Origin of the sequence: Stenotrophomonas sp. WED208, assembly GCF_040984485.1 — a bacterium.
Taxonomy (GTDB): domain Bacteria; phylum Pseudomonadota; class Gammaproteobacteria; order Xanthomonadales; family Xanthomonadaceae; genus Stenotrophomonas; species Stenotrophomonas riyadhensis.
The window spans coordinates 285,795-341,225 of the sequence record NZ_JAZARB010000001.1 but is presented as its reverse complement, the minus strand read 5'-3'; the positions used below and the strand labels follow the sequence as shown (position 1 = coordinate 341,225).

54 protein-coding genes and 1 pseudogene (2 of these 55 running past the window's edge) are annotated in these 55,431 nt (G+C 65.8%); 29 read left to right on the top strand and 26 right to left on the bottom strand.

The genetic code is table 11. The annotated features are described in order from the left end of the window. The 5 genes in view from VPH47_RS01455 to VPH47_RS01435 are tightly spaced (each overlapping or abutting the next) and all read left to right on the top strand, a layout consistent with a single transcriptional unit that may run on beyond the window. A protein-coding gene (locus VPH47_RS01455) for a Na+/H+ antiporter subunit C (RefSeq protein WP_153854693.1) crosses the window boundary here: on the top strand, positions 1–177 show its 3' end. Its footprint begins 216 nt before the window's first position; the window shows 177 of its 393 coding nt (coding positions 217–393); the start codon falls outside the window, past its left edge; the stop codon is at positions 175–177. Next, positions 174–1,709, top strand: a complete 1,536-nt coding sequence (locus tag VPH47_RS01450; protein WP_180846937.1) for a monovalent cation/H+ antiporter subunit D — start codon at positions 174–176, stop codon at positions 1,707–1,709. Before VPH47_RS01455 ends, VPH47_RS01450 begins: the two co-directional genes overlap by 4 nt. Continuing rightward, the gene (locus VPH47_RS01445; RefSeq protein WP_110713978.1) at positions 1,706–2,212 is read left to right on the top strand and encodes a Na+/H+ antiporter subunit E; all 507 of its coding nucleotides are present in this window, start codon (positions 1,706–1,708) and stop codon (positions 2,210–2,212) included. The genes VPH47_RS01450 and VPH47_RS01445 overlap by 4 nt, the downstream gene beginning before the upstream one ends. Further along, entirely contained in the window at positions 2,209–2,493 is a 285-nt protein-coding gene (locus tag VPH47_RS01440; protein WP_006399171.1) for a K+/H+ antiporter subunit F, read from the top strand. The genes VPH47_RS01445 and VPH47_RS01440 overlap by 4 nt, the downstream gene beginning before the upstream one ends. Next, entirely contained in the window at positions 2,490–2,879 is a 390-nt protein-coding gene (locus tag VPH47_RS01435) for a Na+/H+ antiporter subunit G (RefSeq protein ID WP_049401677.1), read from the top strand. The genes VPH47_RS01440 and VPH47_RS01435 overlap by 4 nt, the downstream gene beginning before the upstream one ends. Before the next feature lie 457 nt (positions 2,880–3,336). Here the strand turns inward: VPH47_RS01435 and VPH47_RS01430 are convergent, their stop codons facing one another. Both VPH47_RS01430 and VPH47_RS01425 read right to left on the bottom strand, forming a co-directional pair. Next, positions 3,337–4,302, bottom strand: a complete 966-nt coding sequence (locus VPH47_RS01430; RefSeq protein ID WP_248858394.1) for a sodium:calcium antiporter — start codon at positions 4,300–4,302, stop codon at positions 3,337–3,339. A 73-nt stretch (positions 4,303–4,375) separates the two neighbouring features. Further along, on the bottom strand, positions 4,376–4,999 hold the full coding sequence (locus VPH47_RS01425; protein ID WP_153854696.1) for a hypothetical protein: 624 nt from the start codon (positions 4,997–4,999) through the stop codon (positions 4,376–4,378). Between the two features lie 125 nt (positions 5,000–5,124). Here VPH47_RS01425 and VPH47_RS01420 point away from each other — a divergent pair, with 125 nt between their 5' ends. Continuing rightward, positions 5,125–5,670 carry a hypothetical protein gene (locus tag VPH47_RS01420; protein WP_110713981.1) on the top strand — a complete coding sequence of 182 codons (546 nt, stop codon included), beginning with the start codon at positions 5,125–5,127 and terminating at the stop codon, positions 5,668–5,670. 84 nt (positions 5,671–5,754) lie between these two features. Here VPH47_RS01420 and hmgA read toward each other — a convergent pair whose 3' ends face one another. Beyond that, on the bottom strand, positions 5,755–7,053 hold the full coding sequence (gene hmgA, locus VPH47_RS01415; protein WP_368849969.1) for a homogentisate 1,2-dioxygenase: 1,299 nt from the start codon (positions 7,051–7,053) through the stop codon (positions 5,755–5,757). Between the two features lie 104 nt (positions 7,054–7,157). Continuing rightward, the gene (hppD, locus tag VPH47_RS01410) at positions 7,158–8,270 is read right to left on the bottom strand and encodes a 4-hydroxyphenylpyruvate dioxygenase (protein ID WP_176433087.1); all 1,113 of its coding nucleotides are present in this window, start codon (positions 8,268–8,270) and stop codon (positions 7,158–7,160) included. 129 nt (positions 8,271–8,399) lie between these two features. Between hppD and VPH47_RS01405 the strand changes: the two genes are divergently transcribed. Beyond that, entirely contained in the window at positions 8,400–8,891 is a 492-nt protein-coding gene (locus tag VPH47_RS01405; protein ID WP_057501376.1) for a MarR family winged helix-turn-helix transcriptional regulator, read from the top strand. A gap of 81 nt (positions 8,892–8,972) precedes the next feature. Here the strand turns inward: VPH47_RS01405 and VPH47_RS01400 are convergent, their stop codons facing one another. The 4 genes from VPH47_RS01400 to VPH47_RS01385 all read right to left on the bottom strand — a co-directional run bounded on the left by VPH47_RS01400 (position 8,973) and on the right by VPH47_RS01385 (position 13,520). Next, complete coding sequence (locus VPH47_RS01400) at positions 8,973–10,112, bottom strand: hypothetical protein (protein WP_368849968.1); 1,140 nt, start codon at positions 10,110–10,112, stop codon at positions 8,973–8,975. A gap of 226 nt (positions 10,113–10,338) precedes the next feature. Then, a complete protein-coding gene (locus tag VPH47_RS01395; RefSeq protein ID WP_368849967.1) occupies positions 10,339–10,944 on the bottom strand; it encodes a thioredoxin family protein in 606 nt (201 codons plus the stop codon). A 19-nt stretch (positions 10,945–10,963) separates the two neighbouring features. Next, positions 10,964–12,463 (bottom strand): peptide MFS transporter, encoded by a 1,500-nt coding sequence (locus tag VPH47_RS01390; protein ID WP_368849966.1) that lies wholly within the window; start codon positions 12,461–12,463, stop codon positions 10,964–10,966. Positions 12,464–12,644: 181 nt separating this feature from the next. Further along, entirely contained in the window at positions 12,645–13,520 is an 876-nt protein-coding gene (locus tag VPH47_RS01385; protein ID WP_125426943.1) for a tryptophan 2,3-dioxygenase, read from the bottom strand. A 335-nt stretch (positions 13,521–13,855) separates the two neighbouring features. Here VPH47_RS01385 and pdhA point away from each other — a divergent pair, with 335 nt between their 5' ends. Genes pdhA through VPH47_RS01365 form a run of 4 tightly spaced genes read left to right on the top strand, consistent with a single transcriptional unit; the run spans position 13,856 to position 17,735 of the window. Further along, the gene (pdhA, locus tag VPH47_RS01380) at positions 13,856–14,938 is read left to right on the top strand and encodes a pyruvate dehydrogenase (acetyl-transferring) E1 component subunit alpha (protein ID WP_368849965.1); all 1,083 of its coding nucleotides are present in this window, start codon (positions 13,856–13,858) and stop codon (positions 14,936–14,938) included. Then, on the top strand, positions 14,931–15,998 hold the full coding sequence (locus tag VPH47_RS01375; RefSeq protein WP_019338598.1) for an alpha-ketoacid dehydrogenase subunit beta: 1,068 nt from the start codon (positions 14,931–14,933) through the stop codon (positions 15,996–15,998). Before pdhA ends, VPH47_RS01375 begins: the two co-directional genes overlap by 8 nt. Position 15,999: 1 nt before the next feature. After that, on the top strand, positions 16,000–16,353 hold the full coding sequence (locus tag VPH47_RS01370) for an SH3 domain-containing protein (RefSeq protein ID WP_005411349.1): 354 nt from the start codon (positions 16,000–16,002) through the stop codon (positions 16,351–16,353). Further along, positions 16,350–17,735 (top strand): dihydrolipoamide acetyltransferase family protein, encoded by a 1,386-nt coding sequence (locus tag VPH47_RS01365; protein WP_180846925.1) that lies wholly within the window; start codon positions 16,350–16,352, stop codon positions 17,733–17,735. Before VPH47_RS01370 ends, VPH47_RS01365 begins: the two co-directional genes overlap by 4 nt. A 123-nt stretch (positions 17,736–17,858) precedes the next feature. Here the strand turns inward: VPH47_RS01365 and VPH47_RS01360 are convergent, their stop codons facing one another. From VPH47_RS01360 to VPH47_RS01350, 3 genes are all read right to left on the bottom strand, one after another. Continuing rightward, positions 17,859–18,245, bottom strand: a complete 387-nt coding sequence (locus VPH47_RS01360) for a VOC family protein (RefSeq protein WP_368849964.1) — start codon at positions 18,243–18,245, stop codon at positions 17,859–17,861. A 233-nt stretch (positions 18,246–18,478) separates the two neighbouring features. Then, the gene (locus tag VPH47_RS01355) at positions 18,479–19,186 is read right to left on the bottom strand and encodes a helix-turn-helix transcriptional regulator (RefSeq protein ID WP_368849963.1); all 708 of its coding nucleotides are present in this window, start codon (positions 19,184–19,186) and stop codon (positions 18,479–18,481) included. After that, on the bottom strand, positions 19,186–19,821 hold the full coding sequence (locus tag VPH47_RS01350) for an NAD-dependent dehydratase (protein WP_368849962.1): 636 nt from the start codon (positions 19,819–19,821) through the stop codon (positions 19,186–19,188). Before VPH47_RS01350 ends, VPH47_RS01355 begins: the two co-directional genes overlap by 1 nt. Before the next feature lie 105 nt (positions 19,822–19,926). Between VPH47_RS01350 and VPH47_RS01345 the strand changes: the two genes are divergently transcribed. Next, positions 19,927–21,465 (top strand): GGDEF domain-containing protein, encoded by a 1,539-nt coding sequence (locus VPH47_RS01345; protein ID WP_248858401.1) that lies wholly within the window; start codon positions 19,927–19,929, stop codon positions 21,463–21,465. A 438-nt stretch (positions 21,466–21,903) separates the two neighbouring features. On the opposite strand, the gene VPH47_RS01340 is transcribed toward VPH47_RS01345, so the two are convergent. Then, a complete protein-coding gene (locus tag VPH47_RS01340) occupies positions 21,904–22,830 on the bottom strand; it encodes a DUF808 domain-containing protein (protein ID WP_153854708.1) in 927 nt (308 codons plus the stop codon). A 199-nt stretch (positions 22,831–23,029) separates the two neighbouring features. Between VPH47_RS01340 and VPH47_RS01335 the strand changes: the two are divergent. Both VPH47_RS01335 and VPH47_RS01330 read left to right on the top strand, forming a co-directional pair. Then, positions 23,030–24,685: pseudogene (locus tag VPH47_RS01335) on the top strand (ABC1 kinase family protein); the annotation flags it as partial. Positions 24,686–24,929: 244 nt separating this feature from the next. Continuing rightward, entirely contained in the window at positions 24,930–27,035 is a 2,106-nt protein-coding gene (locus VPH47_RS01330; RefSeq protein ID WP_368849961.1) for a phosphoglycerol transferase I, read from the top strand. Positions 27,036–27,565: 530 nt separating this feature from the next. On the opposite strand, the gene VPH47_RS01325 is transcribed toward VPH47_RS01330, so the two are convergent. Next, entirely contained in the window at positions 27,566–29,995 is a 2,430-nt protein-coding gene (locus VPH47_RS01325; RefSeq protein ID WP_368849960.1) for a DUF3772 domain-containing protein, read from the bottom strand. An 87-nt stretch (positions 29,996–30,082) separates the two neighbouring features. Beyond that, entirely contained in the window at positions 30,083–30,331 is a 249-nt protein-coding gene (locus tag VPH47_RS01320; protein ID WP_049422925.1) for a hypothetical protein, read from the bottom strand. Positions 30,332–30,512: 181 nt separating this feature from the next. Between VPH47_RS01320 and VPH47_RS01315 the strand changes: the two genes are divergently transcribed. The 3 genes from VPH47_RS01315 to VPH47_RS01305 all read left to right on the top strand — a co-directional run bounded on the left by VPH47_RS01315 (position 30,513) and on the right by VPH47_RS01305 (position 32,837). Beyond that, a complete protein-coding gene (locus tag VPH47_RS01315; protein ID WP_180855083.1) occupies positions 30,513–31,007 on the top strand; it encodes a lipocalin family protein in 495 nt (164 codons plus the stop codon). Between the two features lie 12 nt (positions 31,008–31,019). Beyond that, positions 31,020–32,228, top strand: a complete 1,209-nt coding sequence (locus VPH47_RS01310; protein WP_368849959.1) for an NAD(P)/FAD-dependent oxidoreductase — start codon at positions 31,020–31,022, stop codon at positions 32,226–32,228. 126 nt (positions 32,229–32,354) lie between these two features. After that, positions 32,355–32,837, top strand: a complete 483-nt coding sequence (locus VPH47_RS01305) for a hypothetical protein (RefSeq protein ID WP_153854712.1) — start codon at positions 32,355–32,357, stop codon at positions 32,835–32,837. A gap of 126 nt (positions 32,838–32,963) precedes the next feature. On the opposite strand, the gene VPH47_RS01300 is transcribed toward VPH47_RS01305, so the two are convergent. Further along, positions 32,964–33,398, bottom strand: a complete 435-nt coding sequence (locus VPH47_RS01300; protein ID WP_153854713.1) for a PepSY domain-containing protein — start codon at positions 33,396–33,398, stop codon at positions 32,964–32,966. A 142-nt stretch (positions 33,399–33,540) separates the two neighbouring features. On the opposite strand from VPH47_RS01300, the gene VPH47_RS01295 reads away from it, so the two are divergent. From VPH47_RS01295 to VPH47_RS01285, 3 genes are read left to right on the top strand one after another with little or no spacing between them, the layout of a single operon-like run. Next, positions 33,541–33,828 carry a PepSY domain-containing protein gene (locus VPH47_RS01295; RefSeq protein ID WP_153854714.1) on the top strand — a complete coding sequence of 96 codons (288 nt, stop codon included), beginning with the start codon at positions 33,541–33,543 and terminating at the stop codon, positions 33,826–33,828. Next, positions 33,828–34,487 carry a response regulator transcription factor gene (locus VPH47_RS01290; RefSeq protein WP_110713996.1) on the top strand — a complete coding sequence of 220 codons (660 nt, stop codon included), beginning with the start codon at positions 33,828–33,830 and terminating at the stop codon, positions 34,485–34,487. The genes VPH47_RS01295 and VPH47_RS01290 overlap by 1 nt, the downstream gene beginning before the upstream one ends. Beyond that, a complete protein-coding gene (locus tag VPH47_RS01285) occupies positions 34,484–35,812 on the top strand; it encodes an ATP-binding protein (RefSeq protein ID WP_368849958.1) in 1,329 nt (442 codons plus the stop codon). The genes VPH47_RS01290 and VPH47_RS01285 overlap by 4 nt, the downstream gene beginning before the upstream one ends. Before the next feature lie 110 nt (positions 35,813–35,922). Here the strand turns inward: VPH47_RS01285 and VPH47_RS01280 are convergent, their stop codons facing one another. Further along, on the bottom strand, positions 35,923–36,243 hold the full coding sequence (locus VPH47_RS01280; RefSeq protein WP_005411369.1) for a DUF6122 family protein: 321 nt from the start codon (positions 36,241–36,243) through the stop codon (positions 35,923–35,925). 43 nt (positions 36,244–36,286) lie between these two features. Beyond that, positions 36,287–38,176, bottom strand: coding sequence for an arginine decarboxylase (gene speA, locus VPH47_RS01275; protein WP_012512349.1), 1,890 nt, complete (start codon positions 38,174–38,176; stop codon positions 36,287–36,289). A 191-nt stretch (positions 38,177–38,367) separates the two neighbouring features. Between speA and speE the strand changes: the two genes are divergently transcribed. After that, positions 38,368–39,222 (top strand): polyamine aminopropyltransferase, encoded by an 855-nt coding sequence (gene speE, locus VPH47_RS01270; protein ID WP_049400802.1) that lies wholly within the window; start codon positions 38,368–38,370, stop codon positions 39,220–39,222. A 160-nt stretch (positions 39,223–39,382) separates the two neighbouring features. Here speE and VPH47_RS01265 read toward each other — a convergent pair whose 3' ends face one another. After that, a complete protein-coding gene (locus VPH47_RS01265) occupies positions 39,383–40,288 on the bottom strand; it encodes an aspartyl/asparaginyl beta-hydroxylase domain-containing protein (protein WP_024957655.1) in 906 nt (301 codons plus the stop codon). Positions 40,289–40,723: 435 nt separating this feature from the next. Here VPH47_RS01265 and VPH47_RS01260 point away from each other — a divergent pair, with 435 nt between their 5' ends. Further along, the gene (locus VPH47_RS01260; protein ID WP_197612474.1) at positions 40,724–41,383 is read left to right on the top strand and encodes an RIO1 family regulatory kinase/ATPase; all 660 of its coding nucleotides are present in this window, start codon (positions 40,724–40,726) and stop codon (positions 41,381–41,383) included. A gap of 133 nt (positions 41,384–41,516) precedes the next feature. Here VPH47_RS01260 and VPH47_RS01255 read toward each other — a convergent pair whose 3' ends face one another. Further along, positions 41,517–41,855: a P-II family nitrogen regulator gene (locus VPH47_RS01255; protein ID WP_005411374.1), complete on the bottom strand. Its 339-nt coding sequence runs from the start codon at positions 41,853–41,855 to the stop codon at positions 41,517–41,519. A gap of 155 nt (positions 41,856–42,010) precedes the next feature. Here VPH47_RS01255 and VPH47_RS01250 point away from each other — a divergent pair, with 155 nt between their 5' ends. The 4 genes from VPH47_RS01250 (at position 42,011) to VPH47_RS01235 (ending at position 45,384) form a co-directional block, all read left to right on the top strand. Beyond that, positions 42,011–42,262 carry an accessory factor UbiK family protein gene (locus VPH47_RS01250; RefSeq protein ID WP_005411375.1) on the top strand — a complete coding sequence of 84 codons (252 nt, stop codon included), beginning with the start codon at positions 42,011–42,013 and terminating at the stop codon, positions 42,260–42,262. 126 nt (positions 42,263–42,388) lie between these two features. Next, the gene (gene arr / locus VPH47_RS01245; RefSeq protein WP_005411376.1) at positions 42,389–42,823 is read left to right on the top strand and encodes an NAD(+)--rifampin ADP-ribosyltransferase; all 435 of its coding nucleotides are present in this window, start codon (positions 42,389–42,391) and stop codon (positions 42,821–42,823) included. A 505-nt stretch (positions 42,824–43,328) separates the two neighbouring features. Next, positions 43,329–44,156 carry a hypothetical protein gene (locus VPH47_RS01240; RefSeq protein WP_368849957.1) on the top strand — a complete coding sequence of 276 codons (828 nt, stop codon included), beginning with the start codon at positions 43,329–43,331 and terminating at the stop codon, positions 44,154–44,156. Positions 44,157–44,376: 220 nt separating this feature from the next. Beyond that, complete coding sequence (locus tag VPH47_RS01235) at positions 44,377–45,384, top strand: hypothetical protein (RefSeq protein WP_368849956.1); 1,008 nt, start codon at positions 44,377–44,379, stop codon at positions 45,382–45,384. Between the two features lie 234 nt (positions 45,385–45,618). On the opposite strand, the gene VPH47_RS01230 is transcribed toward VPH47_RS01235, so the two are convergent. Beyond that, positions 45,619–45,984: a hypothetical protein gene (locus tag VPH47_RS01230; RefSeq protein WP_368849955.1), complete on the bottom strand. Its 366-nt coding sequence runs from the start codon at positions 45,982–45,984 to the stop codon at positions 45,619–45,621. Positions 45,985–46,039: 55 nt separating this feature from the next. Then, a complete protein-coding gene (locus VPH47_RS01225) occupies positions 46,040–46,642 on the bottom strand; it encodes a DUF998 domain-containing protein (protein ID WP_368849954.1) in 603 nt (200 codons plus the stop codon). 644 nt (positions 46,643–47,286) lie between these two features. On the opposite strand from VPH47_RS01225, the gene VPH47_RS01220 reads away from it, so the two are divergent. Together VPH47_RS01220 and VPH47_RS01215 are read left to right on the top strand one after the other, a co-directional pair. Beyond that, entirely contained in the window at positions 47,287–47,643 is a 357-nt protein-coding gene (locus VPH47_RS01220) for a hypothetical protein (RefSeq protein ID WP_368849953.1), read from the top strand. 48 nt (positions 47,644–47,691) lie between these two features. Then, positions 47,692–48,216 (top strand): cold-shock protein, encoded by a 525-nt coding sequence (locus VPH47_RS01215; RefSeq protein WP_368849952.1) that lies wholly within the window; start codon positions 47,692–47,694, stop codon positions 48,214–48,216. A 111-nt stretch (positions 48,217–48,327) separates the two neighbouring features. Here VPH47_RS01215 and VPH47_RS01210 read toward each other — a convergent pair whose 3' ends face one another. The 3 genes from VPH47_RS01210 to VPH47_RS01200 all read right to left on the bottom strand — a co-directional run bounded on the left by VPH47_RS01210 (position 48,328) and on the right by VPH47_RS01200 (position 52,628). Next, positions 48,328–48,933 carry a hypothetical protein gene (locus tag VPH47_RS01210; protein WP_368849951.1) on the bottom strand — a complete coding sequence of 202 codons (606 nt, stop codon included), beginning with the start codon at positions 48,931–48,933 and terminating at the stop codon, positions 48,328–48,330. A 716-nt stretch (positions 48,934–49,649) separates the two neighbouring features. After that, entirely contained in the window at positions 49,650–51,161 is a 1,512-nt protein-coding gene (locus VPH47_RS01205) for a serine hydrolase domain-containing protein (protein ID WP_368849950.1), read from the bottom strand. Positions 51,162–51,812: 651 nt separating this feature from the next. Beyond that, on the bottom strand, positions 51,813–52,628 hold the full coding sequence (locus VPH47_RS01200; protein ID WP_368849949.1) for a hypothetical protein: 816 nt from the start codon (positions 52,626–52,628) through the stop codon (positions 51,813–51,815). Between the two features lie 234 nt (positions 52,629–52,862). On the opposite strand from VPH47_RS01200, the gene VPH47_RS01195 reads away from it, so the two are divergent. Further along, positions 52,863–54,362: a YifB family Mg chelatase-like AAA ATPase gene (locus tag VPH47_RS01195; RefSeq protein ID WP_368849948.1), complete on the top strand. Its 1,500-nt coding sequence runs from the start codon at positions 52,863–52,865 to the stop codon at positions 54,360–54,362. Positions 54,363–54,529: 167 nt separating this feature from the next. On the opposite strand, the gene VPH47_RS01190 is transcribed toward VPH47_RS01195, so the two are convergent. Together VPH47_RS01190 and VPH47_RS01185 are read right to left on the bottom strand one after the other, a co-directional pair. Next, entirely contained in the window at positions 54,530–54,916 is a 387-nt protein-coding gene (locus VPH47_RS01190; RefSeq protein ID WP_110714009.1) for a hypothetical protein, read from the bottom strand. A 175-nt stretch (positions 54,917–55,091) separates the two neighbouring features. Next, on the bottom strand, positions 55,092–55,431 hold the 3' portion of the coding sequence (locus VPH47_RS01185) for a TonB-dependent receptor (protein ID WP_368849947.1). Its footprint extends 1,979 nt past the window's final position; 340 of the gene's 2,319 nt are visible here — the last part of the coding sequence; the start codon falls outside the window, past its right edge — the gene reads right to left on this strand; the stop codon is at positions 55,092–55,094.

The window sequence follows — 55,431 nt, the reverse complement described above, 5'->3', positions numbered from 1 at the left end:
CCGCAGGCCCTGGTGCTGACCGCGATCGTGATCGCCTTCGCGATGACCGCCGTCAGCATCGTGCTGGCCATGCGCAGCCGCAGCGACAACCACAGCGACCATGTGGACGCCCACGAACCTGACGAAACCGGACCAGGCGACGACGCGCCGCCGCGCCAGGGCGAGGATCGCGCATGAACCATCTGGTGATCCTGCCGATCCTGATTCCGCTGCTCGGTGCCGCACTGTCGCTGTTCGTCGAGCACCGCCGCTATGGCCCCAGGGTGCAGCGCACGGTGGCCTGGACCTCGCTGTCGGCGCTGGCGCTGGCGGTGGGCCTGCTGTTCGCATCGACCGTGGGCGGTGACATCAACGTCTACCTGCTGGGCGACTGGCCGTCGCGGCTGGGCATCGCGCTGGTGGCCGACCGGCTGTCGGCGTGGATGCTGCTGACCACCCTGCTGCTGGCCATTCCCTGCCTGCTGCATGCCTGCTCGGGCTGGGACCGTCGCGCACCGCACTTCCATGCACTGTTCCAGTTCCAGCTGGTCGGCCTCAATGGCGCGTTCCTGACCGGCGACATCTTCAACCTGTTCGTGTTCTTCGAGGTGATGCTGATCGCCTCCTACGGCCTGCTGCTCAGTGGCGGCCGCGGCCTGCGCATGCGCATCGGCCTGCACTACGTGGTGTTCAACGTCACCGCCTCGACGTTGTTCCTGATCGCACTGGGCCTGCTGTACGCCTCGCTGGGCTCGCTGAACATGGCCGAGCTGTCGCAGCGCATCGCCGAGGTGCCGCCGGCGCAGTTGACCCTGGTGAAAGCGACGATGGGCCTGTTGCTGCTGGTGTTCTGCGCCAAGGCCGCATTGATGCCGCTGTACCTGTGGCTGCCGGAAGCCTATTCGCGCGCACCGGCTGCAGTCGCCGCCCTGTTCGCGATCATGACCAAGGTCGGCCTGTACTCGGTGCTGCGCATCCAGATGCTGTGGTTCGGCGACGATGCCGGTGCGATGGCCGGCTACGGCCGCGACTGGCTGCTGTGGGCCGGCGTGGCAACGCTGGTGCTTGGCGGCCTCGGTGCGCTGGCCGCGACCCGCCTGCGCGTGCTGATCTCGTACCTGGTGATCGTCTCGGCAGCCACGCTGTTCATCGCCTTCTCGGTAGGCACGCCGCAGGTGCTGTCCGCCGGCCTGTACTACCTGCCGCACAGCAGCTTCGTCGCCGCCGCACTGTTCCTGATTGCCGACCTGATCCGCCGCCGTCGCGGTGGCGCCAGCGACCGCAAGGAAGTGGTCGCGCCGATGCCGGGCAAGGAAACCCCGGCGGTGCTGTTCCTGATCGGCGCGGTGTCGGTGGCCGGCCTGCCGCCGCTGTCCGGTTTCCTGGCCAAGGCCGCGCTGCTGGCCGGCATGCCGGCGCAGTACACCGGGCCGGTGTGGACCGCGGTGCTGGTCAGCAGCCTGCTGGTGATCATGGGCCTGACCCGCGGCGGCATCCGCCTGTTCTGGCGCGTACCGCCGGTCGAGGCCGATGCACCGAAGCCGCGCAAGGCACGCCTGCGCCGGGTCGAGCTGTACGCGGCCTGCATCCTGCTGGCCTACGGCATCGGCATGACCCTGGCCGCTGCACCGCTGATGCGCTACACCGACGCCACCGCCGCACAGCTGCTGCACCCCAGCGAGTATGTGCAGCAGTTGCGTGCGACCCCGCCGGAGATCCGCCAGCCATGACCGCCCAGCGCTCCCTGTTCCGCCGCATCATTCCCTCGCCGATGCTCAGCATCATGGTGGTGGCGTTCTGGCTGCTGATGTCCGACAGCTTCACCCTCGGCCAGTTCGTGCTGGGGCTGGTGCTGGGCGTGGTGGTGCCGCTGTTCGCCGCGCGCCTGGACCGCGAGTTCGCCCGCATCGGCACCCTGCGCCCGCTGCCCAAGCTGCTGTGCGTGACCCTGTGGGACATCCTGATGTCCAACATCCGCGTGGCGATCCAGGTACTGGGCCCGGAGAAGAACATCCACCCGGGCTTCATCTGGCTGCCGCTGGACATCGCCAACATCCACGGCATCGCTGCGCTGACCAGCATGATCACCCTGACCCCGGGCACGGTCTCGGCCGCGCTCAGCGACGACCGCAGGTTCCTGCTGGTGCACGTGCTGCACCTGGAGGACCCGCAGGACCTGATCGACACGATCAAGCGACGTTACGAAGCCCCGTTGATGGAGATCTTCCCATGACTGGATTCCAGATCATCCAGACCACGCTGGTGGTGTGCATGCACGTGGTCGGGCTGGCGATGCTGCTGGCCACCTGGCGCCTGCTGCGCGGCCCGACCGTGCCCGACCGCATCCTCGCGCTGGACACCCTGTCGGTGACTGCCATTGCAGAGCTGATGCTGTTCGGCATGTACCTCAACTCAGCGATCTATTTCGAAGCCGCACTGGTCATCGCCATGCTCGGCTTCGGCAGCACCGTGGTGCTGAGCAAGTTCGTGCTGCGCCGGGACATCGTCGAATGATCACTGCGATCCAGATCGGCCTGTCGATCCTGCTGCTGTTCGGCTGCTTCTTCATCCTGGTCGGCGCACTGGGCCTGGTGAAGCTGTCCACCTTCTTCAAGCGGCTGCACGCACCGACCAAGGCCAGCACGCTGGGCGTGGGCTGCGTGCTGGTGTGTTCGGTGTGCTACCACATCTTCCTCGGCCAGGACCCGCAGCCGCGCGAGCTGCTGATCACCGTGTTCCTGTTCATCACTGCACCGATCAGCGCACACATGATGGCCAAGGCCGCGCTGTCGCTGCTGATGGAAACCCGCCCCAGCCTGCCCGGCAACGAGCCGGCTGCTGAAGAGCAGCTGCCGCCGCCGGAACCGGTGCGGGAAGAAGAAACCACGCAGAACCGGTAAATCCGGTAGAGGCCGACCTTGGTCGGCGCCTTGTTTCCCCGAGTGCCAACCAAGGTTGGCAGCTACCGGGTAATCGGCGGGGTGACAGGTGGGTGCCGACCTTGGTCGGCACGGAGCCAACCGCATCCACGCGTGGCGTGGATCTACCGACCGCAATGCCTGGTAGAGGCCGACCTTGGTCGGCGCTTTGTTTCCCCGAGTGCCAACCAAGGTTGGCAGCTACCGCATCATCGGCGAGGTGACCGGTAGGTGCCGACCTTGGTCGGCACGGAACCAACCGCATCCACGCATGGCGTGGATCTACCGACCGCAATGCCCGGTAGAGGCCGACCTTGGTCGGCGCTTTGTTTCCCCGAGTGCCAACCAAGGTTGGCAGCTACCGCATCATCGGCGGGGTGACCGGTAGGTGCCGACCTTGGTCGGCACGGAGCCAACTGCATCCACGCATGGCGTGGATTTACAACGCTGGGGCACCCACCAGCAGCAGTTCCAGCACGAACCAGCCCGTGAACGCGACCAGCAGGATCCCGCCTTCGCCGCGGCTGATCTTCAGGTCGCCGCGCAGCATGGGGTACAGCACCAGTGCGAAGGCCAGCAGCGCCGGCAGTTCCAGGCGTACGAACGAGGCCGGCAGCGCCAGCGGCTGCAGCATCGCCATCGCGCCGATCACCAGCAGCAGGTTGACCACGCTGGAGCCCAGTACGTGCCCCAGCACCATGTCACCGTGACCGCGACGCGCGGCGGCGATGGCGGTGGCCACCTCCGGCAATGCGGTGCCGATTGCAACCGGCAGCAGGCCGACCAGCAGTGGCGTCCAGCCCAGCGCCGCACCGAAGTCCGCTGCGGCACCCACCACCAGGCGCGCGCCCCAGTACAGGGTCAACGCCGCGATCAGCACGCGCAGCACGTTCAATGGCAGGCTGGTGCGGCTCAAGGCGGACTCGGCGATGGTCGCCTGCACGTCCGCGCTCTCGCTGCGGCCACGGCGCAGCAGCAGCACCTGCACGACGATGAAGCCGGCCACCAGCACGCCACCCTCCCAGCGCACCAGGCGCCCATCCAGCCCGAACAGGATCAGCAGCACGCCCGCTGCCAGCAGCGACCACCACAGCACCGTCTGCAGGCGCGCGCGCAGCAGCAGCGGGGCGGCGATCGCCGCCATGGCCAGGGTCAGGCCCACGTTGACGATGCTGCTGCCTACTGCATTGCCCAGCGCCAGCTCGGGTTGGCCGACCGCCAGCGCGCGCGCGTTGACCGCCAGTTCCGGCAACGAGGTGGTCACCCCGAGCAACAGCAGGCCCGCAGTGAACGGGCTGGCCCCGAAGCGCTGGGCCAGGCCGGACACGGCCTTGACGATGGAGTCCCCGCCCAGCGCCAGCAACAGCAGGCCGAGCAGGAACCAGGCAATGGCAATAGCGATCATCGAGCACTCCCCCAGCGGTCGTGGCGCGATTCTACGCTGGCCCCGCGCGCATGGCTGGGCCGTGGATCAAGGATCAGCCACAGCCTTCCACATAATCGACCTGCGGGGTCTGCCCGACCCGCCATGCACTCACCCGGCCATCAGCGCCAAGCGCAAAGTCGATCACCGCAGCGCCGTCCTGCGCCGGGCGCACGCGCAGGTGCTGGGCCTTCTCGTCGTATTTGTCAGGGCCGACGTCGGCGCGCTCGGGGTACAGCACCTGCAGCTCGCCGAGGGTCATGCCGACCTTGCCGCCACCCGGTGCGGTGATCGCGGGGCTGCGCACGTCATAGCGCACCAGCTTGCGACCTTCGATCATCAGGCGCGGGTCTTCGGCGTCCTGCGGATGCAGGAAATAGCAGCCGTCGTTGCTGTCGTCGGCCGGCAGCGGCGTGCCGCTGGCGTCGGCACCCAGCCCCTGCAGTGGCGCGCCGAAGCCGCTGCGGACCTCGGCGATGCCGGTGCCCAGCGTCGCGCCGGCGAAGCCATCCAGGCGTGCCGGGCCCGGTTCCGCGGCTGCAATGGGTGTGGCTGCCGGGCTGGCGGAGGCGCCTGCGCTGGATGGCGTGGTAGCGTCGGCCGCGGCGGGTGCCTCGGCATTGCGGTTGCAGGCGGCGAGCGACAGCAGCAACAGACCAGCAATCGGGAGGTGCTTCATCGGTGCGGTTCCCTGGCACGAAGGTGGCTGCACGCTAGCGCAAGGTGCGTGCAGGCGTTGCATTGTCATCGCGGTTTCATCGCCTTCGTTCAGGCTCGGCGTGCACCGACTTGGCTGTCCCTCCCATGCAACCGCGCAAGACCGATCTCGCCCGAACCGCGCTGCAGGCTCACCGCGCGCCGCTGGACATGCGCCAGCGCCGGCTGCTGATCCTGTGCGACGGCCAGCGCAGCATCGCCGAACTGACCGGCCTGCTCGGTGCGGAGGCGCCGGCGATGGTCATCCAGCTGGTGCAGGCGGGCTACCTGAGCACAGGGCAGGCCACTGCGACGCCCACGCCCTCCCCCAGCGCTGTCATCGCTCCCGAACCGGTTGCTGCAGCACCGGCTCCGGCTGCAGCGACTGCCACACCGGTCGAACGCCGCCGCTCGCTGGTGGCCGCGCGCATCTACGTGCTGGGCATCCTGGAAATGCAGCGCCACCCGCAGGCGGCGGCGCTGTTCCGCGACCTGCAGCAGGCGCGAGCGGAAGACGAGGTGCTGCAGCGGCTGCAGTCGGCGATGCAGATGCTGCCCGCGCTGACCTCGGACGGCTACTGCCAGCGCGTGCGGCAGCGCCTGCTGGAGGCGCTGCCACTGGAGCATTGCGATGCGTTCGCCGAGGCCGCTTGAAGAAAAAGGGGACGGAGGGGATTAAGTCGTTTCAAGCACACGTGCGCTGTTTGCGACTTAATCCCCTCCGTCCCCTTTTCCGGGTCAGCGGAAGTTGTTGCGCAGGCCGTTCCAGCACTGCTGGTAATCGCCCTGGCGATGGCCGGCCGCCAAGGCCTGCGCGGTCGGGCGGATCACCGCGCGTGTCTCGAACATGAAGGCCATCGTGTCCTTGATCACGTCCGCCTTGGACAGGTCCGCATTGGAGGCCTTGTCGAAGGTCGGCGCATCCGGACCGTGGCCACTCATGCAGTTGTGCAGCGACGCGCCGCCCGGCACGAAGCCTTCGGCCTTGGCGTCGTAGGCGCCATGCACCAGGCCCATGAACTCGCTGGCGATGTTGCGGTGGAACCACGGCGGGCGGAAGGTGTTCTGCGCCACCAGCCAGCGCGGCGGGAAGATCGCAAAGTCCATGTTGCTGGTCCCCGGCGTGTCGCTGGGCGAATGCAGCACCAGGAAGATCGACGGGTCCGGGTGGTCGTAGCTGATCGAACCGATGGTGTTGAAGCGGCGCAGGTCGTAGCGGTACGGCGCGTAATTGCCATGCCAGGCCACCACGTCCAGCGGCGAATGGTCGATCGGCGCACGCCACAGGCGGCCCTCGAACTTGGCGATCAGCTCGAAATCACCATCGACATCCTCGAACGCCGCGTGCGGGGTCTCGAAGTCGCGCGGGTTGGCCAGGCCGTTGGACCCGATCGGACCGAGGTCCGGCAGTTTCAGCAGCGCACCGTAGTTTTCGCAGATGTAGCCGCGGCTCGGGCCATCGGGCAGTTCGACGCGGAAGCGCACGCCGCGTGGGATCACCGCGATCTGCTGCGGCTCGATCTCGATCACGCCCAGCTCGGTCAGCAGGCGCAGGCCGCCCAGCTGCGGCACGATCAGCAGCTCGCCATCGGCATCGTAGAAGTAGCGGCCGACCATGTCGCGGTTGGCGGCGTAGAGGTGGATGCCCACGCCGGCATGCGCATCGGGCGAGCCGTTGCCGCCCATCGTGTACAGGCCCTCGACGAAGTCGGTCGGCAGTTCCGGCAGCGGCAGCGGGCTCCAGCGCAGCTGGTTCGGCGAAGCCGGTTGAGCGCCGAAATCGCACTGCAGCCGCGACTGCGCGAACGGCGTGAATTCGCCATGGGTCACCGCCGGGCGGATCCGGTACAGCCAGCTGCGGCGGTTGCTGCCGCGCGGCGCGGTGAAGGCGGTGCCGGTCAGCTGTTCGGCGTACAGGCCGTGGGCCACCTTCTGCGGCGAGTTCTGTCCGACCGGCAGCGCGCCGGCGACGGCCTCGGTGGCGAATTCGTTGCCGAAACCGGACTGGTAGCCGCGGGCGGTGATGGCGGTGGACATGGGGGCTCCTGAAAAACGGCGAGACCGGAACGGGAAGCAGCCGAGCATGGCTCGGCTCTACAGATGAGCAGGCGCCGGGCATGACCCGGCGCTACCGTTGAACGTTACAGCACGCCGCGGCGGATCTGGTCGCGCTCGATGCTTTCGAACAGCGCGGTGAAGTTGCCTTCGCCGAAGCCTTCGTTGCCCTTGCGCTGGATGATCTCGAAGAAGATCGGGCCGATGCAGTTCTGGGTGAAGATCTGCAGCAGCTTGCGCTGGTGGGTTTCCGGATCGGCATCGATCAGGATCTTGTTCTTGGCCAGGCGCGCCACGTCTTCACCGTGGTTCGGCACGCGCTGGTCGATCACGTCGAAGTAGGTCTCCGGCGTATCGAGGAAATCCACGCCCTGCGCGCGCATCGCTTCAACGGTCTCGTAGATGTTCTCGGTGAAGCAGGCGATGTGCTGGATGCCCTCGCCCTTGTACGCGTCCAGGTACTCGTTGATCTGGCTCTTCGGGTCGGACGATTCGTTCAGCGGGATGCGCACGATGCCGTCCGGCGCGGTCATCGCCTTGGACACCAAGCCGGTCTTCAGGCCCTTGATGTCGAAGTAGCGGATCTCGCGGAAGTTGAACAGGCGCTCGTAGTAGTCCGACCACTGCTGCATGTTGCCGAAGTACAGGTTGTGGGTCAGGTGGTCGATGAAGGTCAGGCCGAAGCCCACCGGGTGCAGGTCGGCACCGGCGATCGGCTCGTAGTCGCCATCGAAGATGCTGCCTGCGCTGCCGTAGCGGTCGACCAGGTACAGCATGCAGTCGCCGATGCCCTTGATGACCGGCGCGCTGACCGCCTTGCTGTCCGGCTTGAAGGCGATGGCTTCGGCGCCGTTGCCCAGCGCGGTCTGGTAGACCTCCTGGCCCGGCTTCTTGAAGCGGATGGCGAAGCCGCAGGCGCACGGGCCGTGCTTTTCGGCGAAGTCCGAGGCGAACGAATCGGGGTCTTCATTGACCAGGAAGTTGACGTCGCCCTGGCGATAGACGGTAATCGGACGCTGCTTGTGCTTGAGCACCGCGCTGAAGCCCATCTTCCGGAAGTACTCGTGCAGCTCCTGGCCACGGCCGGCCGGGGCGGCGAATTCGACGAACTCGAAGCCGTCGATGCCCATCGGGTTCTCGAAGGTGGTGACCTGCATGCCGGGGTTGGGGTGCGAGGCGGTCGGGACTGCGGTATTCATGGCGTGGCTCCGAATCGGTACCGCATCGGTACAAACCAGGTGCGGGCAGGTAGGGACCCGGCGAGAATGCAGGGTCTGGACCCAACCCTTATAGTTACACTTGAAACCACCAGCAAGGTGCACCGCAACATGAGCCCCGATCCCGCCTCGACCCGCCTGCGTGCCTCGCACGTCCTGCTCGACCTGGAACAGTTCCTTCCGTACCGGCTGAGCGTGCTGTCCAACCGGGTCAGCGGCAACATCGCCAAGCTATACGGCGATCGTTACGGTCTGGCGATTCCCGAGTGGCGGGTGATCACCATCCTGGCGCTGTACCCGGGCTCCTCGGCCAGCGAGGTCTCCGACCGCACGGCGATGGACAAGGTGGCGGTCAGCCGTGCCGTGGCCCGCCTGCTGGAGCGCGGCTTCATCAAGCGCGAGACCCACGGCGACGACCGCCGCCGCTCGGTGCTTGCCCTGTCGGCAGCCGGTTTCGAGGTGTACGAGACCATCGCGCCGATGGTGATCGAGATCACCCGCAAGCTGATGTCGGTGCTGAGCGACGAGGAAGAGCAGGTGCTGGAAAAGCTGATCCTGCGCCTGGCCGGCGAAGGCCTGGAGCGGATGGGCGAAGGGGTCTGAAAGAAAAAGGGGACGAAGGGGATTAAGTCGTATCACGCACACATGTGCTGATTGCGGCTTAATCCCCTCCGTCCCCTTTTTTCAGCTCAGATGCTTGCGCCGCGCATGGATCCACGGCACCGCCAGCGCAGCGATGGCTCCCCCGGCGAAGCCCAGCGAGGCGGCAACCGTAGCCGCTTCGACCGCACCCGGCAGCGCCAGCGCGGCAGCCACCAGCAGCAGCGACGGCAGGCCGACGAAGGTGCCCAGGAAGAAGTGCCAGCGCGGTGACCAGGTGTTGAGCTGCAGCAGGCTGACCGGCTGCCAGGCGTCAGACGCGGCGTCCTCGGCGATTTTCGCCACGACCTTGCCCAGGTCCACTTCCGGCAGCGCGCGTCCCTGCCGCGCGGTCGCCAGCAGTTCCGCAACCGCCTCCACCGGCGGGAAACTGGACGGCCACGCGACCGGTGCCGGCACGCCGTAGGCGGTCAGCAGCGGCACGCTCAGCCACGGTGCCACCAGCGGGCGCATGCGGCGGCGGCCCTGCACGCACCAGAGCTGTGGCTGGCCGTGCGCGGTGACGCTGTACAGCGCCAGTTCGTTGGCCGGCGGGTAACCGAGCATGGTCACCCGCGCTGCCAGGCTCTCCTGGCCCATCGCGCGCAGGAAGCCGGGACGGCTGCGCCCTTCCTGCATCCACGCCAGCCCCAATGCACCCACCAGATAGGCCTCCGCCACGTCCTTGCTGCCGGCGGTTGCGCGCTCGTCGCTGGCCAGGTACCAGGCCAGCGACTTTGGTTCAGAGACGTCCTCCAGGCCCCAGCGGCTGTCGTCACCCAGCACGTGGCGCACCGGCAGGCGCGCCGGCGCGGTTTCACCACGTTCGCCCGGCTGCAGGAACGGCAGCACGCCCTGGATGAACGTGGACAGTTCGATCGCACGCACGCCTTGGCCCTGCCACTCCGGCGGCAGCAACCCGGCCAGCTGACCTTCGGCAGCCAATGCATCGAGCCGCGCCTTCTGCTCGACCAGCTTCTGCACCGCGCCCTTCAGCACCACGTTGTCGGGCAGCGCGATCTGCGGCAGGCGGTGACGCGGCGGTGCCAGTTCAACGGTGTCCTCGCCGGTACCCGCGTCATCCAGCAGTGCCTCCTGCGGCGGCAGGGTCACGCCATCGCCTGCTTCGCCGTCGGCCAGAGTGCTGGCAGGTTCGGGCAGTCGTTCGGCGTGGTCGCTGTGCATGGGCATTCCGGTAGGGTGCATCGACGGGATGTCGACTGAGGTCCTTGCCGGTAACGGCGTACGTGCGGTGAAGTTGAGATGCCGATTCGGAGAGTGTGACGGCGCGCGCAATCGACCCACGTCACGCGTGGATGTGCCTCAGTGCCGACCAACGGTCGGCACCCACCGGGGGTGGCGGTCAGCGGTCGGCATCCACCGAAGCTGCCGGCCAGCGGCCGGCACTACCCTATTCCGGTTTGTCAGGTGCCCACTGCTTGAGGAAGGCGGTCACCCGTGCCGGCTGGAAGGCGTCGCCCTTGCGCAGTTCGCCGGTCGCCTGCGACACCAGCAGGCTGCCATCGGCATTGAGCACCAGCAGGTGCGGGTAGTCGCGCTCCATTTCCGGGAACTGGGCGAAGAAGGCGGTGTTGGGCTGTTCGTCGCTGGCGTTGACCTTCACCCACACGTAGTGGGCATCGCGGAAGCGGCGCAGATCGCCGTTGCCTTCCACCAGCTCGTCCAGCGCCTGGCAGCGATCGCAGGCGGCGTTGCCGACCTCCAGCAGGATGCGCTTCTTGCCGCGCTGGGCTTCCACCTTGGCGGTGGCCAGATCGTCGGCGGGATCGCGGGCCGGATCGAACTGCGCGCCGAGCCCGGCGATGGCGGCGATGTCCGCCGCCACCGGGGTGTTGCCCGAGGCCACCGGTTCGCTGGGGTCAGCGACCGGTGGCTCGGTGGGTCGGGTATCCAGAGGCTGCGTGGGCTCGGCGACGGCAGGCGGTTGCGGTTGGGAACAGGCGCCGATCAGCGCCGCACAGACCACCACCATTGCACCACCGAGCTTGCTGCGCATGCCTTCTACCCTCTCATCATCATTTGACGCCGTGCATCAGCTTGTTGATCAGCGGGGCGACCAGGAACAGCACCACGCCGGAGCCGATCAGGGCCCAGAACCCGAAGGTATACCCCTTCAGGGCCGACTCGACCGTCATGCCGCCTTCACCACTGACCACACCGGCGAAGATGCCCGACAGGTTGTTGCCGATGCCGGTGGACAGGAACCAGCCACCCATGCCGAAGCCGACCAAGCGCACCGGGGCCAGCTTGGTCACCATCGACAGGCCGATCGGCGACAGGCACAGCTCACCCACGGACTGGATGACGTAGACCATGAACAGGGTCCAGAACGGGATCTTGCCGTCCACGACCATCTGCGACAGGGCGAACATCAACAGCGCGAACGCGGCGCCGTTGAACAGCAGGCCCAGGCCGAACTTGCGCGGGATGGACGGATTGGCGCGGCCCATGGCCACCCAGATCCAGGCGATGACCGGTGCCAGGGTGATGATGGCCACCGAGTTGACCGACTGGAACCACGCGGTCGGGAAGGTCCAGTCACCGAACTGGCGGTTGACGATGTTCTCGGCCAGGAAGGTGAACGAGCTGCCGGCCTGCTCGAAGAACATCCAGAACATCACGTTGAAGGCGAAGATGATCAGCATGGCGATCACGCGGTCGCGCTGTACCTTGCCCTCGCGGATGCCCTCGACCAGCAGCAGCACGGCCAGCGCGGTGAACATCGCGCCCAGGATCCAGGCCAGCGCGGTGGCGCCGGTGGCCAGCAGGAAGTACGCGACCGGGATGGCGACCACGGCACCGATCAGCACCATGATGATGCGACCGAAGCCTTCAGCGCCGGCCGGCGGTGCACCGATGCCCTTCAGGCCGGCACGACCGATGTAGAACCACACCAGCGAGATCAGCATGCCCACGCCCGAGGCAATGAACACGACCTTGTACGACGGCATTTCGGTGGTACCGAAGACCTTGCGGGCCAGGTACTCGGTCAGCACCGGGGCGATCATCGCGCCGATGTTGATGCCCATGTAGAAGATGGTGAAGCCCGAATCGCGGCGCTCGTCCTTCAGGCCGTACAGCTTGCCGACCATGGTCGAGATGTTGGGCTTGAACAGGCCGTTGCCGACGATGATCGTGGCCAGGCCGAGCTTGAAGATGTGCTCCTGCGGCAGCGAGATCATGAACAGGCCCGCGGCCATGATGATCGCGCCGGTCAGGATCGAGCGCTGGTAGCCCAGGACCCGGTCGGCCACGTAGCCACCGAAGATCGCCGCGGCGTACACCAGGGCCAGGTAGGCACCGTAGATGCGGCTGGCGTCGCCTTCACCGGCAGCGTTGCCGTTGTAGAACTGGGCGACGATGTACAGCACCAAGGCCCAGCGGATGCCGTAGAACGCAAAGCGCTCCCAGAACTCGGTCATGAACAGCATCCACAGCGGGCGCGGATGGCCCAGCGTGGTCTTGAAGTCCGGCAGCGCCGGCTCTGGGGTGTTCGCAGTGGCGTTTACGCTCATGCGGATTTCCTGGTTCGGTGGATGACGAGCACGTCCGATGTGCAGTTGGAGCAACGCGCGAGGATCACCGACTTCTGGCGTTCACGTCAAATACACGCCGTTTGAGGCAGGTCATGGCCTGCTCGCTGAACTTGCATCTGAAACGATCCAGCCAATCGCCGGGGGCCAAGCTGAATGGGGATCACCCCAGTTCTGCCGGGGGCGCGGCCTGCAGGCTGGTGCGTACCTGGAACAGTTCGGGGAAGAAGGTCAGCTCCAGCGCCTTGGCCAGGAAGCCCACCCCGGACGAGCCGCCGGTGCCGCGCTTGAAGCCGATCACCCGCATCACCGTGCGCATGTGTCGGAATCGCCACAGCTGGAAGGCGGTCTCTAGGTCCACCAGGTCCTCGCACAGCGAGTACTCGCGCCAGTAGCGGTCGGTGTCCTGGTAGATGCGTTCGAAGACCGGCTGCAGTGCGTCGTCGGCCACATGCGGCTGGGTCCAGTCATGGGCCTCGTAGACTGCCGGGACGGCATGGCCGAAGCGGGCCAGGTACTTCAGGAATTCCTCGTACAGGCTGGGCGCTTCCAGCACGCTGCGCAGCTGGGCCTGCCCGGCCGCGTCGTGCTCGAACACCTGCAGCATCTGCGCGTTCTTGTTGCCCAGCAGGAACTCGATGTAGCGGTACTGCAGCGACTGGAAGCCCGACGACGGGCCCAGCACGTCGCGGAAGCCCATGTACTCGGACGGAGTCAGCGTTTCCAGCACCGACCACTGCTCGGTGAGCTGGCGCAGCACCTGCTTGCTGCGCGCCAGCACCTTTCGGCATTGCCAGACTTCATCGCGCTGCAGGAAGCCGATCGCGGCACGCAGTTCGTGGCCCAGCAGCTTCAGCCACAGCTCCGAGGTCTGGTGCTGGATGATGAAAAGCATCTCGTCGTGGTGCGGCGGGTTGGACAGCGGCTGCTGCGCGCTGAGCAGCTGGTCCAGCCGCAGGTAGCCGCCATAGGTCAGGCGCCCCTGCAGATCGGTGTGGATGCCGGCTTCGAGATCGCGTTGGTTGTTGTCGACGGACATGGGTGCGGCCAGATCGGGGGCGGCAAGGGTAGCGCGTTGCCGCCGTGCTGGCAGCCGCCACCTCCATACCCGGGCGTGCGGAAGGCCGTGGAGCATCGCCCGATGCCGGGCCTGCGCGTGGAACCGATCAGGCCGTTGCGCGGGCAGTCAGCCAGAGGCATATTCTGATGCTTTGCAGCAACGACTGAATACGTTGTTGTTATTGGCCCCCCACCCGCCGGCAGGGGTAAAACGGGGTGTCGCCGTGTTGCGCCGCAGGAAGGCTATTCCGTACGCGTTCCTTAACATGGCGATTCATATCATTTGTAACTTCTCTGTCGAAGGTGCAGTACGCAATGACGGTTGCCGCTGAATTCAAGATCGAATACCTGCAGTACCTGGACACGGACGGCAAGCTCGTCCGCGATGACCTGCCCGCGTCGCTGCGCGACCCCAAGGTCCTGGTACCGCTGTTCAAGCAGATGCTGTTCGTACGTACGTTCGACAGCAAATCCATCGCGCTGCAGCGCACCGGCAAGCTCGGCACCTACGCCGCCTGCCTGGGCCATGAAGCCGCGCACGTGGGCATCGGTGCCGCGATGCAGAAGGACGACGTGTTCGCACCTTCGTACCGCGAGTATGGCGCGATGTTCATGCGTGGCGTGCGCCCGCACGACGTGCTGATGTACTGGGGCGGCGACGAACGCGGCAACGATTACGGCGGCAACGCGGCCAAGGACTTCCCGTTCTGCGTGCCGATTTCCACCCAGTGCCTGCACGCCGCAGGCGCTGCGCTGAAGTTCAAGCTCAACAAGGAACCGCAGATCGCGGTGGCCGTGTGTGGCGACGGCGGCAGCTCCAAGACCGACTTCTACGCGGCACTGAATTCGGCGGGCGCCTACAAGCTGCCGCTGATCCTGTGCATCGTCAACAACGGCTGGGCCATCTCGGTTCCGCGTTCGGCCCAGACCGGTGCCGAAACGCTGGCGCAGAAGGGCCTGGCCGGCGGCCTGCACTGCCTGCAGGTGGACGGCAACGATCTGATCGCAGTGCTGGCGGCGATGGAGCAGGCGCGCGAACGTGCGCTGGCCGGCAACGGTGGCACCGTGCTGGAACTGATGACCTACCGCCTGTCCGACCACACCACCGCCGATGACGCACGCCGCTACCGCGACGACGCCGAAGTGAAGGATGCCTGGCAGCGTGAGCCGATGCTGCGCCTGCGCAAGTACCTGATCAACGCCGACGCGTGGAGCGAGGACGAGGAAACCGCGTGGGTCGCCGAGTGCGGCGCGCGCGTGGACGAGGAAGTGAACTTGTACCTCAACACGCCGGTGCAGCCGGTCGAGGCGATGTTCGATTTCCTCTACGCCGATCCGCCGCAGGACCTGCTGGCCCAGCGTGCCCAGGCGATCGCCCTGGAGAAGCGCCATGGATGAGATCAAGAACGGCGCGCCCGGCGCGCACACCAACGCCGCCGACAGCGCCGCCGTCGCGCGCGGAGAAGAGAGCATGACCACCACCCCCATCACCCTGATCGAAGCCATCACCCAGGCACTGGCCTGGGAGCTGGAGCACGACCCGTCGGTGCTGGTGCTGGGCGAGGACGTGGGCGTCAACGGCGGCGTGTTCCGCGCCACCGCCGGCCTGCAGCAGCGCTTCGGCTCCGAACGCATCCTCGACACCCCGCTGGATGAAACCACCATCGCCGGCCTGACCATCGGTCTGGCGGCGCAGGGCATGAAGCCGGTGGCCGAGGCCCAGTTCGACGGTTTCATGTACCCGATGGTCGACCATATCGTCTGCCACGCCGCCCGCCTGCGTTACCGCACGCGTGGCCGCCTGCACTGCCCGATGGTGCTGCGCGTGCCGTGGGGCGGTGGCATCCGCGCGCCGGAACACCACAGCGAAGCCAACGAGGCGATCTTCACCAACGTGCCGGGCCTGCGCGTGGTGCTGCCGTCGTCGCCGCAGCGCGCCTACGGCCTGCTGCTGGCCGCGATCCGCGAGCCGGATCCGGTGATCTACATGGAGCCCAAGCGCATCTACCGCCAGTACAAGGAAGTGGTCGTCAACGACGGCGAAGCCTTGCCGCTGGACGTCTGCTTCGTGCTGCGCGACGGCACCGACGTGACCCTGGTGACCTGGGGCGCGCAGGTGAAGGAAGCGCTGGAAGCGGCCGACAAGCTGGCCGGTGAAGGCATCAGCGCCGAAGTCATCGACGTGGCCACGCTGCGTCCGCTGGACTTCGCCACCATCGCCGAATCGGTGGCCAAGACCGGCCGCTGCGTGATCGTGCAGGAGGCCCCGAAGACCGCGGGCTTCGGCGCCGAGATCGCTGCGCGCCTGGCCGAGGAATCGATCTACGACCTGCTGGCCCCGGTCGAGCGCGTTACTGGCTACGACACCCACATTCCGCTGTTCCGCCTGGAAATGAAGTACCTGCCGAGCGTTGAGCGGATCGTGGCTGCGGCCAAGCGCGCGGTGGCGGCCGGCTGACATGCGGGCCCGCCTTCTGGGGGCTTACCGCAGCCAGTATCCCAACCCGCTCCGGTTCCACACCGGCCAGATCGTCGAAGTAGGTGTCCGTGACGAGGAATGGCCGGCGTTTGCCTGGGTACGCACCAACGATGGGCGCGCTGGATGGGCGCCCATCGCCTGGTTGCAGCTGCTGGACGAGGGTCGCGCCGAAGCGCTGTGCGACTACGACGCCCGCGAGCTGGATGTGGAAAGCGGCGAGATGGTGAAGCTTCATCACGAACACGGCGGGTGGTGGTGGTCCGAGCGCGCCAATGGCGCGACGGGTTGGCTGCCGGCCCGCGAACTGGAACTGCTGGAAGAGAACTGCAAATGAGCCAGACCAAGAACTTCAACCTGCCCGACCTGGGCGAAGGCCTGCCGGACGCGACCATCGTCGAGTGGTTCGTCAAGGAAGGCGATGTGATCAAGCTGGACGAGCCGCTGGTCTCGATGGAGACCGCCAAGGCCGTCGTCGAAGTGCCGTCGCCGTTCTCCGGCAAGGTGCTGAAGCTGTCCGGCGCTGCCGGCGACATCATCCCGACCGGCTCGGTGCTGGCCAGCTTCGAACTGGACCCCAACCTGCCACAGCGCGCGGATGGCCAGGACACCGGCCACAGCCACGGCCATGCTGCACCGGCCGCGGCACCGACCCCGCCGCCGCTGCCGGCCGCTGCCGCGCCGGTGGCCGCCGAAGCGGCCAAGCCCGCCGCCGCCGAGCGTGATGACGCCGGTACCGTGGTCGGCGCCATGCAGAGTTCCAACGCCGTGCACGCCGAGCAGGCGCTGGCCGTCGGTGGCGTCAAGGCCGTGCCGGCCGTGCGTGCCACCGCGCGCAAGCTGGGCGTGGACCTGTCCCGCGTGCGCGCCACCGGCGCCGATGGCGCGGTGACCATGGCCGACGTCAAGCAGGCAGCTGCGGATGGCAGCGCCAAGATCGGTGCCGCTCCGGCTCCGGCCGCTGCTGCCTATGCCGCGCCGGCCCCGGCGCAGGTGTCTGCCCCGGTGCAGAGCGAAGCCCGCACCCCGCTGTCTGCCGCCGGCAAGCCGATGCGTACCCAGCCGCCGGGCGTGATCGCCAAGGGTCAGCCGGAACCGCTGAAGGGCGTGCGCCGCAACATGGCGCGCGTGATGGCCGATGCGCATAGCAAGGTCGTGCCGACCACGCTGAACGACGATGCCGACATCCACGCCTGGCTGCCGGGCAACGACGTCACCGCGCGCCTGGTGCGTTCGATCGTGGTCGCCGCGCAGAAGGTGCCGGCGATGAACGCCTGGTTCGACGGTGAAGCGCTGACCCGCACCCTGCACGCGCAGGTGGACATCGGCATCGCCGTGGACACCGACGACGGCCTGTTCGTGCCGGCCCTGCGCAACGCCGACATGCTCGATGCACGCGGCATCCGCGAAGGCGTCAACCGCCTGCGCGAGCAGGTGGAATCGCGTTCGATCGCCGCCTCGGAACTCAGCGGCTACACCATCTCGCTGTCCAACTTCGGCATGTTCGCCGGCCGCTACGCGACCCCGGTCGTGGTGCCGCCGTGCGTGGCCATCGTTGGTGCCGGCCGTGCCCGCCACCAGATGACCCCGGTGATGGGCGGCGTGGAAGCGCACAAGGTGATCCCGCTGTCGGTCACCTTCGACCACCGCGCGGCCACCGGCGGCGAAGCGGCCCGCTTCCTGCGCGCGATGATGGACGACCTGGCGCTGGCCAGCTGATCGGCCACCTTATCGGTGGGTGCCAACCTTGGTTGGCACATGAACTGGAAAAACGCCGGGCGCTGCCCGGCGTTTTTTTGTGCCCGCATCCACGCATGGCGTGGATCTACACAATGCGGGCGATCAATCGCGCGCGACCATGCCTTCCGCGCGGCTGTAGACACGCAGGCGGTGGCCATCCGGATCGGCGCCGACGAAGGTATGGCCGAATTCCAGGGTCACCGGTGCCTGCAGGATCTGCACACCGAGTGCGCGCCACGCATCGTGCATCTGCTGCACGGCCTCCGGGTTGCCGACCACCATCGCCAGTTCGGCGGCACCGGCCTGTGCGGACACAGGCGGCTGCACGTCGTCGCGCTGCCACAGGCCCAGTGCGGCGCCATCGCCGAGCAGGAACAGGGCGAAACCGGGCGACTGCTCGACCGGTGGCTTGCCGAGAATGCCGCTGTAGAACGTGGCGCTGGTGGCGACGTCGCGCACGTACTGCAGCAGGGTGCTGGGCCTGAACATGGGGAAGCTCCGTTGTTGGGAGCAATCATGGTGGTACGGCCCTGCTGACAGATTCTGTCAGTAGCGTCGAGCGTGCTCGACTGCTGTTGCCCTTGCCCTGGTAGATGTCGAGCTTGCTCGACTGCTGTTCGCGAAGATCAAAGGCGGTCGAGCAAGCTCGACCCCTACCAGGAGCAAAGAGCGAAGGCCACCCTCCCCCATCAAAGCGCAGAAGCAATCGAGCAGGCTCGGCGCTACGAACGGTCCAGCCAGTCCGGTGCGATGCCCTGTGCCTTCTGCCAGCGCCGCAGCAGGGTGGCGCGCGGCACGAGGTAGCGATCCTCCAGCGCCCTCACCTGGCGGATGCGGTCCAGGCGGAAATGGCGGAAGTCCTCGCGGCCTTCGCACCACGCCGCCAGCATCGGCACTTCATCGAAGTAGCCCAGCGCGAACGGCCACACAATGCGCTCGGTACGTTGGCCCTGCGCATCCTGGTAGCCGAACTGCAGTCGTTGTTGCGCGCTCACCGCTTCGCGCACAGCCTGCAGGCGCGCAGCGGGTACCTTGGCCGCAGCGCGCGAAGGACCCACGCGCAGGCCGCTGTCACGCAGCGCTTCGCGCCGTGCTGTAGGCAATACATGCGCGATACGCGCCAACGCATCACGCGCGGCCTCAGCCAACGCCGGCTCGGTGCGCGCCGCAACCCAGCGCAGGCCCAGCACCAATGCATCAATCTCTGCGGGCGGCAGGGTCATCGGCGGCAGGGTATCGCTAGGTGCCAGCTGGTAGCCGACGCCAGCCTCACCGCGCAGGTCGGCACCCTGCTCGCGCAGGGTCTCGATATCGCGGTACAGCGTGCGCAGGCTGATGCCCAGCGCTTCGGCCAGCACCTGCCCGGCCACCGGCCGTCGATGGCGGCGCAGCAGCTGCAGCAGCTGGGTCAGGCGCAGCGCACGCGACATCAGCCGGCCAGTGCGCTGGATGCCACTACATGCTGCCCCGGTTGCGGGGCCAGCGCGGCCTCGACCAGTGCCTTGGCGATCTCGCTGGCCGGGTTGATCCGCCACGCCCGTGGCAACACCGGCCCCAGCGCGCCGAGCACCGTCAGGGCCAGGCGCTCGCCACGTCGCACCTCGGTGCGCTCGCCCCCGATCAGCCCGGGGCGGACCAGGGTCAACGAGTTGAAGCCCAGCGCGCGCAGGTCACGCTCCAGCTCACCCTTCACCCGGCTGTAGAAGATCGACGACTGCGGGTTGGCACCGGCTGCGGAATTCAGCACATAGGTCTGCGCACCCTGCGCCTGCGCCAGGCGGGCGAATGTCAGCGGGTAGTCATGGTCGATACGGTGGAAGGCCTCGCGGCTGCCGGCCTGGGTGATGGTGCTGCCGAGCGCACAGATGACCGCGTCCACGCGTGCCCACTCGGGCGCGCCAGGCAACGCATCGAAGGCCAGCACCGGATTCTCCAGCTTGGCGTGGGCCACAGCCAACGGGCGGCGGGTCGGCGCGATCACGGCGCTGCAGCGCGGGTCGTCCAGCAGCCTGGACAGGGTCAGCCCGCCAACCAGGCCGGTCGCCCCCAGCAACATCACGCGCATCACCACCTCCACTGCGGCATCCTGTCGCCCATCCTAGCCGTTCAAGCCGTCGGCGGCCGCGCCGATATGCTGGAACCAGTCCCTGCCAGCCCCAGGATTTGCTCCATGACGGACCAGCCCGACCACCGCCCTGCCCCCGGTACCGCCCTTGGGCCGCCGGCACGCGTGCGCGCGGTGGTGGACGATGGCCTGGGTGACCGGGTGGTGCTGCAGGGCGGCGGCGGGGTGGCGCTGCAGCAGCTGTTTGCTGGTGCCGACGCGCCGGAGCCGCTGCTGGCCGCGTTCGCCAACGGCATGGCCACCCTGCCCGGCGAACTGGGTGACATGGGTGATCGCCTGCAGTCGGCGCAGGCCAGTGCCGATTGGCCGCGCTACGGGCGCGCGATGCGGCAGCTGATCGACAAGTACATCCGCACCATCGAGCAGCATTCACCGGACGGGCAGCCGGAAAGCCTGCGCCTGTCCGAGCAGCTGCGCCTGCTGCTGGGCGGCGCCGTGGTGGCCCTGCTGCAGCACGACCCGGATCTGCGCGAGCAGGCCCAAGCACTGGCCACGCGCCTGCGCCAGTGGCAGCCGGGTACGGCGCTGGAACCGATCGAACAGGGCGTGCGCGAACTCGGCCACCAGGTCGGCGTGCGTGCCGAGAGCTGGCAGGAGCAGCAGGCGCTGCTGCTGGAGCTGTTCGCGCTGCTGCTGGAGAACGTGAGCGAGCTGCTGGATGACCGCAGCTGGCTGCAGGGCCAGATCGCCGCAGTACGCCAGCTGCTGGACGGGCCGTTGGAAGCTGAGGCGGTCGAGCGCACCCGCGCCGAACTGCGCGAAGTGATCTACAAGCAGGGGCTGCTGCGCCAGGGCATCGACGATTCGAAGGCGGCGATGCGCGGGTTGATGGGCGAGTTCATCGAGCGCATGGACGGCATGGCCACCAGCACCGGTGAATACCACGACCGCATTGGCAGCTATGCGCTGCAGCTGCGCGAGGCACGCAGCATTGCCGACCTCAACCAGCTGCTGCAGGACGTGATGCGCGACACCGGCAAGGTGCAGCAGCAGGCCGCGCAGGCGCGCGATCACCTGGCCAACGCGCGCCAGGAAGTGGAGCGTGCAGAGCAGCGCATCGCCGAGCTGGAGCAGGAACTACGTGCCGCCGGTGACCTGGCGCGCATCGATCCACTGACCCAGGCGCTGAACCGCCGCGGCCTGGACGAACTGCTGCAACGCGAGCTGGCCCGCGCCGCGCGCAACAACTCGCCGCTGGGCGTGGCGGTGATCGACCTGGATGATTTCCACCAGACCAACGATGCACATGGCCATGCCGGTGGCGATGCACTGCTGCAGCACCTGGTAGCCGTCTGCAAGCTGTTGCTGCGCGCCACCGATGGCATCGCGCGGCTGGGTGGCGACGAGTTCGTGCTGGTGCTGCCGGAGACCCAGGGCGCCGACAGCATGGCCACCGTGCAGCGCCTGCAGCGTTCACTGGCACACCGCGTGCTGACCGTGCAGGACCAGCGCGTGCCGGTGCATTTCAGTGCCGGGCTGGCGCAATGGCAGCCCGGCGACGATACCGAGACCCTGCTGCGCCGCGCCGATGACGCGCTGTATGCAGCCAAGCGGCAAGGCAAGAACCGGGTACAGGCGGGGTAGTTCTCCGGTACACCGGAAACCGCTTTGGTAGGTGCCAACCTTGGTTGGCACGCGCGGAAACAAAGTGCCGACCAAGGTCGGCCTCTACCAATGCAAAGGACAGCGCTTCGGTAGGTGCCAACCTTGGTTGGCACGCGCCGGAGCAAAGCGCCGACCAAGGTCGGCCTCTACCAATGCAAAGGACAACGCTCCGGTAGGTGCCAACCTTGGTTGGCACGCGCGGAAACAAAGTGCCGACCAAGGTCGGCCTCTACCAATGCAAAGGACAACGCTCCGGTAGGTGCCAACCTTGGTTGGCACACGTGGAAACACAGCGCCGACCAAGGTCGGCCTCTACCAATGCAAAGGACAACGCTTCGGTAGGTGCCAACCTTGGTTGGCACGCGCGGAAACACAGCGCCGACCAAGGTCGGCCTCTACCGGGCAATGGGCCGGCGCCTACTTCCCGCGCAGCTTCTGGAACCCGGTCACCGCGGCCAGCACGATGGCGCCGGCGATGATGCCGACCACCATGTTGCCCACCGCACTGATCAGCCAGCCCCACTGCCCTTCCCCGCCCAGTGCCTGCACCGCGTGGTGCAGCGCCGGCACGTTGTGCACCAGGATGCCGCCACCGACCAGGAACATGGCGATGGTGCCGGCCACCGACAGGAACTTCATCAGCCACGGTGCCGAGGCGACCAGGCCGCGACCGAAGGCGGCGATGGCCCCACCCTTGCGCGACAGGTACAGGCCCACGTCATCGAGCTTGACGATGCCCGCCACCAGTCCGTAGACGAAGATCGTCATCGCCAGCGCCACCACCGCCAGGGTGATCACCTGGTTGGTGAACGGTGCGGTGGCGACCACGCCCAGGGTCAGCACGATGATCTCGGCCGAGAGGATGAAGTCGGTGCGGATCGCACCCTTCACCTTGTCCTTCTCCCACGCGACCATGTCCACCTGCCCGTCGGCCAGCGCCTTGCGACGCTCGGCCAGACGCTCGGCATCGTCGTCAGCTGAATGCAGGAAGCGGTGCGCCAGCTTCTCTACGCCCTCGAAGCAGAGGAAGGCACCACCGATCATCATCAGCGGCACGATCAGCGGCACGTTCCAGCCGCGGCTGTGCAGCCAGGCTTCCAGCGCACTGATCGCCAGGGCCGCCGGCACCAGGATCACCTTGTTCACCAGCGAGCCCTTGGCCACCGCCCACACCACCGGCAGTTCGCGGTTGGCGTTGACCCCGGTCACCTGCTGCGCGTTCAGCGCCAGATCGTCGCCCAGCACGCCCGCGGTCTTCTTCGCCGCGACCTTGGTCAGCACCGAGACATCGTCCAGCAGGGAGGCGATATCGTCGAGCAGGGCAAACAGGCTGGCACCGGCCATGGGGCGTCCAAGAGAGGGAATGAGCGGATTCTGACCGATACCGGGGCAGCTGCGGAAGCAGTCGGATTCACCGCGTGCCTACCGCCCCCCGGCGACACTGCGGAATCCGGACATTGCCGGCCAGCGGCCGGCACTACCTGTATTCGTCGCATGGGAGTGTCGCTTGAGCAATCCGCCCACCGCCAATGGCAACCCTCCGCTGGTCAAAGGCATGAACCGGCGCAGCCAGATCCTGCGCCTGCTGATGCGCTACCGCCATTCGGGCGTGTTCTCGGGCATGAACCTGGACGCCGCCAGCAACCAGGCCGATGTGCCCGCCGATGGCAACCCGGAACAGTTCGTCAGCGACCTGGAAGCGCTGGGACCGACCTTCGTCAAGCTGGGCCAGATGCTGTCCACCCGCCCGGACATGGTGCCGGTGGAGTTCGCCACCGCGCTGGAGCGCATGCAGGAAAAGGTGGCCGAGATCCCGGTCGAGCGCATCCATGCCATCGTCGAGCAGGAGCTGGGCGCGCCGGTGAACAAGCTGTTTGCCGCGTTCGATCCCGAGCCACTGGGATGCGCGTCGATCGCGCAGGTGCATCGCGCGGTGCTGCACGATGGCCGCCAGGTGGCGGTGAAGGTGCAGAAGCCCGAGGTCGCCGCGCAGCTGCGTTCGGACCTGGAGGCGTTGCGCAGCTTCGCGCTGGCGGCCGACCACCTGACCCAGGTCGGTCGCCGCGTACGCCTGCGCGACTGGCTCAACGAGTTCGCCAAGACCCTGATGCAGGAGCTGGACTACCACGCCGAGGCCGAAAACCTGGCCCGTTTCGGCCGCCATCTCAAGCCGTTCCGGCGACTGTGGATTCCGCAGCCGCTGTGGGATTACAGCAGCCAGCGCGTGCTGACCATGGAACTGGCCACCGGCGTGCGCGTAGATGCGATTCCCGATGTGCGCCGCACCGAGCAGTCGATGGACCCGCTGGCGGCGGCGCTGATACGCGGCTACCTGGACCAGATCTTCGTGCACGGCGAGATCCATGCGGATCCACACCCGGGCAATCTGCGGGTGATGCCCGATGGCCGGCTGGCGATCTTCGACCTGGGCATGGTCGCGCACATGCCGCCACGCCTGCGCGAGCGGCTGCTGAAGATCCTGTTCGCTGCCGTCGATGGCCGCGGCGAAGAAGTGGCCGACGACCTGATCAGCATCAGCACGCGGCTGGAGGCGTTCGACGAAGAACGCTACCTGCGCGAGACCGGCCAGCTGATCGCACGCTATGCGGCCAGTGGCAGCTTCTCCGAAGGCCGCGTGGTGCTGGACATGGTGCGCATCGCTACCGCCTGCGGCCTGCGCACGCCGCCGGAACTGAGCCTGCTGGGCAAGGCCCTGCTCAACCTGGAAACCGTGTGCCGGCTGCTGGCACCCGAGCTGGAAACCCGCCGCATCGTCGAGCGCCAGCTGCAGCACGTGATGCGTGCGCGCCTGAAGAAATCGCTGTCGGCCGCCAACATCGCCAGCGAGGCGATGGAGCTGCAGCAGCTGCTGCGCGATGGGCCGCGCAAGCTGTCGGACATCATGGCGCTGCTGGCCGAGAACCGCCTGCAGATGAAGGTCACCGGCCTGGAAGAATCGCGGTTGATGGAAAACCTGCAGAAGATCGCCAACCGCGTGGCAGCCGGCATCATCAGCGCCGCATTGATCATGGCCGCGGCAATGATGATGAAGATCGACACCGGCTGGCACCTGTTCGGCTACCCGCTCATCGCCCTGATCCTGTTGTTCATCGGCGTGGTACTCGGCCTGGGCATCGTGACCAGTGCATTGCTGTTCGACCGTCGTGCGCGGGCACGCGAAGAGCGCGGGCACCGCTAGCGCGCCGACGAAAACACCCGTATTCATGCGGTTTTTAATGCAATCCAACGAAGCCTTTCACGCTCGTTTTACCTTCTGAGCGCGATTGCACACGCGTCATTTCAACAAACATTTCAGTCAGGTTCGTGCATGCACTATCGGGTCATCGGCCTGTCATGTGGATGTGCTTGTGGCAGCGCCGGTCGGATGGACACGCGTCGGTACGACGTCCATCACCACCACCCCGTCACTGCCGAAGCTGCCTATGCTCTGGATACTGCTGCTGTCGTTGTTGCTGTTGTGCTGGTTGTTCCTCGCGTCCGAAAAGTGGGTGTGGTGGAAGGCCGGTGCGTTCTCGCTGCTGCTGCTGACGCTCAGCGCATGGTGGCTGATCGACAAGCTGTCCGGTGATGGGCTCAATGCCGCCACCCTGTACCATCTGGGCGCCGACATGGAAGGCGCCGGTGTCTCCGATTTCAAGGGCTATATCGCCGGCTTCATCGTGCTGGCGCTGGTCTCGCTGCTGCCGCTGTTCGCCACACGGGTGAAGCGCTGGCGCCGGCCCGGCCACGGCGGTGCCTGGTTCGCCGGCTTCGCTGCAGCATGGGTGGCCACGATCATGATCAGCCCGCTGGCCCGCGACGGCCAGCGCCTCTACCAGCAGCTGCGGCCGGTCGACTTCGCCCGCATCGCGCCCGAATACCAGGTGCCGACGCAGCCGCTGCAGCGCCCGCGCAACATCGTCTGGATCTATGGCGAAAGCCTGGAACGCACCTATCTGGACGAGAACGTGTTCCCGGGCCTGATGCCCAATCTCAACCGTCTGGCCACGAAGTCGCTGGACGTGCGCGGCCTGGCCTCGGCCGAAGGCAGCGGCTGGACCATCGCCGGCCTGGTCTCGTCGATGTGCGGCGTGCCGCTGACCACCTCCCAAGGCGATGAGAACAGCATGGACCGCATGGGCAGCTTCCTGCCCAAGGCGGTGTGCCTGGGCGACTACCTGAAGCAGCAGGGCTACACCAACCACTATCTGGGTGGCGCCAACGGCCAGTTCGCCGGCAAGGGCCAGTTCCTGGCCAGCCACGGCTTCGACGAAGTGCACGACCTGGCGTGGTTCAAGCAGCAGAAGAAGATCGGTCGCATCCACTACTCGGCCTGGGGCGTGCACGACGACGTGCTGCTGGACACCGCCTACCAGCGCTTTGAACAGCTCTCGCGCGCCGGCTCACCGTTCATGCTGACCACGCTGACCATGGATACCCACCATCCGGCGGGCCACCTGCCGGTGTCGTGCAAGGGCGAGCGCTACCAGAGCCAGTACGGCAACATCAACATGCTCAACGCGCTCAAGTGCAGCGACCGGCTGATTTCGCAGCTGGTGCAACGCATCCAGGCCAGCCCGTACGGCAAGGACACGCTGATCGTGATCGCCTCCGACCACCTGGCGATGCCCAACGATCTGACCCACATCCTGACCCGGCAGAAGCGTGAGAACCTGCTGCTGTTCCTGGGGGAAGGCATTGCCCCGCAGCAGCTCAGCGCCGAGGCCGGTACCACCCTGGATTCGGGTGCGACCCTGCTCAGCCTGCTGGACCCGAACCTGAAGACGATGGGCTTCGGCCGTTCGCTGATCGACAGCCAGCGCGCGCCCAGCGCCAGCGTGGCAACCCAGCGCGATGGTGGCCGTGACTATCCGCAGTACCTGGCCTTCGCGCGTTCACTGTGGCTGGGCGAACCGACCCGCGAACTGAAGATCGATGGCGATGACCAGGTGGTGGTCGGCCTGCAGCACGTGCAGCCGCCGGTGCTGCTGGAGTACGACAAGGACTGGGGGTTGAAGTCGGTGTACTTGGAGAACACCTCGCGCCAGTTCGACGATGCCAACCCGGACAACACCCTGGCCTATGTCGATCGCTGCACCGCGTTCGAGGATGGCTCGGCCGATGGTGACTGGTGCGCCCTGCTGGTCAACCGTGACAACGGCATCAAGCTGTACCGCGACAATGACCTGCGCGGTGGCATTGCCGTGGATGCACCGCTGGATGCGTTCCAGGGCCCGCGCCCGAGCGTGCGCCAGGCGCACATGATCACCCAGAAGGGCCGCCGTACCCGTGCCGGCCAGTACATGCTGCAGCTGGTGGCAAGCACGCGCCCGGATCGTGGTTTCTGGATCGAGGCGGTGTCCTCGCAACGCAAGGTGGTGCTGGCCCAGCAGTGGGTGCAGCCCGATGCCAACGGCAAGATCAACGTGTCGTTCGGGCTGGACCACGAAGTGGATGATCTGGAGATCCGCGCGTGGTTGAACCACGCCGAGAAGCTGGCGGTGGATACGTTCGCACTGGTGCCCTCGCGCAGCCGACCACGAGGATAGGGGTTTCTTTGCAGGGCTGCGCCCTGCACCTGCCGAAGCAACACCCAAAGCACAGCAACGGCAACGGCAACGGCAACGGCGTGCGTTCCGTGGTTTGGTGGGGCAGTGTCGGAGTGCGGGGACGCCGTGAACCCATCCCTGGGGGCTTGGCAGCCGCATCCATGCGGCTGACACCCCGCACTCCGACACCGCCCCACCTCTGACAGATTCCTGCGGCTGTTGGTAGGTGTCGACCTTGGTCGACACTTCTGTCAGATATCGAAATCAATCTGGGGTCAGATCCGTTTTCCTCCGGAAAACGGATCTGACCCCAAGAGCATGTCCAGCAGATCACGGAAATCTGTCGAAGGCGGGGTGGGTCCGGTTGCGGGAGTGTCCGCGGCATGGATGCCGCGGCCAAGCCCCCATGGACGGGTTTACGGCGTCTCCCGCAACCGGACCCACCCCGCCAAACCACGGAATGCACGCTGTTGCTGTTGCTGTTGCTCCGGCTCGTAGCGGGTGCAGGGCACAGCCCTGCAAAGAACCCCCTACTCCTGCGGATCGCGGGTGATGTGGATGTCGGTCGGGGTCGACAGCGGGATGTTCCGCTCCGCCAGAATGTGCAGCAGGCTGAAGTACAGATCGCTGCGGGTGGCATACACCTGCCGCGGGCTGGCCACGTACGCGAAGCTGTTGATGGTGATCTGGCCACCGGCAATGCTGTCGATGTAGACCGTCGGCGCCGGCTGCTTCAGCACGTTGGTGTGCGCGGTATACGCATCCAGCAGCGCCTGCCGCAGGTTGCCGACATCGGTGCTGGGTGGCACCGCGAACTGGATCTGGATGCGGCCCTGGTTGTTGCCCATCGTCATGTTGCGCACGGTCTTGGTGACCAGCTCGGAGTTGGGCACGATCAGGGTCGACTTGTCGCCCACCTGGATCTCGGTCGAGCGCAGGCTGATGCGGCGGATGTCGCCCTCCTGGTCGCCCAGCTTCACCCAGTCGCCGATCTTCACCGGACGCTCGGCCAGCAGGATCAGACCGGACACGAAGTTCTGGGTGATCACCTGCAGACCGAAGCCGATACCCACCGACAGTGCGCTGACCAGCAATGCCAGCTTGCTCAGCTGCAGGCCCATGGCCGACAGCGCCCAGATCACCGCGATGATGATGCCCACGTAGCGAGCGACGGTACTGACCGAGTTGCGTGCGCCCAGGTCCAGCTCGGTCTTGGGCAGGTAGGTGTCGGTCAGCCAGCGCTGCACCAGCTGGGTGATCGCCAGACCGGCCAGCAGCACCAGCACCGCCAGCACGATCCGCACCGGTTCCAGCTTCGTTCCACCGACATCGAATCCTGAGGTGAACAGCGAAGAGAAGCGCTCGACCACCGCGCCGATGTTGCCGAACGGCGCCACCAGCGCCAGCAGGGCAAGCAGCACGACAATCGTGCGCAGCGCCGCCGACAGCAGCACGCCGGCCTGCTCCAGCCGCGACACACTCAGGCCGGTACTGAGCAGGATGGTCTGGCCGACCTTGCTGTCGGCGTTGAGCATCCAGGTGCTCAGGTCATCGACGAACTTGAACAGCAACGTCGCGGCCAGCACCACGATGCTGCCGCCGATCAGCTGCTGGTTCACGAACTTGGCGAAGTTCAGGTAGCCCAGCAACGTGGCAATGATGGCCGCCACCACCGCGATGTTTCCCGCTACCCGGGCCAGTACCAGCCAGCTGCTGCGGCGCACTGGCGTACTCACGCCAAGGCCATCGGCCTGCGCTTCCAGCTTGGCCTCGGCCTCGGCGGTCTGCCGCCGATGCAGGCGCGCCAGCGTCACCAGCATGGCCATGATCAGGCCCAGGTAGGTCAGGGCAATCAGGCCATCCAGCGCCACCGTGGTGACGTCGCTGGTGCGCGTGGCCTGGTCGAGGGCGACCAGCACCGTGCTCAGCCAGGCCAGCGCCGCCGCGCCCCACGCGTACTTGCGCAGCTTGAGCGCGGCGGTGTCGTCCAGGTTCAGCAGCCGCCACGACGGGCGCTTGGGCACCAGCAGGCAGGCGCTGAGTGCGGCGATGAACGCGGCGCGGAACGTTGCGGTCTCCAGCCCGTCGGCCACCACCTGCAGGCGCGGCGCGATCGCATCGATGGCATCCAGCGCCGTCATCAGCACCACCACCGCATAGCCAGGCAGCAGCGTGCCCACCAGCAGCAGCCACATGGCCAGGCCGGAACGGCGCAGGCGACCGTCCGGCGCGCGTTCGGACGCGGCAAAGCGCCGCCCCAGCCTGCGCAGCCACAGCCGCAGCGGGAACATCATCACCAGCGCGGCCAACAGGCCCAGCAACGGCGTGCCCCAACCATTGGCGCGGATGCCGGCGATCAGCGTGTCACGCCCCTGTTCAGCCAGCGGCGCAACGCGTGCGATATCGATCGGCAGACGCTCGGCCACCTTGCTCCACAGCGCAGGCGACAACGGCGAGGCCACCTTCTGCCCCAGCTCTTCGGTGCGTTGCGCGGCACGCTGCTGGTCGATGTCGGTCGCCAACTGCTGGGCACGCACGGCACTGGTCTTGGCCTGTACCACCGACGCGGCCAGGCCGTCGCGTTGCTTGGTGATGGTGCGACGTTGCGCGGCCAGTTCCGGCGGCTCGGTCGTGCCTTCCGCTGGCGTGCCCAGCTGCGCCAGCTGCTCGTCGAGGCGGTCCAGCTGCGGCTGCAGCGCCTTCTCCAGCGCCTCGGCGTCACGCCGTGCCTTCGAGGCGTCCTCGGACAGCATGGCCAGTGTTTCGATGGCCGAGGCATCACCACGCTTGCGGTCGACCTCCTTCAGCCTCGCATCGATATCCGCCAGCTGCTGCTTCGGCGTGGGGTCCTCATCCTGTGCCAGCACCGGCGCGGACAGCAGGAAGACGCTGCACAGCAGCAGGACCAGCCAAGGGCCCCGTGCACGGATCGATCGCAGGAAAGAAGACAAGCCAGCCACACCGGTTCGCGCGGACCACCGCGCCTGCGCGCGACTATACGGCAGAGCCGGTCAAGGCCGGATGGGCGCCCCCGCCAGCGTCGCGCATCAGTACTTCAGGCGCAGCTCTTCCACGGCCGGCTGCTGCAGCGCGTACCAGTCCTGGAACTCTTCCTCGGTGATCTCATCGGGCGCATACACCGCCACCGGGTGCCAGTCGTGGTCGGTCGGCAGCGGCTGGCGCGGGCCGGCACGCAGGCTGTAGGCCACGCCTTCATAGTCGACCAGGTCATCGACCTGCGGCCACTGTTCGCGTGCGAACGCGGATTCACTCTTCAACAGGATCACCTGGTACATCGGCACCTCCACCTCGCTTGGATCAGGAAAACACGGCGCTGGCAGCAGGATACCGCCACGCCGGTGACAACGGGCGCTCCGCCGGGGCGACGGAACGTTCTGGACACGGCCATCGCCCCGGCTTCACCCGCCCATGGCAAGGCCATCGGCATCGTGGAGGCCCCCCCTGCCACGACCACCGATGACCGAGCACCCGCCGCTGAAGACCGTTGCCGACCTCAAGCTGCCCCGCTACCTGGGCACCTGGTACGAGATCGCGCGCCTGCCGATGCGCCATGAACCGGAAGGCTGTACCGACGTGTCGGCGCACTACACCCTGCTCGACAACGGCAACGTCGGCGTCACCAACCGCTGCCGCATGGACGGCGAGGTCGAGGAAGCCACCGGCGAGGCCTGCGCCGTCGACAACGACAGCGCGCGCCTGGAGGTGAGCTTCCTGCCCAAGGGCCTGCGCTGGCTGCCGTTCGCCAAGGGCGATTACTGGGTGATCCAGGTCGCTCCGGACTACAGCGTGTCGCTGGTCGGCAGCCCGGATCGCAAGTACCTGTGGCTGCTGGCGCGCGAGCCGCGCCTGGACGCGACCGTGCAGGACCATTATCTGGCGGCGGCCCGCCTGCAGGGCTTCGATCTGTCCGAACTGATCCAGACGCCGCATACCGGCCAGCCCACTGCCTGAGCGGCGCCACGCATGGACCTGAAGAGTGGCTACCCGTGGTGGGCGGTACGCAACGGCCTGATCCATGCCTTTCCTGCGCTGCAGCAGGACCTGCGCTGTGACGTGCTGGTGGTCGGCGGCGGCATCACCGGCGCGCTGATCGCAGACGAGCTGTCCCATCACGGCCACGACGTTGCAGTGATCGAACAGCGCGACATCGGCTGGGGCAGCACCGCCGCCAGCACCGCCCTGCTGCAGTACGAGATCGATACCCACCTGCTGGAGCTTACCGAGCGCTACGGGCAGGACGCCGCTGCACTGGCGTACCGGGCCTGCGCGGAGGCAATCCCGGCACTGGGCGAAGTGGCGCGCGGGGTGAAGGACGTGGATTTCCAGCGCATGGACAGCCTGTACCTGGCCAGCCGCCATCGCGACGTGCCGCGCCTGATGGCCGAGGGCGAGGCGCGGCGCAGCATCGGCCTGGATGCCCGCTGGCTGGGCCCGGAGGCACTGCGGGAGCGCTTCGACGTGGACGCCGGTGGCGCCCTGCTCACGCGCCAGGCGGCGCGGGTCGATCCCTATCGCCTGACCTATGGGTTGCTGCAGCGCGTGCGCCGGCGCGGCGGCAATGTGCATGACCGCACGGTGCTGCACACGCTGACACCCACCGCGCGCGGCGTGAGCGCGATCACCGAGAGCGGCGCCACGATCCACGCCCGCCATGTGGTGCTGGCGATGGGCTATGCCAACCAGACATGGCTGCAGCAACGGGTCGCACGCAACCGCAGCAGCTATGCCTTCATCACCGACCCCATCGATGCGGACGTGCTCGGCCGACTGCGCCACACCATGGTGTGGGAGAGCGCCCGCCCCTACCTGTACCTGCGTGCCACCGGCGACCGCCGCCTGCTGGTGGGCGGGCTGGATGACGCCATCGACATCCCCGCGCGCCGGGACCGCCGGGTGCAGGCCAAGGCCGGCAAGCTGATGAAGCAGCTGCGGCACTGGTTCCCGCGGCTGGACCCGGTACCCGCCTTCTCCTGGGCCGGCACCTTCGCCGAAACCGCTGACGGCCTGCCGTTCTTCGGCCCGCACGATCAGTGGGGCCCGCGGGTGCACTTCGCCATGGCCTACGGCGGCAACGGCATCACCTACTCGATGATCGGCGCGCAGCTGCTGCGGGCCCGGATCGAACGGCGCAAGCATCCGCTGGCGGGGCTGTTCGGGTTCGGGCGGTTGTGACCTGCAGCCAGGCATGGCCTGGCTCTACCCCAATCCGGCGCCGACAGGCATCATTCAAGCAGTCCCTGCTAGCGTCGGCCTGTACCGCCGCGTGTTGCGTGGCCACCTGTCCGCTGGAGCGCCGTCATGATCCGCCCCCTGACCCTGCTGCTGTGCCTGGCCCTGCCGGGAACCGTGCTTGCCCAGTCTGCTGCAGGCGCCACCGCGCCGCAGGCGGCCGGCCTGGATCTGTCGCTGCCGCAGGCGCCGATGCGCTATCTGAACGACCCGGCCCTGCAGCAGGACCCGCCGGGCACGTACTACGGCGACAAGAGCGGCCCGCGCGTACACAACGACGCCAAGATCGCCGACGTGACCGACGACAAGGTCAAGGTGTCCGGCAGCTTCACCACCGGCATCGGCTACTCCAAGAACGGCGGCAACAGCCACTACAACGCCGCCACGCTCAACCTCAGCAAGAACTACACCACCGATGAGGGCAAGACCCACGGGGTCAACGTCAACATCCACGTGAGCGAAGGCAAGGGCCCAGGCTTCTTCGGCCCGTACGGCGGCTACTACGGCCGCGGCCCGGGCTATTGGGATTACCCGCCGCCGTTTGGCTGGTAAGCCCCGCTTCGGGCCTGGGCCGACCAAGGGCGGCCGCTACCGGTGTGTAGATCTGGTAGGTGTCGACCTTGGTCGACACGCTTTCTCCCGTGTGCCGACCAAGGTCGGCATCTACCAGAGCCTGCATCAATCCAGCCAGCCATCGCGCTCGCTGTGCAGGATGCGACCGTCGTAACCGCTCAGGCGCACGTCCACCTTCTGGTTGCGGGCATTGCGCGCTTCCAGCGACCACGTCGCGCCATCACGTTCCAGTGAATGGATCTCGCGCAGGCCATGCGCCTGTGCCCGTGCCAGCACCTGATCGGCCCCCAGCAGCGTGCGGCCGTTGTGCTCGTCGAAGATCTCGCCGGTCTTCGGGTCTACGTAGACCTCGCTGAAACGGCCGTCGGCGCGGCTCACGTCGGCCTCCCACAGGCCGTCATCGCGTTCGATCTCGTGGATCTGGGTGTAGCCGGCCTTGCGCAGGGTCTGTTCAACTTGGGCCATGCCCAGCGGTGCGGCCTGTACGGCCGGCACAAGGGCCAGGGTGGCAACGGTGGCGAGGGTGAGCGACTTCAACATGGGGGTTCTCCTGTTCGTGGCCGGACCATCCCGGCAACGCCACGATGCCTGCCCCAGTTAACAGCGCCTTAGCCGTGGCTGTTAGCCCACTGTTAGTCGCCACGGCCAGACTCGCGCCTGTTCCCCCCTTTGCCCACCCCGCATGCTCTCGACCCTGCCCCTGTTGCTGGCCCTGGCCAACACCCCGACCGCCGCGCCCGTGCAGGATCCGGCGCAGCAGGTCGCACGCCGTGCCGTGCAGCAAGGCCGCTATGTGCCGCTGGAAGGCGTGGTGCGCGATGCGCTCCGTCGTTACCCCGGCCAGCTGTTGGAAGTGGAGCTGGACGATGGCGTCTACGAAGTGGAGATCCTGCGCGGCGACGGCGTGGTGGTGGAGCTGGACTATGATGCGCGGAGTGGAAAGCTGCTGAAGACGGAACTGGACGACTGATGCGCATCCTGTTGGCTGAAGACGATGCCGCGCTGGCACAGCGCCTGCTGCCGTTGCTGGAGCAGGCTGGCTACGTGGTCGAGGTGGTCGCCGACGGCCGCCAGGCCGAGGAGATCGGCCAGATCGAGGATCTGCAGGCGGCCATCGTCGACCTGGGCCTGCCCGGGCTGGATGGATTGAGCGTGATCGAGCGCTGGCGCGGCAATGGCCGCAGCTTCCCGGTGCTGATACTGACCGCGCGCGGGCGCTGGCACGACAAGCTGGCCGGCTTTGACGCCGGTGCCGACGATTACCTCACCAAACCCTTCCAGCCCGACGAACTGGTGCTGCGCCTGCGTGCACTGATCCGCCGCAGCCACGGCCACGCCAGCCCGCGCCTGCACTGCGGTCCGCTGCAACTGGACGTCAACGCCGGCCGCTTTGAGCTGGATGGGCAGGTGTTGCCGCTGAGCCCGCAGGAGTTCCGCGTGTTGAGTTACTTCATCCACCACACCGGCAGCGTGATCAGCCGCGACCGCCTCGGCGAGCAGGTCTTCGAAGGCGGCTACGATCCGGATTCGAATGCGCTGGACGTGCTGCTCGGGCGGTTGCGCCGCAAGCTGGGCATTGACCTGATCCATACCGTGCGCGGCCAGGGTTGGCGGCTGGCAGAGGCATGAGCGCGCGGCAACCTTCGCTGCGCCGGCGGCTGCTGCTGGTGGCCGGCATCGGCCTGGTGCTGGTCTCGGCACTGGCCAGCGTCCTGCTGGGCGAGCTGTTCAAGCGCAGCGCGCATGACCGCCTCGACCACGAACTGCAGCAGGACATGCTGACCCTGCTGGCGCAGGCGGAAGTGGATCCGGAAGGGCAGCTGCGCCTGCGCCAGGAACCGAACGACGCGCGCTTCCGGCGGGTGTTTTCCGGTGCGTACTGGCAGATCGCCGACAGCCAGGGCAAGGTGCTGCTGCAGTCACGCTCGCTGTGGGACCAGACCCTGGCCGCCAGCGCCGATGGCCCGGTCGAACGCAACCTGGGCGGGCCGATGCAGCAATCGCTGCGTGCGCGCGTGCAACAGGTGCGCCTGCCCCGCGCCGCGCAGACCTATGTGGCCGTGGTGGCCAACGACCGCAGTGCGCTGGATGCCGACATCGCCGCATTCCGCCAGCGCAGTGCGTTGGCACTGGGCATCCTGGTTGCGGCCTGGCTGGCGGTGCTGGCCAGCCAGGTGCACTTCGGCCTGCGCCCGCTGCGTGGGCTGGGCCAGCAGCTGGAACGCATCCGCCGTGGCGAGGCCGAACGCATCGACCGCAGCCAGCTGGACCGGGAAATCGCGCCGCTGGCCGATGAGCTCGATGCGTTGCTGGACCATCACCAGCGCATGGTCGCGCGCGCGCGCAGCAGCGCCGAGGACCTGGCACATGCACTGAAGACGCCGCTGAGCGTTCTGGCCGCTGAAGCGCAGGGCGAAGGCCGCGACTGGCGCCGCACCCTGCACGAACAGGGCGCACGCATGCGCGCCAGCATCGACCGCTATCTGGCCGCCGGTCTGGCCGTGGACCATCGCCAGCGCAGCGAGGTGGCCCCGGCTGCCGAAGCACTGTGCCGGCTGATGACCCGCGTGCATGCCGGCCGTCGCATCCGCTTCCAGATGGACGTTGCGCCGGGCCTGGCCTTTGCCGGTGCCAGCACCGACCTGGAGGAAATGCTCGGCAACCTGATGGACAACGCCGGCAAGTGGGCGCGCAGCGAAGTCCGCCTGCGTGCCCTGGCCCAGAACGACCGGCTGCATATCGAGGTGCGCGATGACGGCCCCGGGCTGGACAAGACCAAGCTGGAAAGTGTCCTGCAGCGCGGCGTGCGCCTGGACCAGCGGGTGGAAGGCAGTGGATTGGGCCTGGCGATCGCTGCGGAGATCGCGGCCAGCCACGATGGGTCACTGCGCCTGTCGAATGAAAACCCGGGATTGCGCGCGCGGCTGGAACTGCCGCTGGCGCCGACTGACTGAGTGGAGCCGAGGCGGCCCCAGGCGCAGCCGAGCGTGGGTTCGCTCTACAACGGACGATGAGGCAACGGGCTGCTGTAGAGCCAAGCCCATGCTCGGCTCGGCGCGTCCCATCAACGGTGATGCATCCACCAGCAGTCAATCGCGTCCAGCACGATGTGGATGATCAAACCAATGCCGAACAACCGCGTTTTCTTCGGCACGCACAGGCCCGCATAGACCGCAATCGCCGGTGCAGTGTGCAGCGGATGGAACCCGATGCTGCAGCGGTTCGGCGCATAGATCGGATCGGCCAGCAGATGATCCAGATCGATGATCCAACCCAGCAGCATCAGCAACCACGCCGAGGCGAAGCGCTTGCGCCAGAACAGCCATGCCAGCAGGGCTGGCACGGCGGCATGCAGGAACAGGTGGAAGATCGCGCGCGCGCTCATCGGGGCCGGTAGCGCCGGGCCATGCCCGGCGTTCCCGTTGACCTCACACCAGCGGTTCGTCGGACAGGTAGGTGTAACCGGTCAGGCCGGCTTCCAGCGCCTCCGACAGCTCCTGCGCACGTTCCGGCGACAGCTGTGCCTCGGCCACGCGCTGCGCATAGGTCGCACGCAGTTCGTCCAGGCGGTAACCCACGTAATCCAGCATCACGTCGGTGGTGTCGCCACGGCGCTGCTGGGTGATGGCATAGCCATCGGCATCGGCCAGCACTTCCACCGCGTCGGTATCGCCGAACAGGTTGTGGATGTCGCCCAGGATTTCCTGGTAGGCGCCGACCATGAAGAAGCCGATGCGGTAGCTCTCGCCCGGCTTCATCTTGTGCAGCGGCAGCGAGCTGTCCAGGCTCTCGTTCTCGACATAGGTTTCCACCATGCCGTCCGAGTCGCAGGTCATGTCGGCGATGATGCCGCGACGGTCCGGGGTTTCGTCCAGGCGCTCGATCGGCACGATCGGGAACACCTGGTCGATCGCCCACACGTCCGGGATCGATTCGAACACGCTGAAGTTGACGAAATACTTGTCGACCAGGCGCTCGTTCAGTTCGTCCAGCACCGGGCGATGGCTCTTCTCGTCATAGCTCAGGCGCGCACGCACGCCGTGGGCGATGGCGTAGAACAGATCGTCGATGCGCGCACGCTGCGGCAGGTCGATCTGGCCCAGCGCGTAGCTGGCCAGGCCTTCGGCGTGGAAGTGCTGTGCTTCCTGGAACAGCTCCACCGCCGGGCGCACGTCCAGCTCGTCGTGGATCTCGCGCAGGTGGCGGATCGCCGCCGGTTCGTCGTCGTGCTGGTCCGGCACGCGGCCTTCCTGCGCTTCTTCCACTTCCGACACATTGGCGATCAGCACCGCGTGGTGCGCGGTCATCGCGCGGCCGCACTCGGTGACGATGCGCGGCGGGGTCAGGCCGAACTCTTCGCAGGCATTGGCCAGCGGCTGCACGATGTTGCTGGCGTAGGAATGCAGGCCATAGTTGATCGAGCAGAAGCTGCGCGAACGGGTGCCTTCGTAATCCACGCCCAGGCCACCGCCCACATCGACGTGGGTGATCTTCGCGCCCAGGCGCGACAGCTCCACGAAGTAGCGGGTGGCTTCGCGCATGCCGTTGGCGATGTCGCGCACGTTGGAGATCTGCGAGCCCATGTGGAAGTGCAGCAGGTTCAGGCAGTCGGCGTACTCGGTGTCACGCAGCGACTTCCACAGGTCCAGCAGCTGGCGCGGCGACAGGCCGAACTTGGCCTTGTCGCCACCGCTGTTCTGCCACTTGCCGGCGCCCAGCGAGGCCAGGCGCATGCGCACGCCCAGGCCCGGCTTCACGTCCAGCGCCTTGGACTCTTCCAGCACCAGCTTCAGCTCGGACGGCTTCTCGATGACGATGAAGGTCTGCAGGCCCAGCTTGCGGCCGATCAGGGCCAAGCGGATGTACTCGCGGTCCTTGTAGCCGTTGCAGACGATCAGGCCACCCGGGCGCGACAGCGCCAGCACGGCCATCAGCTCGGGCTTGCTGCCCGCTTCCAGGCCGAAGCCTTCGCCGTGGTGGCTGGCCAGGGTGCCGGCCACGCCGCGGGTCTGGTTGACCTTGATCGGGTACACGGCGGTGTAGCCGCCGCTGTACTCCCAGTCCTGCTGGGCCTGGCCGAAGGCCGCCTGCAGCTTGCCCAGGCGCTGGCCGAGGATGTCCGGGAAGCGCACCAGCAACGGCAGCTTGGCGCCGGCCGCACGGGCCGCGTCCACCACCTTGGGCAGCGACACCACCGGGCCGTCCGCCCCGGTCGGTCTCACCACCATGTGCCCGGCCTGATCCACGTCGAAGTAACCGTCCGCCCAATGCGGGATCGAGTAGGTCTTGCGGGCTTGGTCGAGGGACCAATCGGTCATTTCAGTCGGCCTTGTTGGCAATAAAAGGGGGGGCATGATAACGCCTATATGCCCACAGGTTCGTTATCATGCGCGCCCGCGCCCGTGACAGGTTTCAACCTGAACGGGCCGATCCGTCCGGATGTGGCATCTGTGCCACGCGGCCCCGCCCGCCAGCCCGGCTCCACCCCTCCGAACAGGACTGTTTTCCAATGACTGACAGCAACAACTGGTACATCGAACACTTCGAGCGCACCGGCTCGGCCATCGGCTACCGCATCACCGGCAAGCTGGACGAGGTGCAGTCGCCGTTCCAGAAGATCGAGATCTTCCAGACCACCGACTGGGGCAACCTGATGACCATCGACGGGGCCATCATGCTGACCAGCAAGGACAACTTCTTCTACCACGAGATGATCAGCCACCCGGTGCTGTTCACCCACGCCGCGCCCAAGCGCGTGGTGATCATCGGTGGCGGCGACTGCGGCACCCTGCGCGAAGTGCTCAAGCACACCGGCGTGGAGAGCGTGACCCAGTGCGATATCGACGAGCAGGTCACGGTGATGGCGCGCAAGCACTTCCCGGAACTGTGCGACTCCAACGACGACGCCCGCGCCGAGCTGCTGTTCGACGACGGCGTGGCCTACATGGCCAACTGCCCGGCCGGCAGCGTGGACGTGGTGATCGTCGATTCCACCGACCCGGTCGGCCCGGGCGAAGGCCTGTTCAACAAGGCCTTCTACGAGAGCTGCTTCAAGGCCCTGAAGGACGACGGCATCCTGGTGCAGCAGTCCGAGTCGCCGCTGATGCAGCTGGACCTGATCAACGAAATGCGCACCGAGATGGGCAAGGCCGGCTTCGGCTCGTTCAAGACCCTGCCGTTCCCGCAGCCGTGCTACCCCACCGGCTGGTGGAGCGTGACCATGGCGCGCAAGGGCGACAGCAGCTTCGACTTCCGCCAGGCCGACTCGGCCGCCAAGACCTTCAACACCCTGTACTACACCGCCGCGCTGCACACCGGCGTGCTGGTGACCCCGCCGTTCGTGCAGGCGGCACTGAAGGGTTGATCGGAAAGCGTGCCAACCAAGGTTGGCACCTACCGGGGTTGAGGCGTGCCGGCCAACGGTCGGCACCCACCCATGCAAAAGAAAAACCCGCGCTGGCGACAGCGCGGGTTTTTTCATGTTGCGGTAGTGCCGGCCGCTGGCCGGCAACCTCATGTAACGATCAAAGCGCCCAGATACCGGCGATCACCGCCACCACCAGGCCCCACTTGATCAGCTGGTAGGCCACCACGCTGCGCTCGCGCAGTGCCTTGGCCTTCAGGCGCACCTTGTAGACGCTGCCGAATGCCTTGTTGACGCCACCGGTCGGGTCACCCGGCAGGTTCGGCGAGGCACCACCAGCCAGCAGCGTGGCCGCCACCGCGCGGTTGAACAGCCCCGGCAGGCCGAAGCGCAGCGGGCGGGCGATGTCGCAGAACAGGATCACGCGGTCATCCGGCGTCTCGTTGTGCGCGTGGTGGATGTAGGTCTCGTCGAACATCATCCACTCGCCGTCGCGCCAGCTCTTCTTGATGCCGTCCACTTCGATGTAGCAGCCGTCATTGTTGGGCGTGGCCAGGCCCAGGTGCAGGCGCAGCGAACCGGCGAACGGGTCGCGGTGCGGGCGCAGTTCACTGCCCGACGGCAGCTGCGCGAACATCGCCGCGCGTACATCCGGCAGCGACTCGAGCAACGCGGTGGTCTTGGGGCACATCGCCTTCGCCGACGGATGCGACGGGCCGTACCACTTCAGGTAGAAGCGCTTCCAGCCACGGCGGAAGAACGAATTGAAGCCGGCGTCGTTGAACGTGCTGGAGGCGGCGATCTTCTGCGCATCGCGCAGCGCCAGCGCCTCATCGCGGATCATCTGCCAATTCTGGCGCAGCGGCTCCAGCTGCGGGAACTCCTTGGCCGGGTCCAGGAACGGCGTGGTCGGCACCTTCGAGAACATGTACATGACCACGTTGATCGGGGCCATGAAACTGGAGTGGTCCAGCAGCTGGCGCGACCAGCGCGCGCGGACCTTGCCACGGAAGTGGATGTACAGCACGCAGGCCACGAACAGCGCTGCAATGACGATTTTGATGATCAAAGCACTTTCCTCCAGCCGCGGCCGGAACGGGAAACGGGGCGATGCACGGCCTGGCGGCCAGCACCGGTTGGGAACGCGGCAGGGGACGGGGACGTGCCGGAGGGGGCGGCCGCCGATGTCGCGGGTTAACAGCTTATGGTCGGCAGGGCGTGCGCCGGGGTCAAGCCGGACGTGCGTCGCGTTCAGCGGAACGCGAATGAATGGGCGGGATGAAGCCACAACTGCTTGATTCGCAAGCCCCCTTTCCACAAGTGAGACATAATTGTCCGATTCAGCGCGACGAACTGTTCCAGCCACGGCCCCGACATTTCTCCGACAAATCGTGGAATAGCGAACTGGCGAGTACTAAAATTAACGAAAGCTTAGTAACTCCCTGTAATACCGGTTCGCTTGACGCTTTGCGCCACCCACCGGGTCGTCCGAGACCCCGACATGTATCTCCCTGCACCTCCCCCCTCCTCCTGCGGCGATGACGCCGCCGCCCCGCTGCTGCTCAAGCGCGGCGAACGCTTCCTGGCCCCCGACGTCTACCGCACCTGCCTGGACGGGCGCGAGGCGGTCATCAAGGACTATTCCCGCTACCGCGGCACTCCCGTTTCGCTGATCGCGCGGCTGATGGTTCGCCGTGAAGCACGCATGCTGCAACGCCTCGGCGGCTGGAAGCATGCCCCCGCGCTGCTCGGCACCCTCGGCGGCCTCGCACTTGGCATGGAATTCATTCCTGGCCAGACCCTGAGCACCGCGCAGGCGGTCGGCAACGACGTGTTCGAGCAGCTGCAGCACGCGCTCAGCCGCCTGCATGCCGCCGGCATCACCCACAACGACCTGCATGGCACCAACGTGGTGGTCAGTGGCGGCGTGCCGGTGCTGCTGGACTTCACCTCCGCCTGGCGCGTACCCCGCTGGCTGCGCCGCGGCCCGCTGAGCCGGCAGATGCGCCGCAGCGACATGAAGAACCTGTTGAAGATCCGCCAGCGCGTGACCGGCCAGGCGCCGAGTGCCGCGCAAGCTGCGCTGGTGGCCGACCCGGGTTGGGTCGCCGCCGTGCGGCAGGGCTGGAAGCGGTTCTACAAGTGGGCCAAGCGCCGGTAGTGCTTTGCTTTGGTAGGGGTCGAGCTTGCTCGACCGCTCTTATGTAGAGTCGAGCCATGCTCGACTGCTCTTCCTGCATCGCGCGAAATGCAGCCGAGCATCGGCTCGGCTCTACAACATCCCGCCGAACGGGTTACAACGCGTCCGCGTCCAGTTCCCCGGTACGAATACGCACCACGCTGCCCAGGTCGTACACAAACACCTTGCCGTCACCAATCTTCCCGGTGCCGGCGGCCTTCACGATGGCCTCAACCACCGCCTCAACCTGGTCATCGGTCACTGCCACTTCCAGCTTCACCTTCGGTAGGAAATCGACCACATACTCCGCGCCGCGGTACAGCTCGGTATGGCCCTTCTGGCGACCAAAGCCCTTCACTTCCGTCACCGTGATCCCGGTAACCCCACGCTCGGCCAGCGCTTCGCGCACGTCGTCGAGCTTGAACGGCTTGATCACCGCCATGACCATCTTCATCGTCTATCTCCTGTCTTCCGGCGTGGAGGATAGCGCCTGAACGCGGCCCGTGCGAAGCCGCTGCCGCCTGTCCGGGCAGTGGGTGCCAGCAGTATCCTTGTGCCCGAATGGCCTGCTCGCGCCGGATGCACGGGCCCACCCCCACGGAGCACCCCATGATCGACCTGAACCAAATCGATGACCTCGCCCGTCGCCTCAGCGACCTGGTGCCGCCGGGCCTGCGCGAATCGCGCGAGGAACTGCAGGCCACCTTCAAGAGCGCGCTGCAGGCCGGCCTTGCCAAGCTCGACCTGGTCACCCGCGAGGAGTTCGAAGTGCAGCGCGCCGTGCTGCTGAAGACCCGCGAAAAGCTGGATGCGCTGGAAACGGCCGTGCGCGAGCTGGAAGGGCGCGGCGCCGCAGAATGAAAAAAGGAGGCGCACCGCGCCTCCCGTTTACAGATTATTTCCCGGATGGGGCCTTGCAGCAAGGCCCTGCGGGCGCCCTAGACTCGCCGGCCTGTCGATCCGGCAGCACAGAGAGGGGCAGCAGTGATGGCGCAGGACACCGATTGGACGCCCGTTTCGCATGACACCTGCGACCAGGTCGCCGGGCCGTTCTATCACGGCACCCGCGCTGACCTGGCGGTGGGCGAGCTGCTGAGCGCGGGCTTCCGCTCCAACTATCGCGACAGTGTGGTGATGAACCACATCTACTTCACCACGATCGCCAAGGGCGCCGGGTTGGCTGCGGAGATGGCCCGGGGTGAAGGGCGACCGCGCGTGTATGTGGTGGAGCCGACCGGGCCGTTCGAGGACGACCCGAATGTGACCAACAAGAAGTTTCCCGGGAACCCGACGCGGTCGTATCGGAGTGCGCAGCCGTTGCGGGTGGTTGGGGAGATTGCGGAGTGGGAGCTCTACGACGCGGAGTTTATTCGGCAGTTGAAGGCGTTTGTTGCTTCGGGGAGTGGGGAGATCATCAATTGAGGGAAGGAAAGATCCGTGCTTTGGCCGACGGAAGATCCATGCGACGATAACGTGATCCGCTCGTGGAGTCGGGCGTGATCAGCGGCTACGGCACATTGCTCGATCCGGTCCTAGCAGGCGCGGGATTCACCGAGTTCGCCAGAGCCTGGCCCTACGGTCAGGAAGAAGACACGGTCAGCCGTTTCATTGGACGGTCGCGCGGTTCCCGTAGGTATTGGACTGCTAACTCATGCAGGTGACTGCGACTCAGTGCTTGAGGACGCCGTGGCATGCCTCGATGCGTACAGACGTTTTCAGGTCGAGAACCTGAATCGGATACGCGGCGCCCCGAACGTCAAGACGGAGATTCCGATACAGCAAATCAAGCAGACTACTGAGCTCCTGCTCTAGACCGTACGTTCTAAGTCTAGATGTTCGCTTCGGGTCGCCCCCCCTTCCCTACCCCCGATAAATCTCCCGAATCTTTGCTACGCTCACCACCAACTTTAGGGTGCACGGTGTTGGCATGGGAAGAGAGGATTGGTTGCTGGCTGAGAGCATAGCGAAAGAGCTTGAACGCGCTGAGACGGCACTTGACGAGGTTGACAATCTAATAAGGATCGGCGCCGCCAATAATGATGATCCGGAGGATGACCGCTACCAGACTGCTGAGCAGACGATGGTCTACTATATTGACCGCGCGTACCGCTCAATTGCGGCCCTTTCTGAACGCCTGGGAATTACTACCATCGCCAAGGAGGTCGTTGCAGCGCGAGCGGACAAGGACTTCCTTTCGCGAACCGATCGTACTAACGAGGGCGACATTCATAGCGCGGCGCTCTCAAAGGCCCAAAGTTGCTTTGATCCGCTCAAAGCGTTGACTTCCGCCCGTGCCGTAACGGCCCAGGACGTACTCCGAACCATTCTACACAGCTCGGGTAAGATCGCAGCTGCTCGCAGCACGCCCCCAAAGAATGAGGCGGACGTTCGGAATGCTGTGCTTGAAGTTTGTGGGTTCGCTTTCAATGACGCGATGCGTGAGACGCCCGTTGCCAAGCGGCTGACGGGATATCGAATTGACCTGACGGTGCGATCACTTCGCTCGGCTGTCGAGTTCAAATTCATCGACAAAAAGTCTGAAATGAGGGCAGCTATTGAAGGCGTCTATGCAGACATGAAAGGCTATCGGCATCCAGACTGGGATAGTTTCTACAGCGTCTTCTACATGACATCGCCATTCTATACTCAGGCAGAAGTGGACGAGGAGTTCCGCTACGTCGATGCTGATAAAAGCTGGGAGCCAATCGTAGTGCAAGGCCCTGGGAGGCGAAAGCCAAGGGTTTCGAAAGCTTGATCTTCGCGTCTAGTAGCCACGGACCTCCCTAACCCCGATAAAGCGTCCAGATCATCACATGCCGGATCACCCCTCCCTCACGTCAGCGCCAATGCCGCTCCCCCGACTCCGACCGAATGCCCGCATTGTGGCCGGCGCCCCATGCTGGTGTCGCTCGAATCAGCCGTTCGGGGCATGCCATCGAAACCGTGAGCACGCAAAGCTGCAGCACCAGGAGGCTGTGAAGGAGGAAATCAAACGCTTAACGTTACCTCGCATCTGCGCGCATCCGGATGCGCCCAATGGATGCGGAAAAATCATTAGGGCACACACCATTCAAATGAGGGGTGGATTAAGCGCGCTAGCCGAAGCAGACCACGTGATGGAGCTTTTGCTGGACGATGGCGTGCTACATAAAGTGCCCAAGGGAATTCGCGTCGCGTCCACGTTCGAGGGTTTCTGCAAAGCTCATGACGGCACTCTTTTCGCGCCGGTGGAAGCAAGGCAGCGACACATTGATTTGACTGCGCTCTACCTCTTTGCGTTCCGTGCGTTGGCGTACTCCCGCCATCGTAAAGCCATCGCTCTTGAGCGTGTGGCACGCTATCGTAGACTGGACGCAGGTTTCCCTCTTTGGGCGCAGGCACGCTTCCAGCGCCGCATCCTTGCCATGCAAGTCGGATCGACTCGATCAGCAGCAGACCTTACTGCAATGAAGAATCGTCTGGATCGGATGTATCACAGCGGGAATTATTTTGGGTTTCATGCTGCGGGATGGCTATTCTCCGAGCTTCTTCCCCTAGCTTACTCCGGCGCGTTCTATCCAGAGTACGATTTCCGTGGCGTACCACTGCAACGCTTGGGTCACGGCGATGCCTCATTCGAATTACTCTGCGCTACTTTGACGCCTTGGAACGGTATGACGCTACTTGTTTTGGCTTGGATTGGCGAACCGGATGGCCCTGCTGAGCGCTATGTGCGCTCCTTCCAAGCACTTGCCGACGACCAGAAAGCCAACGCCGCCATGCACGCTGGTTTCGAGGATCAAGAGAATCTGATAATGCGGCCCAGTTGGTGGAATAATCTACCGACGGCCGCTCGGGAGGCCCTCGAAGCGATGCGAATGGCTGGCACTGAGGCCGGTTCGAACAAGATGCCACGCGACTTGAATAACGCTCAGCCCACGCTTTCCGCGTCAGCGGTCAAGGCGATCTACCATTTTAGCGGCGCGAATCCGGAATCCGGCTGATTATGCTTATGGTGCCGAGGTCGTCCAAAGGAGATTAGAGCTCCAAGTCCCACACCGTTCGGCGATGGCATCACATGCCCTAACTCCGATAAACATCCGTAATCCCCGAATTAGATAGCCCCCTGCCCTACCCACTGGGCAAAGTCCGCTCTCGGCCAAGAGCGGACTCTCGCAGTGCCTCGAACAGGCCCAACCACGAATCTGCTTGACCTAGAACAAAGTATCGGGCCGCCCCTACTTGAATATCTCCAACAGATCCTTGTCTTCATGCCGTTGCTCCCACGTGGAGAGAAAACAGAAGCTCACACCACTTTGCATGGCAGCCTTCTGAAACCCGGCCAGTTCTTCTTTCGTGATCGGGTACTCAACCGGGTCAAAGTGCAGAATCCCCCACGGCTTAACGAGAGAGAACCCAGGCATGAGTTCCGAGAAGATCGCCTTGAGCAGGGGCCGGATATTCGAAAAGTCACTGATCGGACCCGCGCGATTGCCAAGGGCGTGACACTGGCGGCGGATGGTCCTGTCTCCACCGACCAAGCGCGCAATAAAATGGTCCTGGTGCACTTGAACGTAGATCAGCTGACGGCGAAAGATCTTCATCCCTTTCTCGGCTCCAGCCACTCAACGGCCATCCATGCCCTGTCCCGCCCGCCCATCAAAGCACTGGACGCGTCTTCGCTTCGCCCGAAGCCCTGCGCACCAAGTACAGCGCAACCAGGAATGGCCACAGCGAGTTGATCGATGAGAACACGCGCTGGGTCAGCCCCCTGTACCCCTCCGGATCCGCCCCAACCACGTTCAACCAGAGATAGACGATGCCCGCGATGCTCACCAAAGCGGTCACGGCGTACGCCCTTCGGTTGGAAGACCACGCGCTCAATTCGATGTGCGACATCGCCGGTGCAATGATGTTTGCGATACCGATGGTGTATAAGCCGTGCATCGGATGACCCATGGGCCAGAGGCCGTTGGTCAGCATCGAGACGCCAAAGATCATCCAGCAGATGGCACCCAATGCAATGCGGCGCCCGGATTCCCGCCATACCCCGATGGCAAACGCCACGAAGCCCATGCCGGAGCCGATGGCGGCGATCCTAGCGCAAACGCTTGCGATCGTTGGCGCCTGCAGCAGTTCGCTGGCGTGCTGTGCAAGCGAGTTGTAGCCCGGCGCGAACACGGCGGCAACGCTGGTCCAGAACAGGAACCACGGAAGCGGGACCAGACCCGCGCAGAGAAGCAGTCGGCTGCGGCGTTGCACGTGCAGTGATCCTTGTATTGGCCTGAGCCAGTGGGTGGAATCCATTCGAACGCTGCAGAACCTTGCTGCTGCGAGCAGGACGGCCTTGATTGACTACAGCGGTAGTCAGGTTGCGCGCGGCACTCGGTAGGTTCAATAGGCAGGTAGTCATTTAAACCATCCAGCCGGTGTCGCAGCGGTTCGGTTGCATGAGCGATCACACATGCCCAATGGGCGAGTGCTGTCGCATTTGCCGCGCCTGGCATCTCTGGCCGAAGGTTCTGACGACTCCGTTCCAGAAGTGCCGTTCCGCCTAGCACGCCAAGGCTCTCGCCTCTTCCGGTGCTATGCGACAATGCCAAAAGCGTCTCGGGTTTTGGCGGCATTGACCCCTACCCGTTGGCATTCCGAACAACAGCAGGTAATCGTTACTGCGCCACCGTGCATCGGTGGTCGGGACTCGAAAGCCCGTTTTGTTGGGAAGTAGTTTGCGCTTGCCAGCCGGCACCACCGCGCGTGGTGCCGGCTGGCAATCCGTCTGCCGGCTATGGCGGGCGGGGCGTGGGGGTCTTGTACCCGCCGGTTCCCAACATCCGGTTTTCGAGCCACGCTCTGCCCGCCACCTTTATCGGTGGCGGCTTCCGCCTGCATGCACGGAGCCCGCCATGACTACACTGCACTCCCCTCCCCCGCGCCCGATCCAGGAAGCGCCGTCACCCGCGCCTGCGCTGGACCCCAACAGCCTCATCGCCATCCTGCACGCCATCGGTGCCGGTGCTGCGGCCGACGGTCAGCCCTGGCCCGAGCGCCACCTGTTGCGCAGCCGACAGATGGCGATGTCCGACGCTGACTGCGCGGCAACCGGCCAGCGCATCGTGCAGGAAATCCTGCTGGCAGCCGAACGCACCCGCCAGAACGGTGGGCCCGAGCAGTACGTGGGCGACCGGGTGATGGAGGGGCTGGTGATGGCTGATATGGCACTCACGGCCTTCATCCACGAGCGGATGCGTCCCAAGGACTGAGCGCCCGCGTGCGGTGCCTACCGTTCTGCCTGGGTGTGGGGGTGACGAATGAAGAAGCACGGTCTTGCTGCAGCGGCGGTATGCGCCGCGATCACGGTGGCGGTGTGGATGGGGTGGCCCGAGCCCGCGGGCGACCAGGTGTGGGCCTACCAGAAGCTGCGGCCAGCCGATTATCGGATGCTGCACAGCGAGGCGCTCGGTTTCGTGGCCGCGAAGACTGATGAGGGCTTTGAACTGTACGCGCGCCATGTCGGGGCGACGTCCTTCGAGATCCGGTGCAAGGGCGTTCTGGTGATGGACGTGGAGAACGCGCCCTCGCGCGTGCTGATCCGCATGCCTGCCGATGCCCGCTGGCGGGCGCCGGATATCGAGCGTCTGCGCATCAGCTTCGAGCGTTGGCTGGATCTGCACCAGAGCCAAGGAACGCTGCTGGTGGAAAGTGCGGGGCCTTCGTGGGTTGAGGCGCGGTTTGGGCCTTTCACTGGGTTGGTGCCTGATGAGCAGCGGTGTCACTTTGGGGGCCAGCTCAGCGCCCGTCAGAATCCCCGTGGCCGCTTCGCCAGCAGACTGTGATGGCCCCTCGGACTGGGATCAACTTCTGCTCGTCCAGCCGCACCAGCCACGATTCCTTCCTCTGTGTTGGTCCACCAACAAGAATCAGCCGGCTGCACTTCCCACAAGCCATCACACCTTGCCTTGTAGTCGCTCCAACCGCCGCATCCGCTTTACTTCCTTGCCTATCACAGGGTCGGATCGCAGCTCGTTCAGCAGCATCTTCGCCCTGGGGTTGCGGGACTTCTTCAGGGCGAACAGCAGTAGCACACGCTTGAAGCCAGCATTGGGATCACTCGCCAGCCTGATGACATCATCAATGACGGTGTCGTCAGCTGCAGCGGACAGGACGCCAGCGGTCAGATAGTCGAACTGTGGCGGTAGCGCCAGCGTGTCACTTTCATACAATTCAACCAGGTGTGGCCACCACGTTCGCGCGCCAGGTGTGGCCAAGGCACGCAGAATTCCTTCGCGAACGCGCTCTGGGTAGGGGATCGGTGCGTGCGCGAGAAGTACACGCAGGGCCGCGTCGTTGTCGCCCTTCCAGCCCACAAGGTCCCATACGGAATCGACATTCACTCCGGCTCCACGAAGCTCCCGGACCAGTCCGGCCTCCGCTTCCGCGAGGATCCCGGCGGCTTTCATTCGTTGTGCTTCTCTTTCCTGCTCACGCCGTACGAACTCCGGATCGGACATCAGCCTATCCATCAACTGCGAGGCGGTGATACGTTCGCTCATGCGTTGATCTCTCAAAAGAAACAAGGCCCAGCAGACGACGCCAACATATCACTCCCACTACGTTCTACACGGGTGCGCAGTTTCAATCGCTCTGATCGCCCTTGCGACTTCTTCGCGAGGACTCACTGCTGGCGACAGGACCATCGGGCCGAGATTGGATTCAATGGGCGCCGTCTTGTCCAGCGCATCATGCAGAAGAGGCAGCACTGGACGAGATCGACACCCCAGGATCGCCAGCATCCTGGAGGCGTAGAACCGGCCCACATCTCCATCCACCTTCAGCAGAGAGGCGATCTCTTGCACGCCGGAAGGACTGGCTACATCAAGCTGTCGTTTCCCGAGACTCGACAGACATTCAAGCAAGGCTCTCATGGCCAGGGCCCTTTGATCCGCATTCGGCTGTGCTTTCAGCTCGCGAACCCGCTGGACGACATGCCGGTCCACATCCACGTGACCAACATCAAGATCGCATCCCCTCGCTTGGCGAATGGCCGAGGTCGAAGCAGAACCAGCCTCGATCCTGTGACCATCACCGTCGTCGCTACTCGCACTCACCGGGCCTACCAGACCAAGCCAAACAGCGAGGGCGACGCATACAGCAGCACGTATGGAACCGCTCCGCGTCCGAGAATCGGCCCCGTATCGGGTAGCACTCGAGAACGATACAGGAATCATTACCACTCCTCTTATCTCCCTTTCTCCATGCCAGCCCGCCATCAGTGAACCTGCGCAGGCGCCGCCCGGTTACCCGACGTGCCGCGGAATCGCGTAGGTTGAATCACCTGCGATCGCTCGCTCAGGTCCACAACGATGTCGTCACCCGAGAACCTCAGCCGGAACCGGAGCGCGTTGATGTTTCCGATCTCGTTGTAGTCGAAGACAAAGGTGTTGCTGCTCTCCCACCTGCCACCTACCGCTACGGGCAAACCAAAATTGCCGTTGCTCGACACGCGCGGAGTGCCATCCAACCCAACCGGCCGGGATGGCTCGTGGCGGCTGTTCAATTCAAGCTGAAGCTGCGCCACTTCTGCACCCGAAAACGTGAGCATCAGCGACTTCGCGCCAAGCGGGTTCTCCGACAGCACGTACCGTTTGCCTGACACCGTGCGTGCCAGTGGCGGCATGAACGATACCGGCGGGGGCGGTCTTGCCGCGTCGCTCACCGCGGCCGCCAATCGCGCCACCGCCGCCGGATTCTCCGGCAAGGGCTGGTCAGACGTGAGCGACGCAAGAATGAAGGCGCCGATATCGCCGGGTTCGAACGTCCCGCCGGTGAACACGACGACGATATTCTTCTCTGGGCTTACGCTGATCCGTTGGCCACCGCGGCCATTGGCCTCGAACAGCGACGGCTTCCTGTTCGGCTGCAGCCAAAGACCGTACCCGTACTGCTCGTCGCTAGCTTCCAGCTGTGCCTGCGGCCGGACCGCAGCACGCATCCATGCTGCCGGGACGAGTTGCCGGCCTTCCCAACGGCCATCGTTCAACCAGAGGTAGCCCAGCTTCGCCATGTCCAGGGGCTCAAGGTGCAGATCGCCCCATCCATACGAAACCCCGTGGCCATCGGCTGGCCAAGCCGCATGGTTGATGCCGAGTGGGCCAAACAACTCGCGACGGGCGAAGTCGAACGCACTCTGGCCCGTCGCCTTGGTGATTGCCGCAGAGAGCAGATGCATGCCGCCGGAGCAGTATTCGAAATGGCTCCCGGGCTCGTCGCGCATCGGCAGGTCCAGCATGAACCGGCTCCAGTCGCGGCTCTGCCTCATCCGCGACAGCGTGATTTCGCCCTGGCTGGCGTCGCAGTCCAAGCCCGAGGACATCGTCATCAGATGCTCGAGGGTCACGCGCTTCTTCCGCTCGTCCAGATTCGCGATGCCCTGGGCGCTGAAGACCGACGTCAGCGGCTGGTGCAGTTCCAGCGCGTGCTTGCCGATCGCGATGCCCGCCAGCGTGGTGGTGACACTCTTCGTCACCGACGCAACATCGTGGTACTGCCCTTTCTGGAACGGCCAGAAATAGGCATCCACCACCACATAGCCGTTGCGGATGATGGTCAGGCTGTGGATGGGCGTCTGGTGCTCGCGCACGTAGTCGAAGGCGTTGGCCAGCACCCCCGAATCCATCCCTTGCGCTTCCGGGGAGGAATGACGCCATTCCTGCGTCGGCCAGTAGGTTTCCTGCGCCGCTGCATCGGGAATGCCTGCGTAGCCGGATGCCGCCACGGACATCACGCATGCAACCGCGAGTCGTATCGAATATCGCACGGGATCTCCTGGGCACTGACGGCGGCGGGCACTGCGTCGCGTTGTGGGTCTGCCTGGCGCCGTAGAAGGGCACGGGGCCGGCCAGCGCCGATTCTGCCACGGTATTGGGGCGAGTCCATGGCGATGACTGGGCGCCACTCGCCCCGCCTGCGAGCCCATCCCTATTTTTGTCTGTTCGCCCGATGCTCGATCTTCAAGGGCGGCGCCAACGTCATGGGCGGTCTGTGCTGACGGAAACCGAGCCGCCCTCCCGCAGGCGGACGTTTACATATGCATCTGGTGGAGGTATTCGGTCGATCGACGCCCCTGCGGGCAGAATGTCCCAACTGGTGATCGGGCCGCAGACTGTCCTATGCACCAAACGGCGGCTATCCAACCCTCGCTTGGCAAGCTCGGCCACAACTACTTCAGGCGGCTGGCGGTCGAAGCCCTTGTAGGCTGTGCACGTCTATCCCGTCTGGCCAATGGGATACGTTGAACTCTCCACCTCATCCCGGCACCCCGACAGGCCCATGGCGAGCGAGAGGGCCATCAGTACTCGAATGCACTGCATTTCAGCTCGCTCCTTTCCGCTACTGCCCTGTTGTACGCCTTGTCTGTAGAACCCCCTGGAACCTATTCTGGCGCGGCACAAGGCCACAGCTTGGCTCCCCTCAGTTTGGCTGACTGAATCACCGCGACCACATCCCGCCTGATGAGAATGACATTGGAAGACTGGTGGCCTGCTCCAAAGAACTGCTCGCTGCGGAAGATGGGAAGGTCTGGATTGCCAACTGGCGCTGGCAGGAACCCTCGCTCTGGGCCTGTGTAGCGAACACGCCCGCATTTCGGACAGCGCCCCCCCACGCCCTCATCCATCTGCAACGCCACGCTCGTGTCAGCACGTAGCTGCACGATGTGATCAAGAACATTTCCCTTGGGGTCCTCAACCGGCCACGTCTCAATGCCAAGTGGAGCAAAATCCACTTGCCAAACGTCCTTATGCATGAAGATCGCATCTTCAACCCAGAACAGTTTGAGGAACGCGTTACGCCCCCACTTCAATGACTTCCGCACACGGAAAGGCGCATTCTGGACAGCCCAGGCTCCGCACTCGTCACAGTATTTCGAAGTGTCGTAGGTTTGCACCCGAAACCCAAAATCGTCTTCCGGCTGAGGATACCCATTTGCATGCGTAACCTGCAGCTCACAGTAATCAGCAGCGGCAATCTCTGTGGCCGAAAAATCCGTCGTTACAAGAAAGGAGCCGCCCCAGTCCCTGATCAGCGAGGAAACACCCGCCCATTCTGGAGCCCCTTCCGCCGAATGGACGACACCAATAATGCACTCCCCACTGAAGTCAGATGGCGGATCAACAGTGGCGCCGATCTGCTCGAGCTTTAGCGCGCGCTCAGCGGTCCAGCGAAAGGTGAAGCGATACTCTATGTTCATGAATAAATTCACCTTAAAGGCCTGGTTGCTTGGGGAAGGATGGATAAGCGGCAAGACCGAGCTGATATGCCTCTAGCGTTTGAAGTTTGAGCAACCAAGGGTAATCTCGTTCTCCTGGTGGAGCACACCGTGGATTATCGGGCCGAACTTCCTAGCCATTTCACCGGCATTCTCCGATGGCACTCTGCGGAACACCTGCTGCACCATCAAGCGCCCTTCTGCAGGAACCCACACATGAGCCTGGCGCTGGTCCATAGCCGTGCCCGCGCCGGGGTCGATGCCCCGCTGGTGCGGGTGGAAGTGCACCTCTCTGGCGGCCTGCCCGCCACCCAGATTGTCGGCCTGGCCGAGACCAGCGTGCGCGAGTCACGCGAGCGCGTGCGTGCCGCCCTGCTCTGTGCACGCTTCGACTTTCCGCAGCGGCGCATCACCCTGAACCTTGCGCCCGCCGACCTGCCCAAGGAAGGTGGGCGTTACGACCTGGCCATTGCACTGGGCATTCTGGCGGCCAGCGGCCAGGTCGATCCGCAGTCGCTGCTGCAGTACGAGTTCCTGGGCGAACTTGGCCTGACCGGTGAACTGCGCCCGGTGGCCGGCGCGCTGCCGGCGGCGATTGCGGCGGCCGAAGCCGGACGCATCCTGGTGGTGCCGCCGGGCAACGCCGCCGAGGCGGCGCTGGCCGAGCACGCTGACGTGCGTGTGGCCCGAACGCTACTGGAGTGCTGTGCCGGGCTGGGCAATCCGCGCTTGTTGCTGCCCGTAGAGCGCGTGGACACGACGCCACTGCCGCTGCCGGATCTGGCCGACGTGCGCGGGCAGGCGCATGCGCGGCGTGCATTGGAGGTCGCCGCTGCGGGTGGGCATCATCTATTGCTGATCGGTAGCCCTGGCTGCGGCAAGACGCTGTTGGCTTCGCGCCTGCCCAGCCTGCTACCGGATACCGAGGAAGCCGAGGCGCTGCAGCTGGCCGCGATTGCCTCGGTGAGTGGTGAGGGGCTGGATCCGCGGCGCTGGCGGCAACGGCCGTTCCGTTCTCCCCACCACAGTGCGAGCGCGGCAGCGCTGGTGGGTGGCGGCAATCCGCCCTGCCCCGGTGAGATCTCGCTGGCCCATCACGGCGTACTGTTCCTGGACGAGCTTCCGGAGTGGAATCGAAGTGCGTTGGAGACCCTGCGCGAGCCACTGGAGTCCGGCCACATCCGCATCGCCCGCGCGGCGCGCAGCGTGCAGTATCCCGCGCGGTTCCAACTGGTAGCAGCGATGAACCCTTGCCCGTGTGGCTGGGCCGGCGACCGCAGCAACCGCTGCCTGTGCAGCGATGAGCGCATCAACCGCTACCGTGCGCGCGTCTCCGGCCCGCTACTGGACCGCATCGACCTGCACATCAACGTGGCGCGCATGGACGCGGTGGAGCTACGGGAAAGCACGCCGCTGGGTGAGCCCAGTGCTGCGGTACGTGCACGGGTGGAAGCCGCCCATGCCCGGCAGCAGGCGCGTGGCGGGCTGAATGCCCATCTGCCACCGGCGGCGCTGCGGGCCTGCACGAAACTGAGCGAGGCCGATCAGGATCTGCTGGAGCAGGCGATTGAACGTCTGCAGCTTTCCGCACGGGCGATGCACCGGATTCTGCGCGTGGCGCGGACGATTGCTGATCTTGCAGGTTGCGAGGTGATCCAGACGGCGCATCTGGCTGAAGCGATCGGGTACCGGCAGTTGGATCGGGGAAAGCCCTAGGAGCACCGTTCGGAGTGGTCGTTGGTTGAGTCACCGTTGGTCGACTCGCGCGCGAAGAGCAGTCGACTAGCAGTCGACTCTACCAACAGCGGGTCATGGCGACGGATGGTGCAATGGTGCCAGAGCGGGTCATGGCAGCTCGGCACGCCGAGAGCAGCCCCCGCGCATCACGCTGCGGAATCCACCCGCCCACGCTTCGCCAGCAACGCCACCCGACGGCTGACCAGCGCGTGCAGCTCCGCCAGCTCCGACGCCCGGTCAGCCGTCATGTTCCCGCCGAACAGCACCCGCGACAACGCCGCCTCGTCGCTGTCGTCCGGGTGCTGCCACCGGTCCCGGTACACCTTCTGGCACACCAGCCAGGCCAGCCGCAGCCCCCCACCGGGCAACGGACGGACCACACGCTCGTAGACGTGCCAGAACTGGTACTCGGCCTGCAGGTCGATCACAGGCGCCACGGACAGCGCCTGCCGGGGCCGTCCATGACTCCGTATGCCGAACAACGGTGATCGGGGGTTGTACTGAGCCATGCCGACAGCATGACCCAGCAACATTGTGGGAACCTTGCGTCGCCGCCAGAAAATCCCTGTTGATTGCGCAAGGCAGGTTTCTGGAGGGGCTTGGGGTCAGAGCCCTTTGCGGTGCAAAGGGATCTGACCCCGGTCATGGGTGGCTTCGGGGTCGGATCCCTTTGCACCGCAAAGGGCTCTGACCCCGTTCCTCGTCGCCTCAGAACGCCATCGACGTACTGAACATCAGCTGCCGTGGCGCGCTGCGCTGCAGGGTCTGGTAATCCCCCGAGAACGACGACCCGGCGATGGTGGCGGTGCCGATGTTGTGGCGGTTGAACAGGTTGCTCACGTCCAGCCGCAGCTCCAGGCCCGGTACGGCGCTGTCCACGCCAAAGCGGTAGGCAGCATAGGTGTTGACCTGCCAGAAGGTCGGCACGCGGATGTCGTTCTCGTAGGTGAAGGGCTGGCGCAGGTAGGAGGTGCTGGTGGCACCGAAGCGCCAGTCACCGAAATGCGCCGACAGGTCGCTGACCAGCGAGATCTGCGGATAGCCCGGT

Bases quoted from the DNA above. Each gene is read 5' to 3' on its own strand.
- VPH47_RS01240 (WP_368849957.1), top strand. From the start codon at position 43,329: ATGGGAAGAGAGGATTGGTTGCTGGCTGAGAGCATAGCGAAAGAGCTT.
- VPH47_RS01450 (WP_180846937.1), top strand. From the start codon at position 174: ATGAACCATCTGGTGATCCTGCCGATCCTGATTCCGCTGCTCGGTGCC.
- VPH47_RS01190 (WP_110714009.1), bottom strand. From the start codon at position 54,916: ATGTTGCTGGGTCATGCTGTCGGCATGGCTCAGTACAACCCCCGATCA.
- VPH47_RS01435 (WP_049401677.1), top strand. From the start codon at position 2,490: ATGATCACTGCGATCCAGATCGGCCTGTCGATCCTGCTGCTGTTCGGC.
- VPH47_RS01210 (WP_368849951.1), bottom strand. From the start codon at position 48,933: ATGAGCGAACGTATCACCGCCTCGCAGTTGATGGATAGGCTGATGTCC.
- VPH47_RS01205 (WP_368849950.1), bottom strand. From the start codon at position 51,161: ATGTCCGTGGCGGCATCCGGCTACGCAGGCATTCCCGATGCAGCGGCG.
- VPH47_RS01360 (WP_368849964.1), bottom strand. From the start codon at position 18,245: ATGTTCAGGCCCAGCACCCTGCTGCAGTACGTGCGCGACGTCGCCACC.
- VPH47_RS01315 (WP_180855083.1), top strand. From the start codon at position 30,513: ATGACCGAGCACCCGCCGCTGAAGACCGTTGCCGACCTCAAGCTGCCC.
- VPH47_RS01345 (WP_248858401.1), top strand. From the start codon at position 19,927: ATGACGGACCAGCCCGACCACCGCCCTGCCCCCGGTACCGCCCTTGGG.
- VPH47_RS01400 (WP_368849968.1), bottom strand. From the start codon at position 10,112: ATGCACAGCGACCACGCCGAACGACTGCCCGAACCTGCCAGCACTCTG.
- VPH47_RS01300 (WP_153854713.1), bottom strand. From the start codon at position 33,398: ATGTTGAAGTCGCTCACCCTCGCCACCGTTGCCACCCTGGCCCTTGTG.
- speE (WP_049400802.1), top strand. From the start codon at position 38,368: ATGACTGACAGCAACAACTGGTACATCGAACACTTCGAGCGCACCGGC.
- pdhA (WP_368849965.1), top strand. From the start codon at position 13,856: ATGACGGTTGCCGCTGAATTCAAGATCGAATACCTGCAGTACCTGGAC.
- VPH47_RS01405 (WP_057501376.1), top strand. From the start codon at position 8,400: ATGAGCCCCGATCCCGCCTCGACCCGCCTGCGTGCCTCGCACGTCCTG.
- hppD (WP_176433087.1), bottom strand. From the start codon at position 8,270: ATGAATACCGCAGTCCCGACCGCCTCGCACCCCAACCCCGGCATGCAG.
- VPH47_RS01395 (WP_368849967.1), bottom strand. From the start codon at position 10,944: ATGCGCAGCAAGCTCGGTGGTGCAATGGTGGTGGTCTGTGCGGCGCTG.
- VPH47_RS01350 (WP_368849962.1), bottom strand. From the start codon at position 19,821: ATGCGCGTGATGTTGCTGGGGGCGACCGGCCTGGTTGGCGGGCTGACC.
- VPH47_RS01250 (WP_005411375.1), top strand. From the start codon at position 42,011: ATGATCGACCTGAACCAAATCGATGACCTCGCCCGTCGCCTCAGCGAC.
- speA (WP_012512349.1), bottom strand. From the start codon at position 38,176: ATGACCGATTGGTCCCTCGACCAAGCCCGCAAGACCTACTCGATCCCG.
- VPH47_RS01445 (WP_110713978.1), top strand. From the start codon at position 1,706: ATGACCGCCCAGCGCTCCCTGTTCCGCCGCATCATTCCCTCGCCGATG.
- VPH47_RS01260 (WP_197612474.1), top strand. From the start codon at position 40,724: ATGTATCTCCCTGCACCTCCCCCCTCCTCCTGCGGCGATGACGCCGCC.
- VPH47_RS01220 (WP_368849953.1), top strand. From the start codon at position 47,287: ATGACTACACTGCACTCCCCTCCCCCGCGCCCGATCCAGGAAGCGCCG.
- VPH47_RS01420 (WP_110713981.1), top strand. From the start codon at position 5,125: ATGCAACCGCGCAAGACCGATCTCGCCCGAACCGCGCTGCAGGCTCAC.
- VPH47_RS01375 (WP_019338598.1), top strand. From the start codon at position 14,931: ATGGATGAGATCAAGAACGGCGCGCCCGGCGCGCACACCAACGCCGCC.
- VPH47_RS01255 (WP_005411374.1), bottom strand. From the start codon at position 41,855: ATGAAGATGGTCATGGCGGTGATCAAGCCGTTCAAGCTCGACGACGTG.
- VPH47_RS01200 (WP_368849949.1), bottom strand. From the start codon at position 52,628: ATGAACATAGAGTATCGCTTCACCTTTCGCTGGACCGCTGAGCGCGCG.
- VPH47_RS01310 (WP_368849959.1), top strand. From the start codon at position 31,020: ATGGACCTGAAGAGTGGCTACCCGTGGTGGGCGGTACGCAACGGCCTG.
- VPH47_RS01330 (WP_368849961.1), top strand. From the start codon at position 24,930: ATGCTCTGGATACTGCTGCTGTCGTTGTTGCTGTTGTGCTGGTTGTTC.
- VPH47_RS01280 (WP_005411369.1), bottom strand. From the start codon at position 36,243: ATGAGCGCGCGCGCGATCTTCCACCTGTTCCTGCATGCCGCCGTGCCA.
- VPH47_RS01230 (WP_368849955.1), bottom strand. From the start codon at position 45,984: ATGAAGATCTTTCGCCGTCAGCTGATCTACGTTCAAGTGCACCAGGAC.
- arr (WP_005411376.1), top strand. From the start codon at position 42,389: ATGGCGCAGGACACCGATTGGACGCCCGTTTCGCATGACACCTGCGAC.
- VPH47_RS01305 (WP_153854712.1), top strand. From the start codon at position 32,355: ATGATCCGCCCCCTGACCCTGCTGCTGTGCCTGGCCCTGCCGGGAACC.
- VPH47_RS01355 (WP_368849963.1), bottom strand. From the start codon at position 19,186: ATGTCGCGTGCGCTGCGCCTGACCCAGCTGCTGCAGCTGCTGCGCCGC.
- VPH47_RS01430 (WP_248858394.1), bottom strand. From the start codon at position 4,302: ATGATCGCTATTGCCATTGCCTGGTTCCTGCTCGGCCTGCTGTTGCTG.
- VPH47_RS01440 (WP_006399171.1), top strand. From the start codon at position 2,209: ATGACTGGATTCCAGATCATCCAGACCACGCTGGTGGTGTGCATGCAC.
- VPH47_RS01365 (WP_180846925.1), top strand. From the start codon at position 16,350: ATGAGCCAGACCAAGAACTTCAACCTGCCCGACCTGGGCGAAGGCCTG.
- VPH47_RS01385 (WP_125426943.1), bottom strand. From the start codon at position 13,520: ATGTCCGTCGACAACAACCAACGCGATCTCGAAGCCGGCATCCACACC.
- VPH47_RS01195 (WP_368849948.1), top strand. From the start codon at position 52,863: ATGAGCCTGGCGCTGGTCCATAGCCGTGCCCGCGCCGGGGTCGATGCC.
- VPH47_RS01370 (WP_005411349.1), top strand. From the start codon at position 16,000: ATGCGGGCCCGCCTTCTGGGGGCTTACCGCAGCCAGTATCCCAACCCG.
- VPH47_RS01215 (WP_368849952.1), top strand. From the start codon at position 47,692: ATGAAGAAGCACGGTCTTGCTGCAGCGGCGGTATGCGCCGCGATCACG.
- hmgA (WP_368849969.1), bottom strand. From the start codon at position 7,053: ATGTCCACCGCCATCACCGCCCGCGGCTACCAGTCCGGTTTCGGCAAC.
- VPH47_RS01340 (WP_153854708.1), bottom strand. From the start codon at position 22,830: ATGGCCGGTGCCAGCCTGTTTGCCCTGCTCGACGATATCGCCTCCCTG.
- VPH47_RS01295 (WP_153854714.1), top strand. From the start codon at position 33,541: ATGCTCTCGACCCTGCCCCTGTTGCTGGCCCTGGCCAACACCCCGACC.
- VPH47_RS01285 (WP_368849958.1), top strand. From the start codon at position 34,484: ATGAGCGCGCGGCAACCTTCGCTGCGCCGGCGGCTGCTGCTGGTGGCC.
- VPH47_RS01425 (WP_153854696.1), bottom strand. From the start codon at position 4,999: ATGAAGCACCTCCCGATTGCTGGTCTGTTGCTGCTGTCGCTCGCCGCC.
- VPH47_RS01390 (WP_368849966.1), bottom strand. From the start codon at position 12,463: ATGAGCGTAAACGCCACTGCGAACACCCCAGAGCCGGCGCTGCCGGAC.
- VPH47_RS01320 (WP_049422925.1), bottom strand. From the start codon at position 30,331: ATGTACCAGGTGATCCTGTTGAAGAGTGAATCCGCGTTCGCACGCGAA.
- VPH47_RS01290 (WP_110713996.1), top strand. From the start codon at position 33,828: ATGCGCATCCTGTTGGCTGAAGACGATGCCGCGCTGGCACAGCGCCTG.